At 43.6% G+C, this 57,671-nt stretch carries 54 protein-coding genes and 2 pseudogenes (1 of these 56 running past the window's edge); 45 read left to right on the top strand and 11 right to left on the bottom strand.

Annotation, left to right across the window (positions count from 1 at the left end; all coding sequences use genetic code 11):
- From ACFORF_RS05965 to ACFORF_RS05955, 3 genes are all read left to right on the top strand, one after another.
- Positions 1 to 595, top strand: the 3' portion of a protein-coding gene (locus tag ACFORF_RS05965) for a histidine phosphatase family protein (RefSeq protein WP_380426358.1). It extends 5 nt beyond the left edge of the window; the window shows 595 of its 600 coding nt (coding positions 6–600); the start codon falls outside the window, past its left edge; it ends in the stop codon at positions 593 to 595.
- 344 nt (positions 596 to 939) lie between these two features.
- Positions 940 to 1,782 carry a BglG family transcription antiterminator LicT gene (licT, locus tag ACFORF_RS05960; RefSeq protein ID WP_380426356.1) on the top strand — a complete coding sequence of 281 codons (843 nt, stop codon included), beginning with the start codon at positions 940 to 942 and terminating at the stop codon, positions 1,780 to 1,782.
- 93 nt (positions 1,783 to 1,875) lie between these two features.
- Complete coding sequence (locus ACFORF_RS05955; protein ID WP_380426354.1) at positions 1,876 to 2,523, top strand: YczE/YyaS/YitT family protein; 648 nt, start codon at positions 1,876 to 1,878, stop codon at positions 2,521 to 2,523.
- Between the two features lie 154 nt (positions 2,524 to 2,677).
- Here the strand turns inward: ACFORF_RS05955 and gatD are convergent, their stop codons facing one another.
- Positions 2,678 to 3,463: a lipid II isoglutaminyl synthase subunit GatD gene (gatD, locus tag ACFORF_RS05950; protein WP_380426352.1), complete on the bottom strand. Its 786-nt coding sequence runs from the start codon at positions 3,461 to 3,463 to the stop codon at positions 2,678 to 2,680.
- Positions 3,463 to 4,806, bottom strand: coding sequence for a lipid II isoglutaminyl synthase subunit MurT (gene murT / locus ACFORF_RS05945; RefSeq protein ID WP_380426350.1), 1,344 nt, complete (start codon positions 4,804 to 4,806; stop codon positions 3,463 to 3,465). Before murT ends, gatD begins: the two co-directional genes overlap by 1 nt.
- A 124-nt stretch (positions 4,807 to 4,930) precedes the next feature.
- Between murT and cdaA the strand changes: the two genes are divergently transcribed.
- From cdaA to ACFORF_RS05915, 6 genes are all read left to right on the top strand, one after another.
- Entirely contained in the window at positions 4,931 to 5,779 is an 849-nt protein-coding gene (cdaA, locus tag ACFORF_RS05940) for a diadenylate cyclase CdaA (protein ID WP_380426348.1), read from the top strand.
- Positions 5,743 to 6,780, top strand: coding sequence for a CdaR family protein (locus tag ACFORF_RS05935; protein ID WP_380426346.1), 1,038 nt, complete (start codon positions 5,743 to 5,745; stop codon positions 6,778 to 6,780). Before cdaA ends, ACFORF_RS05935 begins: the two co-directional genes overlap by 37 nt.
- A 57-nt stretch (positions 6,781 to 6,837) precedes the next feature.
- On the top strand, positions 6,838 to 8,190 hold the full coding sequence (gene glmM / locus ACFORF_RS05930) for a phosphoglucosamine mutase (protein ID WP_380426344.1): 1,353 nt from the start codon (positions 6,838 to 6,840) through the stop codon (positions 8,188 to 8,190).
- A gap of 203 nt (positions 8,191 to 8,393) precedes the next feature.
- Positions 8,394 to 9,263 carry an ABC transporter permease gene (locus tag ACFORF_RS05925; protein WP_380426342.1) on the top strand — a complete coding sequence of 290 codons (870 nt, stop codon included), beginning with the start codon at positions 8,394 to 8,396 and terminating at the stop codon, positions 9,261 to 9,263.
- On the top strand, positions 9,260 to 10,018 hold the full coding sequence (locus ACFORF_RS05920) for an ABC transporter ATP-binding protein (protein ID WP_380426340.1): 759 nt from the start codon (positions 9,260 to 9,262) through the stop codon (positions 10,016 to 10,018). The genes ACFORF_RS05925 and ACFORF_RS05920 overlap by 4 nt, the downstream gene beginning before the upstream one ends.
- 200 nt (positions 10,019 to 10,218) lie before the next feature.
- Complete coding sequence (locus tag ACFORF_RS05915; protein WP_380426338.1) at positions 10,219 to 11,883, top strand: ribonuclease J; 1,665 nt, start codon at positions 10,219 to 10,221, stop codon at positions 11,881 to 11,883.
- 294 nt (positions 11,884 to 12,177) lie between these two features.
- Here the strand turns inward: ACFORF_RS05915 and mscL are convergent, their stop codons facing one another.
- Positions 12,178 to 12,543, bottom strand: coding sequence for a large conductance mechanosensitive channel protein MscL (mscL, locus tag ACFORF_RS05910; RefSeq protein ID WP_380426336.1), 366 nt, complete (start codon positions 12,541 to 12,543; stop codon positions 12,178 to 12,180).
- Between the two features lie 219 nt (positions 12,544 to 12,762).
- On the opposite strand from mscL, the gene dnaG reads away from it, so the two are divergent.
- From dnaG to ACFORF_RS05895, 3 genes are all read left to right on the top strand, one after another.
- A complete protein-coding gene (gene dnaG, locus ACFORF_RS05905) occupies positions 12,763 to 14,565 on the top strand; it encodes a DNA primase (protein WP_380426422.1) in 1,803 nt (600 codons plus the stop codon).
- Between the two features lie 8 nt (positions 14,566 to 14,573).
- A complete protein-coding gene (rpoD, locus tag ACFORF_RS05900; protein WP_380426334.1) occupies positions 14,574 to 15,683 on the top strand; it encodes an RNA polymerase sigma factor RpoD in 1,110 nt (369 codons plus the stop codon).
- A gap of 171 nt (positions 15,684 to 15,854) precedes the next feature.
- Positions 15,855 to 16,187 carry a metal-sulfur cluster assembly factor gene (locus ACFORF_RS05895; RefSeq protein WP_380426332.1) on the top strand — a complete coding sequence of 111 codons (333 nt, stop codon included), beginning with the start codon at positions 15,855 to 15,857 and terminating at the stop codon, positions 16,185 to 16,187.
- A 159-nt stretch (positions 16,188 to 16,346) separates the two neighbouring features.
- On the opposite strand, the gene ACFORF_RS05890 is transcribed toward ACFORF_RS05895, so the two are convergent.
- Positions 16,347 to 17,249: an AraC family transcriptional regulator gene (locus tag ACFORF_RS05890; protein WP_380426330.1), complete on the bottom strand. Its 903-nt coding sequence runs from the start codon at positions 17,247 to 17,249 to the stop codon at positions 16,347 to 16,349.
- A gap of 109 nt (positions 17,250 to 17,358) precedes the next feature.
- On the opposite strand from ACFORF_RS05890, the gene ACFORF_RS05885 reads away from it, so the two are divergent.
- From ACFORF_RS05885 to ACFORF_RS05830, 12 genes and pseudogenes are all read left to right on the top strand, one after another.
- A complete protein-coding gene (locus ACFORF_RS05885) occupies positions 17,359 to 18,504 on the top strand; it encodes a cysteine desulfurase family protein (RefSeq protein ID WP_380426329.1) in 1,146 nt (381 codons plus the stop codon).
- A 32-nt stretch (positions 18,505 to 18,536) separates the two neighbouring features.
- Entirely contained in the window at positions 18,537 to 19,754 is a 1,218-nt protein-coding gene (gene thiI / locus ACFORF_RS05880; protein ID WP_380426327.1) for a tRNA uracil 4-sulfurtransferase ThiI, read from the top strand.
- A gap of 14 nt (positions 19,755 to 19,768) precedes the next feature.
- The gene (locus ACFORF_RS05875; RefSeq protein WP_380426325.1) at positions 19,769 to 20,245 is read left to right on the top strand and encodes a GNAT family N-acetyltransferase; all 477 of its coding nucleotides are present in this window, start codon (positions 19,769 to 19,771) and stop codon (positions 20,243 to 20,245) included.
- 153 nt (positions 20,246 to 20,398) lie between these two features.
- The gene (locus ACFORF_RS05870; protein ID WP_380426323.1) at positions 20,399 to 20,929 is read left to right on the top strand and encodes a DUF2798 domain-containing protein; all 531 of its coding nucleotides are present in this window, start codon (positions 20,399 to 20,401) and stop codon (positions 20,927 to 20,929) included.
- A 196-nt stretch (positions 20,930 to 21,125) separates the two neighbouring features.
- The gene (locus tag ACFORF_RS05865) at positions 21,126 to 22,355 is read left to right on the top strand and encodes an Mbeg1-like protein (RefSeq protein ID WP_380426321.1); all 1,230 of its coding nucleotides are present in this window, start codon (positions 21,126 to 21,128) and stop codon (positions 22,353 to 22,355) included.
- A 54-nt stretch (positions 22,356 to 22,409) separates the two neighbouring features.
- Complete coding sequence (locus tag ACFORF_RS05860; protein ID WP_380426319.1) at positions 22,410 to 22,727, top strand: DUF4298 domain-containing protein; 318 nt, start codon at positions 22,410 to 22,412, stop codon at positions 22,725 to 22,727.
- Between the two features lie 251 nt (positions 22,728 to 22,978).
- Positions 22,979 to 23,365: a PaaI family thioesterase gene (locus ACFORF_RS05855; protein ID WP_380426317.1), complete on the top strand. Its 387-nt coding sequence runs from the start codon at positions 22,979 to 22,981 to the stop codon at positions 23,363 to 23,365.
- A gap of 36 nt (positions 23,366 to 23,401) precedes the next feature.
- Positions 23,402 to 24,313, top strand: a complete 912-nt coding sequence (locus tag ACFORF_RS05850; protein WP_380426315.1) for a magnesium transporter CorA family protein — start codon at positions 23,402 to 23,404, stop codon at positions 24,311 to 24,313.
- Positions 24,314 to 24,587: 274 nt separating this feature from the next.
- Positions 24,588 to 25,811, top strand: a complete 1,224-nt coding sequence (locus tag ACFORF_RS05845; RefSeq protein ID WP_380426313.1) for an NADH:flavin oxidoreductase/NADH oxidase family protein — start codon at positions 24,588 to 24,590, stop codon at positions 25,809 to 25,811.
- Positions 25,812 to 25,820: 9 nt separating this feature from the next.
- Complete coding sequence (locus tag ACFORF_RS05840; protein WP_380426311.1) at positions 25,821 to 26,186, top strand: ArsR/SmtB family transcription factor; 366 nt, start codon at positions 25,821 to 25,823, stop codon at positions 26,184 to 26,186.
- Positions 26,183 to 26,879, top strand: a pseudogene (locus tag ACFORF_RS05835) (type 1 glutamine amidotransferase domain-containing protein). Before ACFORF_RS05840 ends, ACFORF_RS05835 begins: the two are co-directional and overlap by 4 nt.
- A 90-nt stretch (positions 26,880 to 26,969) precedes the next feature.
- Positions 26,970 to 27,302 (top strand): annotated as a pseudogene (locus ACFORF_RS05830) (helix-turn-helix domain-containing protein); the annotation flags it as partial.
- Between the two features lie 167 nt (positions 27,303 to 27,469).
- Here the strand turns inward: ACFORF_RS05830 and ACFORF_RS05825 are convergent.
- Positions 27,470 to 28,066 (bottom strand): IS5 family transposase, encoded by a 597-nt coding sequence (locus ACFORF_RS05825; RefSeq protein ID WP_380426309.1) that lies wholly within the window; start codon positions 28,064 to 28,066, stop codon positions 27,470 to 27,472.
- A gap of 270 nt (positions 28,067 to 28,336) precedes the next feature.
- On the opposite strand from ACFORF_RS05825, the gene ACFORF_RS05820 reads away from it, so the two are divergent.
- The 10 genes from ACFORF_RS05820 to ACFORF_RS05775 all read left to right on the top strand — a co-directional run bounded on the left by ACFORF_RS05820 (position 28,337) and on the right by ACFORF_RS05775 (position 38,816).
- Positions 28,337 to 28,906 (top strand): thymidine kinase, encoded by a 570-nt coding sequence (locus ACFORF_RS05820; protein WP_380426307.1) that lies wholly within the window; start codon positions 28,337 to 28,339, stop codon positions 28,904 to 28,906.
- A gap of 222 nt (positions 28,907 to 29,128) precedes the next feature.
- Entirely contained in the window at positions 29,129 to 30,208 is a 1,080-nt protein-coding gene (gene prfA / locus ACFORF_RS05815) for a peptide chain release factor 1 (protein ID WP_380426305.1), read from the top strand.
- Complete coding sequence (prmC, locus tag ACFORF_RS05810) at positions 30,208 to 31,038, top strand: peptide chain release factor N(5)-glutamine methyltransferase (RefSeq protein WP_380426303.1); 831 nt, start codon at positions 30,208 to 30,210, stop codon at positions 31,036 to 31,038. The genes prfA and prmC overlap by 1 nt, the downstream gene beginning before the upstream one ends.
- Positions 31,028 to 31,630: an L-threonylcarbamoyladenylate synthase gene (locus ACFORF_RS05805; protein ID WP_380426301.1), complete on the top strand. Its 603-nt coding sequence runs from the start codon at positions 31,028 to 31,030 to the stop codon at positions 31,628 to 31,630. The genes prmC and ACFORF_RS05805 overlap by 11 nt, the downstream gene beginning before the upstream one ends.
- An 11-nt stretch (positions 31,631 to 31,641) precedes the next feature.
- Positions 31,642 to 32,073, top strand: coding sequence for a GNAT family N-acetyltransferase (locus ACFORF_RS05800; RefSeq protein WP_380426299.1), 432 nt, complete (start codon positions 31,642 to 31,644; stop codon positions 32,071 to 32,073).
- A 12-nt stretch (positions 32,074 to 32,085) separates the two neighbouring features.
- The gene (gene glyA, locus ACFORF_RS05795) at positions 32,086 to 33,339 is read left to right on the top strand and encodes a serine hydroxymethyltransferase (RefSeq protein ID WP_380426297.1); all 1,254 of its coding nucleotides are present in this window, start codon (positions 32,086 to 32,088) and stop codon (positions 33,337 to 33,339) included.
- A 15-nt stretch (positions 33,340 to 33,354) separates the two neighbouring features.
- Positions 33,355 to 34,326, top strand: coding sequence for a nucleoid-associated protein (locus ACFORF_RS05790; protein WP_380426295.1), 972 nt, complete (start codon positions 33,355 to 33,357; stop codon positions 34,324 to 34,326).
- Entirely contained in the window at positions 34,326 to 34,940 is a 615-nt protein-coding gene (locus tag ACFORF_RS05785; RefSeq protein ID WP_380426293.1) for a lysozyme family protein, read from the top strand. The genes ACFORF_RS05790 and ACFORF_RS05785 overlap by 1 nt, the downstream gene beginning before the upstream one ends.
- Before the next feature lie 425 nt (positions 34,941 to 35,365).
- Complete coding sequence (locus ACFORF_RS05780; protein ID WP_380426291.1) at positions 35,366 to 37,075, top strand: ABC transporter ATP-binding protein; 1,710 nt, start codon at positions 35,366 to 35,368, stop codon at positions 37,073 to 37,075.
- A gap of 13 nt (positions 37,076 to 37,088) precedes the next feature.
- Entirely contained in the window at positions 37,089 to 38,816 is a 1,728-nt protein-coding gene (locus ACFORF_RS05775) for an ABC transporter ATP-binding protein (protein ID WP_380426289.1), read from the top strand.
- Positions 38,817 to 38,898: 82 nt separating this feature from the next.
- Here ACFORF_RS05775 and ACFORF_RS05770 read toward each other — a convergent pair whose 3' ends face one another.
- From ACFORF_RS05770 to ACFORF_RS05760, 3 genes are all read right to left on the bottom strand, one after another.
- Positions 38,899 to 40,047: a cobalamin-independent methionine synthase II family protein gene (locus tag ACFORF_RS05770; RefSeq protein WP_380426288.1), complete on the bottom strand. Its 1,149-nt coding sequence runs from the start codon at positions 40,045 to 40,047 to the stop codon at positions 38,899 to 38,901.
- Positions 40,048 to 40,198: 151 nt separating this feature from the next.
- Positions 40,199 to 41,917 (bottom strand): phospho-sugar mutase, encoded by a 1,719-nt coding sequence (locus tag ACFORF_RS05765; RefSeq protein ID WP_380426287.1) that lies wholly within the window; start codon positions 41,915 to 41,917, stop codon positions 40,199 to 40,201.
- A gap of 89 nt (positions 41,918 to 42,006) precedes the next feature.
- Complete coding sequence (locus tag ACFORF_RS05760; protein WP_380426286.1) at positions 42,007 to 42,723, bottom strand: MurR/RpiR family transcriptional regulator; 717 nt, start codon at positions 42,721 to 42,723, stop codon at positions 42,007 to 42,009.
- A gap of 165 nt (positions 42,724 to 42,888) precedes the next feature.
- Between ACFORF_RS05760 and ACFORF_RS05755 the strand changes: the two genes are divergently transcribed.
- From ACFORF_RS05755 to ACFORF_RS05745, 3 genes are read left to right on the top strand one after another with little or no spacing between them, the layout of a single operon-like run.
- Positions 42,889 to 43,677 (top strand): carbohydrate deacetylase, encoded by a 789-nt coding sequence (locus ACFORF_RS05755; RefSeq protein WP_380426285.1) that lies wholly within the window; start codon positions 42,889 to 42,891, stop codon positions 43,675 to 43,677.
- 15 nt (positions 43,678 to 43,692) lie between these two features.
- Positions 43,693 to 45,240, top strand: coding sequence for a PTS transporter subunit EIIC (locus ACFORF_RS05750; RefSeq protein ID WP_380426284.1), 1,548 nt, complete (start codon positions 43,693 to 43,695; stop codon positions 45,238 to 45,240).
- 18 nt (positions 45,241 to 45,258) lie between these two features.
- Positions 45,259 to 46,584, top strand: a complete 1,326-nt coding sequence (locus tag ACFORF_RS05745) for a family 4 glycosyl hydrolase (RefSeq protein WP_380426282.1) — start codon at positions 45,259 to 45,261, stop codon at positions 46,582 to 46,584.
- A gap of 43 nt (positions 46,585 to 46,627) precedes the next feature.
- Here ACFORF_RS05745 and ACFORF_RS05740 read toward each other — a convergent pair whose 3' ends face one another.
- From ACFORF_RS05740 to ACFORF_RS05730, 3 genes are read right to left on the bottom strand one after another with little or no spacing between them, the layout of a single operon-like run.
- Positions 46,628 to 47,197, bottom strand: a complete 570-nt coding sequence (locus ACFORF_RS05740) for an ECF transporter S component (RefSeq protein WP_380426281.1) — start codon at positions 47,195 to 47,197, stop codon at positions 46,628 to 46,630.
- Positions 47,187 to 47,747, bottom strand: a complete 561-nt coding sequence (coaC, locus tag ACFORF_RS05735; RefSeq protein WP_380426279.1) for a phosphopantothenoylcysteine decarboxylase — start codon at positions 47,745 to 47,747, stop codon at positions 47,187 to 47,189. Before coaC ends, ACFORF_RS05740 begins: the two co-directional genes overlap by 11 nt.
- The gene (locus tag ACFORF_RS05730; RefSeq protein WP_380426420.1) at positions 47,740 to 48,423 is read right to left on the bottom strand and encodes a phosphopantothenate--cysteine ligase; all 684 of its coding nucleotides are present in this window, start codon (positions 48,421 to 48,423) and stop codon (positions 47,740 to 47,742) included. The genes coaC and ACFORF_RS05730 overlap by 8 nt, the downstream gene beginning before the upstream one ends.
- A 174-nt stretch (positions 48,424 to 48,597) precedes the next feature.
- Here ACFORF_RS05730 and ACFORF_RS05725 point away from each other — a divergent pair, with 174 nt between their 5' ends.
- The 8 genes from ACFORF_RS05725 (at position 48,598) to dapA (ending at position 57,494) form a co-directional block, all read left to right on the top strand.
- Positions 48,598 to 49,542, top strand: coding sequence for a phosphodiester glycosidase family protein (locus ACFORF_RS05725; protein ID WP_380426277.1), 945 nt, complete (start codon positions 48,598 to 48,600; stop codon positions 49,540 to 49,542).
- A gap of 19 nt (positions 49,543 to 49,561) precedes the next feature.
- Positions 49,562 to 49,921, top strand: a complete 360-nt coding sequence (locus ACFORF_RS05720) for a hypothetical protein (RefSeq protein ID WP_380426275.1) — start codon at positions 49,562 to 49,564, stop codon at positions 49,919 to 49,921.
- Positions 49,922 to 50,232: 311 nt separating this feature from the next.
- Positions 50,233 to 51,243, top strand: a complete 1,011-nt coding sequence (locus tag ACFORF_RS05715; protein ID WP_380426273.1) for a GtrA family protein — start codon at positions 50,233 to 50,235, stop codon at positions 51,241 to 51,243.
- A gap of 96 nt (positions 51,244 to 51,339) precedes the next feature.
- Positions 51,340 to 53,010, top strand: coding sequence for a formate--tetrahydrofolate ligase (locus ACFORF_RS05710; RefSeq protein ID WP_380426271.1), 1,671 nt, complete (start codon positions 51,340 to 51,342; stop codon positions 53,008 to 53,010).
- Positions 53,011 to 53,172: 162 nt separating this feature from the next.
- Entirely contained in the window at positions 53,173 to 54,744 is a 1,572-nt protein-coding gene (gene cls, locus ACFORF_RS05705) for a cardiolipin synthase (RefSeq protein WP_380426269.1), read from the top strand.
- Between the two features lie 320 nt (positions 54,745 to 55,064).
- The gene (locus ACFORF_RS05700) at positions 55,065 to 56,141 is read left to right on the top strand and encodes an aspartate-semialdehyde dehydrogenase (RefSeq protein ID WP_380426267.1); all 1,077 of its coding nucleotides are present in this window, start codon (positions 55,065 to 55,067) and stop codon (positions 56,139 to 56,141) included.
- A 15-nt stretch (positions 56,142 to 56,156) separates the two neighbouring features.
- Entirely contained in the window at positions 56,157 to 56,444 is a 288-nt protein-coding gene (locus tag ACFORF_RS05695) for a hypothetical protein (protein WP_380426265.1), read from the top strand.
- 114 nt (positions 56,445 to 56,558) lie between these two features.
- Entirely contained in the window at positions 56,559 to 57,494 is a 936-nt protein-coding gene (dapA, locus tag ACFORF_RS05690; RefSeq protein ID WP_380426263.1) for a 4-hydroxy-tetrahydrodipicolinate synthase, read from the top strand.
- Positions 57,495 to 57,671: the final 177 nt, after the last annotated feature.

Below are 57,671 nucleotides of genomic sequence, written 5' to 3'. Positions count from 1 at the left end.
AACAAAACTGTATCTCATGCGCCATGGACAAACACGGTTTAACCTACAAGGGCGTATTCAAGGAGCCTGTGATTCTCCGCTGACGGAGCTAGGTATTGAGCAGGCTCGTGCAGCCCATGCTTATTTTGTAGCAAAAGGCATTGCCTTTGACGCAGTCTATAGCTCAACCCAGGAAAGAGCCTGTGATACGGCTGAATTGGCCAGCGATCGGACAGATATCACAAGGCTTAAAGGCCTCAAGGAAATGGACTTTGGGGCCTTTGAAGGTCAGCAGGAGTATCTCAATCCTCCCCTGCAACCAAACATTGGCTACGGTGATTATTTTGTGACCTATGGTGGCGAGGGGTCCATGTCCGTTAGAGAGCGCATGGGCAAGACTGTTACAGATCTCCTTGAGCAGCATCCAGGACAAACTCTTCTGGCAGTTAGCCACGGTGCAGCCATTGCCCAATTTTACCGTGGGGTGTTACAAGACCCTCCTCAAGTTCGTTTGAGCAATTGTGCCATTCTAGAATTTGATTATGAGGACGGCCATTATGATTTGCTTTCTATCTACGATCCGGTTAATAAGGAAAACCTCTATAGCAAAGATTAAACTCAATATATTATATAAAACATCCAATTTTCTTTAAAAGCAATAGCAGAGCGGTTGACTTGCACAGGCCGAACGCATGAAGAAAATTTTGTTTTCAGATAACGTATTTTCATGAAAAATGATATCTTTTATAATAAATTTTTGCTATAATTTTATGTAGAAATAAGAAAAACTCTACTTACTTATGTAAAATTCATGAAAATATTTTGAAAAAATGCATGTATCCAGAAAATGGCTACATGCATTTTCTTCATGAGTACGTCGTATTGACTTGCAGTGTTTAGCTTGTGAAAGCCCTCTATTTCTGATAAAATTAGATATATTAGTTCAAAGGAGAGAACTCTGTGAAAGTCGAAAAGGTCTATAACAATAATGTTGTTCAAGTTAGAGATGACTCGGACCATGAGTTGATTGTCATGGGGCGTGGTCTCGGCTTTCAAAAGAAAACGGGGGATTTTCTTGATGAGACCCTAATTGAAAAACGCTTTGTTCTTGAGGGCAAGGAAGAGGCTCAGGCCTTCGGTCAAATCTATGGAGATCTTGATGGTCAAGAAATTACCCTAGTCATGGATATGATTCATGAGGCTGAAGAGGTTCTTGGCGAAACTTTTGATACGAATTTTTATATGTCTTTTGCGGATCATATTCACTATACGATTGAACGGGTGCGCAGTGGATTTCAGATACAAAATCCCTTATTTTGGGAAGTTCGCAAGTTCTATCCCCAGGAATTTGAATTGGGTAAAACCTTCGTCAGTCGCTTGGAGCAGGCCTATACTCTTCATCTAGGCGAAGAAGAGGCTGCCTCAATCGCTTTGCATTTTATCAACGCCCAAAAAGAGAGCAAGTCAGGCGAGAAGAATCTCAAGATGGCCAAGATTGTTCAGGAGTTACTGGATATTGTCCGCCTTCACTTTGGGGCTCAGCTGGATGAGTCAGATATTGCCTATACCCGATTTGTGACTCATGTTCAGTATTTTGCCCAACGGATTGTCAATGGCATGATTCAGGGGAATAACGATGCCTTTCTCTATGAGCAGGTGCAGAACAACTATCCCAAGGCCTTTGCCTGTTGCCAAAAGATTAATCAATTAGTGGAAGCAGCCTATGAGTTTCCAATGAGCTTGGATGAGCAGGTCTATCTGACCATTCATATTCAACGCCTTCAGGTCAAGCAGGCACAATAGCCTTTGGCTATGCTAGACCAACCAGAAATAATAAGCAAAGAAACTGAGACTTTTGTCCAGCTTCTTTTCATCTAATCTCAAAAAAGGAATACCATGTTACAAACAAAAATAAATGGCAAGACCCTCCTGGTCTACCTGCTAGGGAATTTAGTGCTGGCTTTTGGAGTTTGTCTCAATACCAAGACCAGTTTGGGAGTAGCTCCAGTCACCTCTGTACCCTACGTTATATCACAAATTCTCAATCTGCCGCTGAGCGTTGTGAACTTTGTCTTTCTCAGTCTGTTAATTGGAGTGCAGTTTTTACTGCTGGGCAAGGCATTTAGACTTCTCCAAATGACCCAGGTTTTTGCCAGCTTTTTAGGAAGTGCCTTTATCCAGCTTTTTGACCAGATTCTTGTCGTACCAGATAACTGGACTTGGCGGATTTTGGCTATGCTGCTGGGGATAACTGCGACAGGGATTGGGGCTTCTGTCACGGTTGGGATGAGAGTTATTCCTAACCCTGCCGATGCTCTTGCTGAAACTATCGGCCTTGTTTGCAAACGAAACTTTGGCTTTGGGAAAAACATTCTCGATGCCTGTGCGATATCTCTGTCATTGTCGTTGGGTCTCCTTGCTAGAGGACATATCATTGGAATTGGGCTAGGAACAGCAGTGGCGATGGTGTTGACAGGTCGAGTGATAGCGCTCTGCCATCCTTATACTGAAAAACTTTATAGTTACTTGACTAAAGATAGATAACATTTTATTTACTCATATTTTAAGGCAAACAGTACTATATTTGCTTAAATTTATCATCTAAAAACACGAGCTACAATCATTATGATTCCCAATGATTGTAGCTCGTGTTTATTTAGATTATTTTAGGTTTAAAATAGAGTTTGAAAAGAAAATCTTATTCAAATTCAGCCTTAGACTTGGTGTCAGCGTATTCTTCTGGGGTTTCTAAGCTTAGAATATCTTCGTAGGCTGGAAGTTGAATATCTTTGCCGTACTTATTGCGAAGAGCAGTCGTGACCAGACGATAGGCCAGGTTGGCATTACGGGAAAGGATTGGCCCGTGGAAGTAGGAGCCGAATACATTTTTATAATGAACGCCCTCAGTTCCGTCTTCACTATTGTTTCCTTGTCCGTAGACAATTTTTCCCAGTGGCTTTTCATCGTCTGAGAGGAAGGTTCGCCCTTGGTGATTTTCAAAACCGTAGTAGGTTTCGTTGAATTCTTCATTGTGGATTTTGATATCTCCGATATAGCGGTTGTTGGTTTGATTGAGGGTGTAGTGCCCCATCACTCCCAGACCTTCAATGCGCTCGCCATTTGCTTGGATGTAATATTGCCCCAGCAATTGAAAACCGCCACAGATGGCCAACATGACGCGCTCATCCCTGATGTACTCTTCAATAGCTAAGCGTTTGGCTGGTAAATCTTTAGCCACTAAGGTTTGTTCGAAGTCTTGACCGCCACCAAAGAAAGCCAAGTCATAGTGCTTGTTTTCAAAACGATCGTGTATGGAGACAATATCAACAGTCACATGGGCACCTAGCTTTTCAGCAACGTACTTGAGCATAAGGACATTACCGTTGTCTCCGTAGGTGTTCATCAAATCACCATACAGGTGGGCCATATTAAGCTGAAAACGATAAGTTTTGTCTACAGGAGATTGTAAAGAAGTATAGACCATTAGTTCATCTCCTTTCTCACAGCCTTGCGATTGGCAAGGAGTTCACGAAATTCTAGCATGGCAGTATAAGTAGCTAAAATGTAAGCGTGCTGGCAGTCTTGTTTTTCAATGAGGGCCAAAATATCCTCTAATTTTTTAGCTTGGGTAATTTTTTCTTGAGGATAGCCTGTGACGCGGAGGCGACGGGCAATCTCAGAATGACGGACACCGCCAGCATTTACCTCAGGAATATCCATATCCAAGATGGATTCAAAATTTGCATCCCAAATCCAACTGGTATCAATCCCATCGGCATAGTTGGCATTGAGGAGAACAGAGAGGGAGAAGGGATAAGGAGCTAGCTTAATCATATCCAAAGCCTGGCTGGCACCAACAGGGTTTTTGATGAGGACCAAGGTACAGGACTTGTCACCAATTGTGAAGGTTTCTTGACGACCGAAGACCGCCCGGCTCTTTTGGAAACCAGCCTTGATGATTTCTGGTGCCACTCCGAAGTGCTCAGCTACCGCAACGGCAGCCAAGGCATTGTAGATATTGTAGAGCCCACCAACATTGATTTCATAATCGTGACCGTCAATGATAAACTTGGCATTGGTGTTGGTAATTTCAGTCAATTCCGTTAGAGCGTAATCGAGACGTGGACGATGGAAGCCACAGTTCTCACAGACGTAATCACCGAGGTTAGCATAGGTGTTGAGGCGGAACTTAATGACACTCTGACACTCTGGGCAGACGATTCCCTCTGTATTATAGTGGGCTAAGCGTGGCTCATGTTTTTCTGTGTCAAAGCCATAAAAGGCCATAGGATTAACCGTTTCTTTGGCATGAAAGAGTGGACTATCACCGTTGGCTAAGATAGTAGCCTGGGGCGCCTTAGCAGCACCATCTAAGATAAACTGGTAGGTGGTGTAAATCTCCCCATAGCGATCCATCTGGTCACGGAAAATATTGGTGAAGACAAAGAGGCTTGGCTTGAGGTACTCTGTAATCTTAGGGAGGCTGGCCTCGTCAATTTCTAATACCGCAATTTTCTTACCGTTTTTGTTAGGTTTGGCAGTTAAAAAGGTTGAGGTAATCCCTGTAATCATATTAGCCCCAGAAGGGTTGGTTACGATGGTCCCAAAAGCTTCTTGTAGGATACCAACTGTTAGCGCTGTCGTTAGTGTTTTCCCGTTTGTTCCAGTAACAACGACGATTTCATAGTCTTTAGCGAGAGTGTCGAGGATATCCTTATCAAATTGCAGAGCTAACTTGCCTGGCAGGGTTGAGCCACGACCGAGTTTGCTGAGGATAAAGTGGGCTGATTTTCCAGCCAAAATTCCTAATTGTGTTTTTAAAGTCATGGCTATATTTTACCATAAGTTAATCCTATTTTGTTAAAGAAAAATATTAGGAAATATGGTATAATCAAATGGTCTTAAAAAACTTCTAACTAGATTAGAAGTTTTAAACTGGGATGAGGTAAGTATGAGTAGTTTATTTTCAGCAGATTCCAGCTTTTGGTCTACCATTTTTGCATCTCCGTGGAGTATTCTTATTCACGTGATCGATATTTTAATCGTGGCCTGGCTGATTTATAAGTTTATTAAGTCAATGGCAGGATCCAAAATCATGTCTTTGGTCTTGGGGATTGTCTTATTTATTGCTTTGCGATTTGTAGCAGAGTTAGTTGGATTAACGACTATCGCCTACCTGATGAATCAGGTTGTCACTTATGGTGTTATTGCCGTTGTTGTCATCTTTGCGCCAGAAATCCGAACTGCCTTGGAGAAATTTGGGCGAACGCCCCAGCAATTTTTGCAAAATCAGAATATCTCAGAAGAGGAACGTTTAGTATCGTCCTTGGTTAAGGCTGCCCAGTACATGGCGCCAAGGAAAATTGGAGCTTTGATATCAATCGAACGTAACCAGACACTGAGAGAGTATATAGATACCGGTATTCCTTTGGATGCCGACATCTCAAGTCAGTTACTGATTAATATTTTTATTCCGAATACCCCTCTACACGACGGAGCAGTTATCATTAAGGGTAAGAAAATTGCTTCAGCTTGTTCCTATCTGCCTCTATCTGAGTCAACTAATATTTCTAAGGAATTCGGAACCAGGCATCGGGCTGCAATTGGGCTAGGTGAGCATTCTGATGCAGTAACCTTGATTATCTCTGAGGAAACAGGGGCTATTTCATTAGCCTATAAGAACCATTTTTTACATGCTTTGACGCTTGATAAGCTGGAACAAAAATTGTCGGAACTCTTTGTACCTACAGAGATAAACTCTTCATGGCTTCAACAATTGCTGAGGAGGTTTACCAAATGATAAAAAAACTTTTCAGCAGTATATTCAATAAGGATACTGGTATTGCCTTGGTATCTTTGTTGTTTGCTTTTGTTATTTTTCTAACCGCAGAATCAGTCAATTACAATAGAGCAGGAACAAGTAGTTCTAAGGTTACAGAGACTTATTCTCACACACTTGAAAATGTACCGATTAATTTTAAGTATGATTCGAATACTTATTTTATATCAGGTTATTCTTACGAAACATCTGTCTACTTGACCTCTATCAATCGTGTTAATTTGGATTCCGAAATCAATGCTGATACACGAAGTTTTCAAGTTGTGGCAGATTTGAGTGGATTGACAGAAGGAACGCATGAAGTTGCCTTACAGGTCACAGATTTATTGACGGGTGTTACTGCAGAGGTTACGCCAGCTAATGTCTCAGTAACAATAGGTAAAAAGCAAACCAAAGATTTTCAAGCTCAGCTGGATGAAAGTAAACTCACCTTTGCAGATGGCATTATTTTAACAGATTATACCTTTGATCAAGAAAGTGTTTCAGTGACAAGTGATGAGACGACCATTGGTCAAATTGATCATGTCGAAGCATATTTAACTAAAGACGAAACGATTTCAGGTAATACAGATGTCAGTGTAACTTTTAGAGCAGTTTCAGCATCAGGTACAATTTTACCAGCATCGATTACTCCGTCTAGTGCTAACGTTTCTATTCAGACGAAAAAGTTGACAAAAACGGTACCAGTACGAGTCGAGTTAACAGGTAATCTAGATAATTCTGTTTCTAAGGTTACTTTTGAGGCACAATATACTGATGTCGTTATCTCAGGTAGCCAGGAAAATCTCGATAAGATTGGTGAAGTGGTGGTTTCCGTAGATGTATCAAGCTTAACGAATTCGATGACCAAGCCGGTTTCTCTATCTGCAGATAGTGTTACGGTTCAACCTGCGACCATGAGTTTAAAATTAACCGTAACGAAAAAAACAGATAATACTACCAGTACAAAAACTGGTCAATAATATACAAAAGAAAATGCAAAAGAAAATGGAGGAAGATGCTTAGCATCTAAATGTAACATGGGAAAATATTTTGGTACGGATGGAGTCCGTGGAGAAGCAAACGTTGAACTGACACCTGAATTGGCCTTCAAATTGGGCCGGTTTGGAGGTTATGTCCTCAGCCAACATGAAACAAGAACCCCTAAAGTTTTTGTCGGTCGTGATACGCGTATCTCCGGTCAAATGCTAGAGTCTGCCTTGATTGCTGGACTTTTGTCTGTGGGGATTGAGGTTTATACACTTGGAGTTATTGCAACGCCTGGTGTTGCTTACTTGGTTCGTACGGAAAATGCCAGTGCTGGGGTCATGATTTCTGCCAGCCACAACCCTGCCCTAGACAACGGGATTAAATTTTTCGGTGGTGATGGCTTTAAATTAGCAGATGACCAAGAATTGGAAATCGAAGCTCTTCTTGATGCAGAAACTGATGGCCTTCCTCGTCCGTCTGCCCAAGGTCTTGGACGCTTGGTCGATTATCCAGAAGGTCTGCGTAAATATGAGAAGTTCTTAGTATCGACAGGGCTTGATCTTGACGGCATTAAAGTAGCCCTTGATGGGGCTAATGGAGCGGCCTATCGTTCAGCTCGTCATATTTTCCTTGACCTCAATGCAGACATTGAAGTTATCGGTGACCAGCCAGACGGTCTGAACATTAACGATGGTATCGGATCAACTCATCCTGAGCAATTGCAAGAATTGGTTAAAAAGACGAATGCGGATATTGGTTTGGCCTTTGACGGTGATAGTGACCGCCTAATTGCCGTTGATGAAAAAGGGGAAATCGTTGATGGTGACCGAATCATGTACATCATCGGGAAATACATGTCTGAAAAAGGGCTCTTGGCTCAAAATACTATCGTCACGACGGTAATGTCCAACCTTGGCTTCCACAAGGCCTTGGATGCTGCTCAAATCGATAAGGCTATTACAGCTGTTGGTGACCGTTACGTTGTAGAAGAAATGCGTAAATCTGGCTTTAACCTCGGTGGAGAACAGTCAGGTCACGTTATTATCATGGACTACAATACAACAGGTGATGGGCAATTGACCGCTATTCAACTGACAAAAGTCATGAAAGAAACTGGTAAAACTCTATCTGAACTAGCAGCAGAAGTGACTATCTATCCACAAAAATTGGTTAATATTCGTGTTGAGAACAGCATGAAAGATAAGGCTATGGAAGTTCCAGCCATTGCCGAAATCATTGGAAAAATGGAAGCTGAAATGGCAGGTAATGGTCGTATCTTGGTTCGTCCAAGTGGTACAGAGCCTCTCCTGCGCGTGATGGCAGAGGCACCGACTGATGAGGCTGTTGACTATTACGTTGACACCATCGCAGACGTTGTCCGTGTTGAAATTGGTATTGATTAATAAATAAAGAGCTGGGAAATCATTCTGGCTCTTTTATAGTTTCGAGGGAGTACTTGTTCCTATAGTCACCCACTCTATCTTGTGTTATAATAAAAGGCAATGATTAACACAGTATCACGTGGGAAACTTTTAAAACCGACCACAGATATTTTGTTTTTAAAAGATAATAAAATGATTGATGGATTAGAAAGACAAAGTAAGTTATGATTATTTCAAGTGTTTCTCAGGGATTGCTTTATGCGGTCCTTGGTCTGGGAATTTATATGACCTTCCGTATTTTGAAGTTCCCAGACATGACGGCGGAAGGTTCCTTTCCTCTAGGTGGTGCAGTAGCCATTACCCTCATCACCAATGGTGTTAGCCCAATTTTAGCAACTCTGGCTGCAGTTAGTGCAGGATGTCTGACGGGACTTGTCACTGGGCTTCTTTATACCAAAGGCAAAATCCCAACTCTTCTCGCGGGGATTTTGGTCATGACTTCTTGCCATTCCATCATGCTTATGATTATGGGCCGAGCCAATCTGGGGATTGGTAATAGTAAAACTCTTCAAAGTCTCTTTCCCTTCGCAACCTCGACTAATTTACTCTTTTTGGGCTTGCTGGTTGTAGCGCTTGTGATCGGGGCTATGATTTTCTTCCTAAACACTCGACTTGGTCAGGCCTATATCGCAACGGGAGATAATCCAGATATGGCTCGGAGTTTCGGTATTCATACAGATCGCATGGAACTTCTAGGTTTAATTTTGGGGAACGGGGTTATCGCTCTAGCAGGGGCCCTTATTTGTCAACAGGACGGCTACGCAGACGTCTCAAAAGGGATTGGCGTTATCGTTATCGGTCTGGCTAGTATCATTATCGGTGAGGTTTTATTTGCCTCATCGCTGAGCTTACTGGAGCGGCTCATTACTATCGCAGTCGGATCCATTGTATATCAATTTTTGATTACCGCTGTTATTGCTCTTGGATTTAATACCAACTATTTAAGAATGTTCTCGGCTATTGTGCTTGCCATTGCCCTGATGATTCCAGAATTCAAGCAAAAAATCATGAAAGGAGCGCGTCTGAACCGATGAAAACCATAATCGAACTTAAAAATGCGACTGTCCAAGTCAACAATGGTTTTGATGCCTTTAAGACTATCCTGGATGATGTCTCACTAGATATTTACGAACATGATTTTATTACCATTCTTGGTGGAAACGGGGCTGGAAAATCAACTCTCTTCAACGTGATTGCTGGGACACTGATGCTGACAAGTGGAAGTATTCATATTCTCGGAGAAGATGTCACCGATCTCCCTGCTGAAAAACGGGCCAAGTATCTTGCCCGTGTCTTCCAAGATCCCAAGATGGGAACGGCTCCTCGGATGACGGTTGCAGAAAATCTACTGGTTGCTAAGTTTCGTGGGGAAAAGCGCGGTCTTCGTCCCCGTCAAATTCACCTGTATACGGAAGAATTCCAAACTCTCATCAGCAAAATTGGGAATGGTATCGAAAACCATTTAGAGACTCCGACAGAGCTCTTGTCAGGTGGTCAACGTCAAGCCCTTAGCCTTCTAATGGCAACTGTCAAGCGACCAGAGCTCCTCTTGCTGGATGAGCACACCGCAGCCCTTGACCCTAAAACCAGTGTTTCCCTCATGAATTTGACTGATGAATTGGTAAGGCAACAAGCCTTGACGGCCCTCATGATTACCCATCACATGGAGGATGCCCTCAAATATGGCAATCGTCTGATTGTCATGAAAGATGGAAAAATTATTCAAGATTTGACTGCTGATGAAAAAGCCAAGATGGTTCTTTCTGATTACTACAGTTTATTTGAATAGAAAACTAAGGGAGCTGGTAGGCTCCCTTTTAAAATGTAAGTATTTAGATGAATGATTTCCTGAGCAGTTAGAGTTATTTTATGGTATACTAATAGGGATCTAGCAATAGGCTAGCTACAGTAATTCGACTTATTGACCCGGGCCGTGAAGTGCGAGCAATAAGGGCCGTATGTAATAAAATAAACTCAAAGGAGACTCGTGTGAGTGATATTAAACTAATCGCCCTAGGTGGCGTGCGTGAAAATGGTAAAAATTTCTACATTGCAGAAATTAACCAAGCTATTTTTATTTTAGATGCGGGGCTGAAGTACCCTGAAAATGAACAGCTTGGTGTAGATGTTGTCGTCCCTAACTTTGACTACTTGATTGAAAACAAGGACCGTGTACAAGGTGTTTTTCTGACTCATGGACATGCAGACTCTATTGGTGCCCTGCCTTATTTATTACAAGAAGTCAAGGTTCCAGTTTTTGGATCTGAGTTGACGATTGAATTAGCAAAATTGGTTGTTAAAGGACTGGATAAGACCAAGAAATTTGATAATTTCCATATTGTAGATAGTGAGACAGAGATTGAATTTTCTGATGCAACTGTATCCTTCTTTAAAACAACACACTCCATTCCAGAAAGTCTGGGTATTGTCCTTAAAACAAATAAAGGTAATATTGTCTATACAGGAGACTTTAAATTTGACCAGGCTGCAGATAAACTCTATGAAACTGACTTGGGTCGTCTAGCAGAAATTGGTCGTGAAGGTGTTTTAGCTCTGCTATCTGACTCAGCAAATGCAGACTCAACGGTTCAAGTAGCCAGTGAATCAGAAGTTGGTGTTGAAATTGATAATGTGATTGCAGATGCTCAAGGACGAGTGATTGTAGCAGCAGTAGCAAGTAATCTGGTACGGATTCAACAGATTTTCACATCAGCAGCTCTACATGGTCGTCGTGTCGTCTTGACAGGTCATGATGTGGAAAATATTGTTCGTACAGCTATCCGACTCAAGAAACTGAAGATTGATAACGAAAAACTCATTATCAAACCCAAAGATATGGAACGTTTTGAGGATCACGAATTGATTATTCTTGAAACAGGTCGAATGGGAGAACCAATCAACGGACTTAGCAAAATGGCTATCGGTCGTCATCGCTATGTTCAAATTAAAGATGGAGACTTAGTCTATATTATCACAACGCCAAACGTAGCTAAGGAGGCTGTTGTTGCTCGAGTTGAAAACCTCATCTACAAGGCTGGTGGTTCTGTTAAACTGATTACAGATACTCTTCGTGTCTCTGGACATGCCAATGGTAGAGACTTACAACTTCTTATTAACCTCTTGAAACCCCGTTATCTCTTTCCAATCCAAGGAGAATACCGTCAACTCGCTGCTCATGCAGAGTTAGCTCAAGAAATTGGAATGTTTCCTGAAAATATTTACATCGTTAAGCGTGGAGATATCATGGTTTACGATGAAAAAGAAGGTTTCCTCCATCAAGGTGGTGTTCCGGCAGCAGACGTCATGATTGATGGTAATGTGATGGGAGACGTTGGGAACATCGTTTTGCGTGATCGTAAAGTTCTTTCTGAGGATGGTATCTTCATTGTTGCCTTGACTGTCAATAAGCGTCAGAAAAAAATTATCTCTAAGGCGAAGGTCCATACGCGAGGATTTGTATATGTGAAGAAGAGTCGAGATATCCTGCGTGAGTCAGCTGAAATCGTTAATACTAGTGTGGAAGCTTATTTAGCTGGAGATCAATTTGACTGGAGTGAACTAAAATCTCTGATTCGTGATGAGGTTAGTAAGTATCTCTTTGATCAGACTAAACGCCGTCCTGCTATCCTACCAGTGGTGATGGAAGTGCGTTAATTTAGTAATTCTTTATGGCTAGCAACGTCTTTAGCGGTACAAAAAGATAGAGAAGAAGGCCCCTACTCGAATAAGTTGCGAGTAGGGGCCTTTTTTAACGAATAAGAAAGGGGCTGGGACAAAAGTCCTAGCCTCTCAATCGTTTTTGGATTATCAAGCAAGACGCAGTGGTTGAGTGGGCTCTAATTCGCTGATTTTACTAGCTTTTATAGCCCTACTCAACTGTGCGGAGGTGGGACGACAAAATCAAACCCTTCGGGTTACTGATTTTTGTCCCACTCTCTTCATTTGTGCTTATTTTTTCAACAAGTCGCGGATTTCTGCAAGCAATTCTTCTTGAGTTGGAGCTGCAACAACAACTTCTTCCTCTTTTTTAGGCATTGCTTTTTCTGCTGCTTTAACTACGAAGAACAGTACAGTACCAACAATAAGGAAGTTGATGATAGCGCTCAAGAATGAACCATAAGCAACACCATTCCATGTCAAGTCTGCAATTTTATCTGCACCAGCAGCCTTCAAAGCCGGGTTAAGGAAAAGTGGTGTAATAACATCTTCAACGAGTGAAGTAATGATAGCACCAAATGCAGCACCGATGATAACCGCAACAGCAAGGTTAAGGACATCGCCCTTAAACAAAAAGTTTTTTAATTCTTTAATCATGAGATAGAGAATTCCTTTCAAAAAAAATTTACTTCGCTATTATAGCGGAAGTTCCTGACATTTTCAACTCATTCGGCTCATTTTTGTAAAATATTTGTAAAAATTATGAACAATTTTCCAATTCTAATAAAAAGAAAAGGGTTTCATGCCTAGTGTGAAAACGATGGTAAACATTTTACAAGCTTACTTTGAAATGGTATAATAGAATGTAACACTAAAATAGGTGAATTGTGTGGAGGTGAGTATTTGGTGATTGATAAATCAGTGATTTCAGAAATCAAAAATTCCCTCAACATTGTTGACGTTATTGGAGAAGTAGTTCCCTTGCAAAAGGCAGGACGAAATTATTTAGGGAACTGTCCGTTTCATAAAGAAAAAACACCTTCCTTTAACGTTGTTGAAGATAAGCAGTTTTACCATTGCTTTGGATGCGGTAAATCAGGAGATGTTTTTAAATTTATCGAGGAGTTTCGGAATGTCACCTTTGCAGAAAGTGTGAATATTCTAGGGGAACGTCTGGGACTTGCACCTTTGGTACAGACCAACTCATCGCCTTCTCAGCATCATAGTCCTCACCAGTCACTCTATCAGATCAATCAGGAGGCTGCTAAATTCTATCATGCTGTTTTAATGACGACCAAGATCGGTGAGGAAGCCAAGCAATACCTTTACCAACGAGGGATAGATGATGAACTCATCCGACATTTTAATTTGGGGTTAGCACCTGATGAATCGGATTTTCTCTATCAGGCAATGGCTAAGAAATTTGATGAGGATGCGATCGCTCAGTCTGGATTATTCACGCTTTCGGATAATAATCGTGTTTACGATAGTTTTCGTAACCGAATAATGTTCCCCTTAAAAGATGATCGTGGTAGAGGAATTGGTTTTTCAGGCCGGATATGGACTGAGGCTGATGTGGCTAACCAACAGGCTAAGTACAAAAATACACGAGCCACGGTTATTTTTAATAAATCTTACGAATTATATCATTTGGATGGAGCAAAAGCTGTTGCAGCTAAAGAGCATGAACTCTTCCTTATGGAAGGTTTCATGGATGTTATTGCAGCCTATCGATCTGGCATTGAAAATGCTGTAGCTTCGATGGGGACAGCCTTAACACCAGAACATGTTCAACACTTGAAACGGTTCACAAAAAAAGTTATTCTTACCTACGATGGAGATAATGCAGGACAAAATGCTATCGCAAAATCCTTAGACTTGCTGAAAGATTTTCAGACAGAGATTGTCCAAATTCCAAATCAAATGGACCCGGATGAATTTCTTCAGAAAAATTCACCTGAGGAACTAGCTAAACTTCTCAAAGAGTCTCGGATTAGTGATGTTGAGTTTTGGATTCAGTATTTGAAGCCTGCCAATACAGATAACCTCCAGGCAGAGATAGCCTTTGTCGAACAAATTGCTCCCATTGTTGCTAGTGCTCAATCGATTACAGCTCAAAATACTTATATTACGAAAATAGCGGAGCTCTTACCTGATTTTGATTATTTTCAAGTTGAGCAAGCTGTGAATAGTGTGAGGGTACGGACACGCACTCAGGTCCAACAGCAACCCAGTCAGAGGGCCACTATCGTTGAGCTTCCCATGGCTAAGCGCCTGACGGCACTCGTTAAAGCTGAGAATCAGCTTCTGCACCGTCTGTTGCATTTCCCTTATCTCTTGCAAGAGTATCGTAATCGAGAGGAGTTTCGTTTTGAAACGCAAACCCTACAAACTCTTTATGCTCTGCTATGTCAAAATGGAGAACTGACGAGTATTGACTTGAATCATCTCGATGAAGCTACCCAACAGGCCTATTATCAGGTATTGGAGGAAAATCTTCCTGATGAAATAGCAGAGGGTGAGTTGCAGGAGATAGAGGCTAGAAGAGACCGCTTTTTAGAAGAACAAGATTTACGTAAACAAAGTCAATTGATCCGTGATTCTAGTAATCAGGGGGACGTTGACAGTGCAGTTGCAGCCCTTGAGGCCTTGATTGCCCAAAAACGAAGAATGGAATAGAGGATAGTATGCCAACAAATAAAAAAAATCAAACCTTTAACGTACAAGTTGCTGATTTTATCCGTAACCACAAAAAGGAAGGGACTGCAGTAGATGATGAAGTCACTGAGAAACTAGTTATTCCCTTTGTTCTTGATGCAGATCAGATCGATGACCTCTTGGAACGGTTGACGGATGGTGGAATTTCTATCACTGACAAGGAAGGAAACCCATCAACTAAGTACGTCGTAGAAGAAATTAAACCAGAGGAATTGACAGATGAGGAACTCATAGGGTCAAATTCAGCCAAGGTTAATGACCCAGTTCGGATGTACCTCAAGGAAATTGGTGTCGTGCCACTGTTGACCAACGATGAGGAAAAAGAGCTGGCTGTCTTGGTTGCTGAAGGAAACTTGGAAGCCAAGCAACGTCTAGCAGAAGCCAACCTCCGTTTGGTGGTATCCATTGCTAAGCGCTATGTTGGTCGTGGCATGCAGTTCCTGGACCTTATTCAAGAAGGAAACATGGGTCTTATGAAGGCTGTTGACAAGTTTGACTACTCTAAAGGATTCAAGTTCTCAACCTATGCGACTTGGTGGATTCGTCAGGCCATTACTCGTGCCATTGCCGACCAAGCCCGTACAATCCGTATCCCAGTTCACATGGTGGAAACCATCAATAAACTGGTTCGTGAACAGCGTAATCTCTTGCAAGAGTTGGGTCAAGATCCAACACCAGAGCAAATTGCAGAAAGGATGGATATGACACCAGATAAGGTGCGTGAAATCCTGAAAATCGCCCAAGAGCCAGTCTCTCTTGAAACGCCTATTGGTGAGGAAGATGATAGCCACCTTGGTGACTTCATCGAGGACGAAGTGATTGAAAATCCAGTTGACTATACAACTCGCGTGGTCTTGCGTGAGCAGTTGGATGAGGTCCTAGATACATTAACTGACCGTGAGGAAAACGTGTTGCGACTTCGCTTTGGTCTGGACGATGGGAAAATGCGTACCCTGGAAGATGTGGGCAAGGTCTTTAACGTGACCCGTGAACGCATTCGCCAAATCGAAGCCAAAGCCCTCCGTAAACTCCGCCACCTATCCCGCAGCAAACAACTCAAAGACTTTATTGATGACTGATTTAGTCCAGTGGACTAAATCATGTCGGAAACAGGAAATAAAGACTTGACGAAGGTACAGTGTACCTTTTTAACCCAAGCCTAGAGAAGTGAGAGCGCGGATAGTTCAGAGGATTAAATCAAAGCATCTGATTAAATCTTGTAGCCGATTGAAGTGCTCAAAGGAGATTGTATGACACAAATTTACAATGAACAAGAAATCGAATCTATCAAGGACCGAATCCTCCAAGCTTTAGAAGAGGTTATTGACCCAGAGTTGGGGATTGATATTGTGAATCTAGGTCTGATTTATGAAATCAGGTTTGAACAGGATGGTTCTACTGAAATTGATATGACTTTAACGACTATGGGGTGTCCTTTAGCAGATTTGATTACCGATCAGATTCATGACGCTATTAAGGATGTGCCTGAGGTGACCAAGACAGAAGTTAAGTTAGTCTGGTATCCAGCCTGGTCTGTGGAACGCATGAGTCGCTATGCACGAATTGCATTGGGAATCCGTTAAAGTTTAGTTGACAATGAGAGAAGGAGACCATGAAAAAGTCTCTGAAATAGCAAATGGCTTAGAGCAACGTTATCAAATAGGGTTGGTTCTAAGCCATTTTGTATTCTTTAATTTTCATAAGAAAGGTTACATGTTGAGTTTTTGTACAATCTCTATATCTTATTGATGCTTACTTGAATTCCTAAAGGTTTTGCGGTACTGGCTGGGGGTCATCTGGTAGTAGAGTTTGAACTGGCGGTTGAAGTTGGAGAGGTTGTTGAAGCCAACTTCAGTGGCGATTTCCAGGATGGGTTTCATGGATTGTACCAGTTCGTGGCTGGCCTTTTGGAGGCGGATTTGGATGATGAATTCCGTTGCCGTTGATCCAGTGTGTTGTTTAAAGACCGTCATAAAGTGGGTCTTGCTATAGCCCATGCGTTCGGCTAAACTTTCGATGGTCAGGTCTTCAGCATAATGCTCCTGAATGTGGTCGATGATGTCTCGGATTTTCTCATTTTTCCGGTAAAGGTCGTCGGTATTTTTCCGTTTGACCAATTTGTGGAAATAGACCAGGTAGAGGAATTCAGTCAACTTGGCCTTGAGCAGGAGTTCGAAGTGCCGACCTGGTTCCTGGGTCAACTGGAAAATCTGATTGAGGCAGTCAGCCAAGTCCTGGTAGCCAGGATCAGTCTTGCGGATGCGAGTGATGAACTTGCTGTTATTATTTTGCAGGGGCTGGAGGTAGCTGATGCTGATGTAGTCCCGGGCAGCATTGCCAATCAAGTCCAAATGGAATTGAAAGGTGTCCACCAGATGCTCGTCTTGCTCAATGGGATGAATGGAGTGCATGGCATTGGGACGGATTAGGATAATATCACCAGCCTGGCTCTCAAAAAAATCGTAGTCGATATGATAGCGGGCTCTGCCTTTTCGCACAAAATTAATCTCCATTTCAGGATGCCAGTGAAAAAGCACATCTGGAATCCCATTTTGAACGTAGGTTTGATAAAATTTAAAGGGAAATAACTGGCTATCAAAAGACACGTGGTGCTGAAACTCTGAATCGGTCAAATGGCTTTTCATGGGACACCTCTTTCCTAGGATAGTATCAGTATACCATAATCCTCAACCTTTTGCTCAAAACGTGGTATAATAATTAGTTGTTAACCTTAGTTATAGAAAGTAGACTCCCGTGATTTATTTTGACCATTCTGCAACGACCCATCCCTATCCACAGGCCCTCCATACCTATCAGGAAGTGGCGACTAAAATTTTCGGTAATCCTTCTAGTCTCCACAGCCTAGGGACGCAGGCTGGCCGGATTTTAGAGGCTTCTCGTCGGCAAATAGCAGAGCTTCTTTCCGTTGAGAGTTCAGAGATTTTCTTTACCTCAGGTGGGACAGAAGGGGATAACTGGGTACTCAAGGGAGTCGCCTTTGAGAAGAAGGCCTTTGGTAAACACATTATCGTCTCCGATGTCGAGCACCCAGCGGTGAAAGAATCAGCCAAATGGTTGAGCCAGCAAGGATTCGATGTGGATTATGCCCCTGTTGATAAGCGTGGCTTTGTTCAAGTTGATAAATTAGCCCAGCTCATTCGACCAGAGACTATTTTAGTCTCGGTCATGGTGGTCAACAATGAAATGGGAGCCATCCAGCCTCTGCAAGCTATCGCAGACTTGCTGGCGGACAAGCCAACCATTTCCTTCCATGTCGATGCGGTTCAGGCTGTTGGCAAGGTGCCGGTCTCTGATTTCATGCTGGACCGGGTTGACTTTGCGACCTTTTCTGGTCACAAGTTCCATGCGGTTCGAGGCGTTGGTTTTATCTATAAAAAATCCGGCAAGAAAATCACACCACTCTTGACGGGTGGGGGTCAGGAGCAGGACTTGCGTTCTACAACGGAAAATGTACCTGCCATCGCTGCCATGGCTAAGGCTCTGCGATTGACCCTAGAAGACCAAGAGGCTGTAGAAAAGCTCAAGAGTATGCGAGACGTTCTGGCAGAGAGTTTGGCAAGTTACGATGGTGTGACCCTCTTTTCTGAGACGGGAGAGGACTTTGCGCCTCATATTCTGACCTTTGGCATCAAGGGGGTTCGCGGAGAAGTGCTCGTTCACGCCTTTGAGGAGCATGAAATCTATATCTCAACGACTTCAGCTTGTTCATCCAAGGCAGGAAAGCCAGCAGGGACCTTAATTGCTATGGGAGTGCCAACCAGCCAAGCTCAAACGGCGGTTCGGATTAGCCTAGATACCAGCAATAGCATGGCTGAAATTGAGCAATTCCTAACCATTTTCAAGCAAATTTATCAAAAAACAGAAAAGATTAGACACTAAGAAAGGAAGGGAGCCTGGCTCCTCAGACACAGATGCGTTATTCAGAAATTATGATTCGCTTTGGAGAACTGTCCACCAAAGGCAAGAACAAGATGCGGTTCATCAATAAGCTTAAGAAAAATATCCAGGACGTCTTGTCCATCTACCCAGAGGTGCGTGTGACGGCAGACCGTGACCGGGCCCATGTCTATCTAAGGGGTGCCCAGTACGAAGAAGTAGCCGAGTCGCTCAAGGTTATCTTTGGGATTCAATCCTTCTCACCGGTTTACAAGGTAGAGAAAAATGTCGATGCCTTGAAAGCAGCAGTCCAAGAGATTATGACAGGACTCTACTATGACGGCATGACCTTTAAAATCTCTGCCAAGCGTTCTGACCATAATTTTGAGCTGGACTCCAGGGACTTAAATTTTATCCTGGGAGATGCTGTTTACGATGTCCTTCCAAACATTCAGGCTCAGATGAAACAACCTGACGTTAACCTTCAGGTCGAAATTCGGTCGGAGGCGGCCTATATTTCCCATGAAACCATTAAAGGTGCGGGTGGTTTACCTGTCGGGACTGCTGGCAAGGGCATGCTCATGCTCTCAGGAGGAATTGATTCTCCAGTCGCCGGTTATCTGGCCCTAAAGCGTGGGGTGGATATCGAAGCAGTTCACTTTGCCAGTCCACCCTATACCAGTCCTGGTGCCCTAAAAAAAGCAGAGGACCTCACGCGTAAATTAACCCGCTTTGGTGGCAATATCCAGTTTATTGAAGTTCCCTTCACTGAAATCCAAGAAGAAATTAAAAACAAGGCGCCTGAGGCCTATCTCATGACCTTGACCCGTCGCTTTATGATGCGGATTACAGACCGGATTCGTGAAGAGCGTAAAGGGCTGGTTATCATCAACGGTGAGAGCCTAGGCCAGGTGGCCAGCCAGACCATGGAGTCCATGCAGGCCATCAACGCTGTGACTACGACGCCGGTTATTCGTCCAGTGGTGACCATGGATAAGTTGGAAATCATTGACATCGCTCAGGCTATCGATACCTTTGAGATTTCAATCCAGCCCTTTGAGGACTGCTGTACTATTTTTGCACCGGACCGTCCGAAGACCAATCCCAAAATCAAAAACGTTGAGCAGTACGAGACTCGCTTGGATGTTGAGGGGCTTGTTGAACGTGCGGTTGCAGGTATTATGATTCGTGAAATCACACCAGTTGAAGAAGCCCAGGATGCGGTGGACCAACTGATTGACGATTTGCTTTAATGAGGGAGAAAACCATGACCATTCGACAAGCGACTGTTGCTGATATTCCTGCCTTGGAGTCACTCTTGCAGGACGTTTTACAGGTCCATCATGCGGTGAGGCCAGACATTTTTAAGGCCCAGGGGCAAAAGTTCTCCAGTCAGGAGCTGGAGGAGATGCTGGCGGATCCTGATAAGCCTATCCTTGTCTACGAAAAAGAGGGTCAGATTTTAGGCCACCTGTTCTGCCAAATTCAAGAGGCCAAGGGAGCCTGTTTGGAACCCATGAAGACACTCTTTGTGGACGATCTCTGTGTCGCAGAGTCTGCCCGCGGTCAAAAAATTGGAGAGCAACTTTACCAGTATGCTCTGCTATTTGCCCGAAAAAATGGCTGTAAAAATATAACCCTGGATGTCTGGAATGCCAATGGCGGAGCCCTGAATTTTTATCAACGTCAGGGTATGCAAGCCCAGAAAACACGGATGGAACAGCTAATAGACCAAGAAGATTGACCTTCAGTAATTTGTTTTCAGAAAAAGAAAAATAAATTTCAGAAATTTAGGCAAATCACTTACATAGAGCCCCTAAATTATGCTATACTAGCTTCTGTTGTATGATTTGAGAGAGTCAGAAGACATAAAAAATAGAAGAAACAGGAGTTTTTTATGCCTCGTAATTTTAAAGAAGCTGTATTTTTCACGGCCCTCATGTGTAGTATGATGGTCTTCGGGATGAGCTGTTGGAACCTTTATGTGTTAGGAAACTTTAGCTGGGGACACGTCTTTTCTGGATTCCTTCCTGGATTTATTGTCGGGATGATTCTTGACTTTGTTTTGGTTGGCCCACTGGCTAAGAAGTTTGCCATGTCTGTTATCATGAAAACACCTCACCACGAAAAACGTTGGGTAAAAATCGTTGGGATTTCAGGCTGCATGGTCATTGGAATGGTGACATGTATGTCCCTCTACGGTTTGATTTTTAATCTGGTGATTGGTCAAGGCCTCGGTTGGTCTGCTATTACTTGGAGTGCTTATTTCAAGACTTGGATTACAAACTTCCTAGTAGCTGCGCCATACAATCTCTTGATTGTCGGTCCAATTTCACGCTTTATCCTTGGAAAATTCCAAAAACCATTCCCAGGTGATGACAAGGTTGAAGACTTTGAGGATGATGAAGTCTTACCAGAAATTATCTAAATCGTAAGGCCCGTAAGGGCCTTTTTGTTATCCAAATAATGGAGAATGGCATCATTGGGGTAATCTCGGTAGAATAGTTAATATTATTTTGTTCAAAAAGCCACCTCTAAACTTAATAGCTCTCTTAATGGATAGGCTTGACTTGCTCTGCTATTGACTGTAAAATGGAGGGAAGACATTCGAGTTGTGAGGGGTTATGGCAACATTACTGGATTATGTGATTAAGATTGGTCGCCAGTCTTTTGAAGAAACTGAGCTGACTGAACTTGATATTGCTGTTCTCAATGAGCTAGGCTATTTGCCGGTAGGAGAATTACTTTCAGAGATTGATGGGACTAAGGATAGCAGAGCAACCTATTCAGTTATCGAATTGTTGCCGCTTTATCAAAGAATTAAGGATGAGATTCAGGTTACATTTTTAGTAACCAGGGAGCGACTGGAACTATTAGATGCAGTTTTGGCAAGCCCTCGCTATCAGGATTTACATTTTGGCAATTATATCAACGATATCAGTACGGAGTTTGAAAAGCAGTTTGCAGCTATTGTCATGTCTTTTCCTAGTCAAGAGCACACTCAGGTCGTTTTTCGTGGAACAGATGATACCTTGATTGGCTGGAAGGAAGACCTTAACATGACCTATATGAGTGAGATTCCTGCTCAGCGATCAGCTAAACGGTACCTAGCTCAAATTTTAGAGTCAGTCGAAGGCCCGATTATAGTGAGTGGGCATTCGAAAGGTGGTAATTTAGCCTTATTTGCCTCTAGTTCAATTCTTGAGAGCTTGCAAAATAAAGTTTCTGAAATCTATCTCTTTGATTCTCCGGGTTTGCACCCTTGGTATCTTGAAACTTATGGCTATCGTCAAATCAGGCATAAGTTACGGGTCTACCGTCCTTATGAATCGGTAGTTGGGGTTATGTTAGCCTTGGATATTGAACCAAGAATTGTTGCGAGTGCTGAAAAAGGATTTGCTCAACATATCATGATGAGCTGGGAAGTGGAAGATCATGATTTTGTTCGGTTAGAGGAGGAGAGTGCCTTTAGTCAGGCCTTGCAACAAACCTTTTCAGACTGGATGGCCTCTTATTCGAAACAGGAGCTAAAAATTATGGTTGATTCCTTTTTTAGCATTTTTATGGATGCTGGTTTGAATAGTTTAGACGATTTCACCATGCTGAGTCAAGGTAGTCTGAATCGTCTAATTAGTCAGTTTTCTAGTGTTGAGCCTGCCAAACGCAATTTAATGCTTAAATCTCTGTCTAAAATGGTAGATCTCTATGTTAAACACAATCGAGAACTAAAGAAAAATCAGGCAGCTAAGTTAGCACAAAACCACTACCAAACTCATTTTCTTGATCGTATTTTAGATGGGATTTTAAAGCGGAAGATGGTTAGCCCATCCGAAACTTCTTCAACTAATGACTGATCAGTTAAACAGTTTTTATCAGTCCGATCTTTAAAAGTCTGCTACAATAAAGTTATGAATACAATAGAACATCTCTCACAAATGGAAAGCCAACTCAATCAGGGCTTAAAATCGACCCAAATCTTACAGTCAGCTTTAGATGACTGTGAGGACTCCCTACCAGGTTTACGTCAGTTGTTTGCCTATTACGGAAGCGATGCTTGGTACCAGCATCTCGAATTGGAAAAGGCAGGCCAAATCCCTCCTCATCAGCCTCGAGGGGTTCTCTCTGAGGATGGCGTTTATAATCTCATTCTAGAATGTCGAGAAATTGCAGAGCAACTACGTCAGTTAGCTGATCAGTTGGATAGTGCGATTGATCAAGAAGAGTAAGTTGCTTGTCCTATAAAGATAGAATCTCCACTTGCAAATTTGTGAGTGGGTTTTCTATCTTATGATATATAGACAACGATGTTTCTGTGAAAATGAATCGAGATACTGGTTTCGATGAAATCTCGACTCTGAAGATAAAGCCCAGAAAACGACTTACATCTGGTACAAGATAGGGTAATACTGCTAATCGTGTAGAAATGCTTTTGGTTAATGCTATGGAGTCAAGTAGGAATCGATAGATAGGAGATAAAATGACTAAAATACGTTTACATGAGATTGTTGCATTTGATAATTATGAAGTGATATCTATAGAATCTGGACATGTGGTCGTTTCGACTGTCGTTTCAAAACAGTCTCTTAATGTTTATGGAAATGCCCACGGAGGATTTCTATTTACTCTTTGTGATCAAATTAGTGGTATGACAGTTATGTCAACGGGGTTTGATGCCGTAACGCTGCAGTCCAATGTAAACTACCTAAAGGGTGCCAAAGAAGGAGATACATTGACGATTGAAGGACAAATGATTCATAATGGTCGAACGACAAAAGTAGTTGAAGTCACTATCACGAATAAGGCTCAACAGTTAGTGACTAGAGGTAGTTTTACCATGTTTGTCATCGGGCAACATGACGATTAGTTAGAAAAATAAATTGAAATCAAGGAGATTTTGGTAATGACGATTGAACAATACACGTTTGGTAATGGCTTAAAGTGGCTTGCCCTGCATTCCAATACCTTGAAAGGGTCTGAGCAAACGCCAGAAACCTTCGATATTGATAAGGAAATTGTCTCCTACGCCCTAGATAAAAACGAGCGTGCCCATACTGAATACGATTGGGAGAACGAGACGTTCACCTTGATTTATAATGTGCTCAATCCTGATCAGGCTGAATATCACTATGAGACTGTTCCGATGACTTTCGTAGTCAAAGAAAACCAATTGATCACCATCTATAATGATGATAATGCCTACATTGTTGCAAAAATGAAACATTATTTAGCTCATCATCCAGATATGACCTGTTATAAGTTTCTTTTTGCCACTCTATTTATGATTTCAGAGTCGTATTTTCCTTATTTAGAAGAAATTGATCAGACCAAAGATGATATCAATCGTCGTCTTCGCCTTAAGACCACTAAAAAAGATTTATTAGCACTCTCAGATATTGAGACCGGTATGGTTTACTTGGTTTCGGCTGCTAATCAAAACACGATTCTTCTTGAGCAAATTAAGGGTCAGAATTTGTATAAGCAACTCAGTGAATCTGATAAGGAACAGCTGGAAGATGCTATTATTGAAGCCAAACAGCTGTCTTCAATGACTCAGCTTAATGCCCAAGTTCTCCAGCAACTTTCAGGTGCTTACAACAATATCTTGAATAATAATCTGAATGATAATATGACGACGCTCACGATTATGTCTATACTTTTAGCTGTCTTAGCGGTCATCACAGGATTTTTTGGAATGAATGTGCCATTACCGATTGCGGATCGGCCGGATGCATGGCTCCTCATTGCTGGTGGGGGAATTATACTCTGGATTGTCCTGTTGAGCCTACTAAGGTATTTGATTTCTAGAAAATAGCAGAGCCTTAATGACTTAAGTAGTTGAGCCCATAAAATCCATGAAGGGAAAATCGAGTGAGAGCTTAAACTTTACCTTTACTTCGAACAATAATTAACAAAGATAGAACCTATGTTTTTAAGACCATCGTTCTATTTTTTTATATAATTGAAATTCTGTTGGCTTTGCCATAAGTATTTTCTTTCGTCTCGATTTTCTTTCCCAAAGGCTTTTGGTCTTGTAATCGGTTCGGTTTAATGGTTTTATTATATAAACCATTAAAAGGAGTACTTCTATGAATACTTTATTTGAACCCATTATCCTGCCAAATGGCACTGTCATCAAGAACCGTTTTTTCAAGTCAGCCATGAACGAAGCTATGGGGACGCGCAATCTGCAGCCTAAAAAAGAAGTAGTCAATCTCTACCGCCAGTGGGCACAAGGTGGAGCGGGCCTAGTCGTGACTGGCAATGTCATGGTGGACCCAACCTCTTTAGCGGAGCCTGGGAACGTCGTCTTTAATGAACAGTCTGACATGACAACCTTGAAAGAATGGGCTCAGGCTGGTCGCACCAACGGCACAGCCATCATGGTCCAAATCAACCACTCTGGCAAACAAGCGCCTAAAACCGTCAATAAGCAGCCAGTGGCCCCAAGTGTAGTCCCTATCGAGGGTTCCATGGCTAACCTTTTCAATGCTCCACGGGCTTTGAGCAGAGAAGAAATCAAGGACCTGGTGCAAAAATTTACCACAGCTGCCAAGGTGGCTAAAGACGCTGGTTTCTCTGGTGTGCAAATCCATGCAGCCCACGGTTACCTGATCAACCAGTTCCTGTCTCCACATGACAACCGTCGAACAGATGAATACGGAGGCAACCGAGACAACCGAATGCGGTTCCTAGTTGAGATTTACCAAGGTATGCGGACTGCCTGTGGGGCGGATTTTCCAATCGGCATGAAGATTAACTCTGCTGATTTCCGTGAGGGTGGCTTTAGCGAGGAAGATTCGCTCTATGTCATCCAGGAAATGGAAAATCTGGGTCTTGATTTTATCGAGATTTCTGGGGGGAATTACGAAAAGCCGACCATGTCTGCCAGCACCAGCAAGGGCAAGAATAAGGTCTTTTTCGCAGACTACAGCAAGCGTCTTAAGAATCTGGTCAAGATCCCTGTGATTGTGACGGGTGGCATTCGCTCTGTGGAATCCATGGTCGAAGTCTTGGAAACCAATACGGCTGACTTTATTGGCTTGGCCCGTCCTATGGCCATTGACCCTGCGATTCCAAACAAGATTGCAGAAGGAAGCTATGAGACCATCGAAACCCATCATTTGTCAACAGGGATCAAGGCCTTGGACCGCAAGGTGGCTTCTCTCCTGGGAATCGTTTATTACCAGTTGCTCATGCACCAGTACGCCAAGGGCAAGACGCCACAGGTGACGCGCAATGCCTGGCCGTCGCTCCTCCACGCCCTCTACACTCAGGGCTTAGCGGGGCTCTTCCCTCAACGCGCTAAATAGGAGAAACACATGGAAACCAAATACCAAGACTTATACCAGACCATTCAGAGCCAGTTGGAGACGGCCAGTCCTGTCCTTCAGGCTATCGGTGACCCGACCAGACTTCATATCCTGCTGTCTATGATGGCCCTGCCCTGTCAGACCCAAGGTGGGGCTCGGGTTGGTGCCATCACAGAGCAGACCCATCTGTCCCGCCCTGCCATTTCCCACCACCTAAAAATTCTCAAAGAAGCAGGGATTGTCAGTATGCGGTCCGAAGGAACCAAGAATTTTTACTACCTGACTACAGAGGGTTCGAGTCTGGAGCAACTACAAGACTTGCTCAACAATATCATGCAGCTCAATACCTTGCTTAATAAGGAGGCACATCAATGACCGCTCGAAAAATCCTGGTCGTTTTGACCAATCAAGAAACCTACGGAACTGACCTAGAAAAGACGGGGCTCTGGCTGGCAGAGGCGACCGAGTTTGTCGAGGAAGTGACCAAGGCTGGCTACGCTGTGGACTATGTCAGTCCCAAGGGTGGGCGCGTGCCACTGGATCCGCGCAGTCTCAAGCCTCTCTACGCCAAGGCTGATGCTAAAGCCATCCTAAATAGCCCAGACTTTCAGGAGCGGGCCCTGACCCATTCCCTCACACCTAGCGACGTTACACCATCTGACTACGTCGCCATCTACTACACTGGAGGTCACGGAGTAGTCTGGGATTTTCCAGATAATGGCCCATTGCAGAGCATCGCAGGGGAAATCTACCAGCAGGGGGGGCTATATGTCCTCCGTCTGCCACGGGGTAGCAGGTCTTCTCAACATCAAGGACGAGCAGGGCAACTACCTGATTGCAGGCAAGAAAATCACAGGCTTTACCCAGATGGAAGAAGTCCTCAGTGGCAAGGTCAAAAAGGTGCCCTTTGGCACGGAAAAGGAGGCCATCAAGCGTGGGGCTGATTTCTAAAAGAAACTTCCCTTTACCAGCTTTGTCATTCGTGATGGCCAGCTCATTACCGGCCAAAATCCTATGTCTGGTCGTGCTGTGGCTAAGAAATTACTTGAGGCTTTGGAAGAAAAATAATGTTCCCGCGTTGTAAAATGAAGTGCAACAGAAAAGACATGTTCATCTGATATACTAAAGTCTCCAACCACAGTATAAAGGAAAACAAACATGTCCCATACTCATTCTAGCACAAAACGCTCCTATCATCACCTATCAGAATCAGAACGCGGGCAAATTCAAGCCTATCTCTCTCAAGGATTCAAACCAGCAGAAATTGCGAGATACTTAGGTAGAAATCGATCGACAATCTCTCGTGAAATCAAACGAGGGGCTGTTAAGCAAGTCAAACGGGTTAACGGTAGGAAAACTTACCACGACCAGTACTTCGCTGATACAGCCCAACATCGCTACTGCCAAAGACGAGAAAATCGGCATTACCTGAAGCTTGATAAAGTTTCTGCTAGATTCTTGTCTGAATTTGGAGAAGCGATGACTGCTAAGAACCTGTATTCACAAAATTATAGAGCCCTTAAAAGACGACTAATGTGAGATAGCTTGATAAAAGCCAACTCTGACGATACGGATTTTTCAACATCCTTAGCTAATCTTTGAGAGTGGTTCAACCAAGCAAAAGTTCGCTCAACACCCCAACGCTTAGGGATCATTTGCTAGCCACCCTTGATTTTTTCAAAAATATCTACTGGGCAACCAAACTCCTCAATCATCATCTCCTCAAAACTTTTCCGATAACCAGCATCAGCTGAAAAAGCCTTGACGGTCGGACATTGTACCATCACTATACGAGTCACTAAAATGCCTGATTTTGTGTCGTGTAAATTAGCTGCATGAACCACCACATCAAGAAGATTTCCCATTGTATCAACAACGATGTGACGCTTCCTCCCTTTGACTTTTTTACCGCCATCAATCCCACGTTCCTCTGCAACATCTGTTGTTTTCACGCTTTGAGAATCAATGATAGCATAGGTTGGAGAGGCTGCTCTACCAGCTTTCAGTCGCTTTTTTTGACAAGTTCCGTCAAAATGGTGTCCCATAAGCCACTCTCCTTGGCACGCCGAAAGAAACTCCAGAGGAGGGAAATCATGAGGGAGCATGCGCCATTGGCAGCCTGTTTTAGTGATATACAAGGTTGCATTTACAAGTTCTCGTTTAGACCATTTATAGGTGCGGTGTTTAGAGAAATAGGGTTCAAGTTGAGCCCATTCTTGATCGGTTAAATCAGTGTCATATGCTTTTCGTGTCATATCTTTAGTTTAATATTTTTTTGTGAATACAGGTTCTAAAATTTTTATTTATAGTCTTATTTATGGTACATAATATCAGTTTTAACCTTTGACAAATTGTAAGAGGGATTTTAGTAATTTTTTGACTTATTTATCTAATTTTTGCAGATTTATAAGCATATAGAAAGAGTTGGGTTATCATGGTATAAGAACTAGCAATGGCTAGTTCTTTTTCATCTCTCGAATTTATGGTAAAATAGTAAGGATAGTATGTAACCAGAAAGGGCAGAAATGGCTCAATTTTATTTTAAATATGGCACCATGAACTCGGGCAAGACCATCGAGATTTTGAAGGTGGCCCATAACTACGAGGAGCAAGGCAAGCCAGTTGTCATCATGACGAGCGCTTTGGATACAAGGGACGAATTTGGGGTCGTCTCCAGTCGGATTGGGATGCGCAGAGAAGCAGTGCCGATTGGCGATGACATGAATGTCTACGACTACATCGCAAACTTACCTGAGAAACCTTACTGTATCTTGATTGATGAGAGCCAGTTTTTATCTAAACAGCATGTCTATGATTTTGCCCGTGTGGTGGATGAACTCAATGTCCCTGTTATGGCCTTTGGTCTCAAGAATGACTTCCAAAACCATCTCTTTGAAGGATCGCGTGAGCTCTTGCTTTTGGCCGACAAGATTGAAGAAATCAAGACTATCTGTCAGTATTGCTCTAAAAAGGCAACCATGGTCCTACGGACAGCAAACGGCAAGCCTGTCTATGAAGGTGAGCAAATCCAAATCGGCGGCAACGAGACTTATATCCCAGTCTGCCGCAGACATTATTTTAATCCGGATATGTAACTTATAAATCTGTTACTCAACTGAACTATAGGAAAGGAATTGAACACGCCTATGACACTGTAGGTGTATTCAATTTCTATATAAAATAATACCTAAAATAAAGAAAGGAATTGAACACGCCCTAAAAGCTACGGAAAAAAGATAGATTGTCTAGTGTGCCTTCACACAGCGCCAATCTCCTATTTTTCTCTTGCTTTCTTTACGGGCTTTGTATCTTAGTTTATGAACATTTACGATCAATTACAGGCGGTGGAAGACCGCTACGAGGAACTTGGTGAATTGCTCAGTGACCCAGCTGTGGTCTCTGATACCAAACGCTTTATGGAATTATCACGCGAGGAAGCAAACACCCGTGACACAGTGGCAGCATACCGTGAGTACAAGGCGACCATCCAAGCTATTGCGGACGCGGAAGACATGATTAAAGAAGCAGGTGGCGACAGCGACTTGGAAGAAATGGCCAAGGAAGAGCTCAAGGCTTCAAAAGTTGCCAAAGAAGAACTTGAAGACCGCCTAAAAATCTTGCTGTTGCCAAAAGACCCGAATGACGACAAGAACATCATCTTGGAAATCCGTGGTGCAGTAGGGGGGGATGAAGCGGCCCTCTTTGCAGGTGATTTGCTTACCATGTACCAAAAGTATGCGGAGAGCCAAGGCTGGCGCTTTGAAATCATGGAGACGTCCTACAATGGTGTCGGTGGTATCAAGGAAGTCGTGGCTATGGTGTCCGGGCAATCTGTCTACTCTAAACTCAAGTATGAGTCTGGTGCCCACCGTGTGCAGCGTGTCCCTGTGACAGAAAGCCAAGGCCGTGTCCACACCTCGACAGCGACCGTTCTCATCATGCCCGAAATCGAAGAAGTCGAATACGACATCGATCCAAAAGACCTCCGTGTCGATATCTACCACGCCTCTGGTGCGGGTGGTCAGAACGTCAACAAGGTCGCCACTGCCGTTCGTATTGTTCACTTGCCAACAAACATCAAGGTAGAAATGCAAGAAGAACGGACCCAGCAGAAGAACCGTGACAAGGCTATGAAGATTATCCGTGCGCGGGTGGCGGACCACTTTGCCCAAATCGCTCAAGACGAGCAAGACGCAGAGCGCAAGTCTACGGTTGGTACAGGAGACCGTTCAGAGCGGATTCGGACTTACAACTTCCCACAAAACCGTGTGACGGATCATCGTATCGGTCTGACGCTTCAAAAGTTGGATACGATTTTGTCTGGGAAAATGGACGAAATTGTGGATGCTTTGGTGCTCTACGACCAAACGCAAAAACTAGAAAAACTGGCTAACTAATGACCTACGGACAGCTCATTTCACAGTTGGAAGACAGAGTCGAAGCAGCTGGCGAAGAGCGAGCTGCCCTGGCCTATGTCTTCAAGGAATCGAAAAAATGGACGACCACGGAATTTGTCCTTAACCTGCAAACGCCTGTGCCAGAGTCTGACTGTGAGCTCCTGGAGCAGATTTGTGACCAGCTCTGCCAACACGTTCCGGCCCAGCACATTACGGGCAAGGCCTATTTTCGGGATTTGACCCTGGCTGTCAACGAACACGTGCTTATTCCTCGTCCTGAGACCGAGGAGTTGGTGGAGCTGATTCTAGCGGAAAATAGCGGAGCGGACTTGACAGTCTTGGACATCGGTACGGGCAGCGGTGCTATTGCACTGGCTCTCAAAAAAGCCCGTCCAAACTGGCAGGTGACGGCTAGCGACCTTTCGTCCAAAGCGCTAGCCATTGCCCAGAAGAACGCGCAAACAGAAGGTCTGGATGTGACCTTTGTCCAGTCGGATGTTTATGAAAACCTCGCAGGCCAGTACGACCTCATCGTGTCCAATCCGCCCTACATTGCTTATGCGGATGAGGACGAGGTAGGGCAAAATGTTCTCCTGCATGAGCCCCACAGCGCGCTCTTTGCGGACAAAGATGGCTATGCGATTTATGAGCAAATCTTGGCGGATGCCAAGGCTCATCTGACAGAGTCTGGAAAAATCTACTTTGAGATTGGCTACAAGCAGGGAGAGGGCTTGCAGGAGTTAGCGGCAACGTATCTGCCATATAAGCAAGTCCGTGTGCTCAAGGATGCTTTTGACAAGGATAGGATGGTGGTGCTAGATGACAAGTGAAGCGAAAATCCGAACGATTATGGAAGAGGGTGGGGCAGTTGTCCTGCCGACAGAGACGGTCTATGGTCTCTTTGCCAAGGCCTTGGATGAAGCAGCAGTAGAGCATGTCTACGCCCTCAAGCGTCGTCCAAAGGACAAAGCCCTCAATCTCAATGTTTCGAATCTGAACGATATTTATAAGTTCAGCCAAAATCAACCGTTTTTTCTAGAAAGAGTGTATAATAGATTTATGCCAGGCCCCTTGACCATCATTCTAGAAGCGAACGACGCCGTTCCTTTCTGGATAAATTCTGGCTTAAAAACAGTTGGTTTTCGGGTGCCTAATCATCCTAAAACCTTGCAGCTCATCGAGGAACACGGCCCTCTCATCGGTCCTTCGGCCAATCTTTCTGGTCATGCTAGCGGTGTGTCCTTTGTAGACATTCTTGCTCAATTTGACCAAGAAGTGACGGGTATCGAAGACGATAAGGCTCTGACGGGACAGGATTCGACGATTTTAGACCTCTCTGGTCCCGTCGCGAAAATCCTCCGCCAGGGAGCCATTACTCAGGAAGACCTGCAAGCAGCTGTGCCAGAGTTGGTGTTTGAATAGAGGAGATAGCTATGCTACGAGAACTACGTGATGCAGACCTTGAGCAAATCAGAGATATCAATGAATTTTCTCTTGGTTATCCGACATCGCTTGAACTGGCCCAACGTCAATTTGCAAAGCTTTCGCAGGATTCGCAGCATATTCTGATTGGGTATGCGGATGAGAAAACTGATCAGCTGCTTGGCTATGTCCATGCGCAGGTCTATGAAAATTTGTATTCGGATGCGGGTCTGAATGTTTTAGCACTGGCAGTTCATCCCGAAGCTCAAGGTCGTGGGATTGGCAAACAGCTCATGGCGCGTTTAGAAAACGTTGTACGGGAGCAAGGTTACGAGTTTATCCGCCTGAATTCTGGTGCTCATCGTCTAGAAGCGCATGCTTTTTACGAAAACATCGGCTATGATGGGGATAAGACACAAAAACGGTTTATGAAATATCTTTAAAGGAGAACACAGATGATTTTTGACAAAGAAGACTACAAGGCTTACGATGCGGATCTTTGGAACGCGATTGCGGACGAAGAGAAACGCCAGCAAAACAACATCGAGTTGATTGCCTCTGAAAACGTTGTATCTAAGGCTGTTATGGCAGCTCAAGGCTCTATCTTGACCAACAAATACGCAGAAGGCTACCCAGCAAAACGTTATTACGGTGGTACAGAAGTTGTCGATGTCATTGAAGACTTGGCCATCGAGCGTGCTAAGGAAATCTATGGTGCTAAATTTGCCAATGTGCAGCCTCACTCAGGTAGCCAGGCTAATGCGGCAGCTTACATGGCCTTGATTGAAGCAGGCGACACGGTTCTTGGTATGGACCTGTCAGCTGGTGGTCACTTGACCCATGGTTCTCCTGTCAACTTCTCAGGTAAAACCTACAACTTTGTGGCATACGGTGTGGACAAAGAAACAGAACAATTGGACTACGCAGCGATTTTGGAGCGTGCTAAAGAAGTTCAGCCGAAACTTATCGTAGCTGGTGCGTCAGCATACTCTCGTACTATTGACTTTGCCAAATTCCGTGAAATCGCAGACGCTGTTGGTGCCAAACTTATGGTCGACATGGCTCACATCGCAGGTCTGGTGGCTGCTGGACTTCACCCAAGCCCAGTTCCTTACGCTGATGTTGTGACAACAACAACCCACAAAACCCTTCGTGGCCCACGTGGTGGTCTCATCTTGACCAACGACGAAGACTTGGCTAAGAAAATCAACTCAGCTGTCTTCCCAGGTCTCCAAGGTGGCCCACTTGAGCACGTCATTGCTGCTAAAGCGGCTGCTTTCAAGGAAAACTTGGACCCTGCCTTCAAGGAATACGCACAAAACATCATCACCAATTGCCAAGCCATGGCTGAAGTCTTCAACGCCCATGCCAAATTCCGGGTCATTTCTGGTGGTACTGACAACCATGTCTTCCTTGTAGACGTGACCCAAGTCATCGAAAACGGTAAGGAAGCGCAGCATTTGTTGGATGAAGTGAGCATCACTCTCAACAAGAACTCTATCCCGTTTGAAACCCTGTCACCATTTAAGACCTCTGGTATCCGTATCGGTACGGCCGCTGTGACAGCACGTGGATTTGGTGTAGATGAATGCCGTAAGGTAGCAAGCCTCATCATCAAAGCCCTTGAGAATGCGGATAACGAAGCAGCTCTAGAAGAAGTACGCCAAGACGTGCGTGCTTTGACAGATGCTTTCCCACTTTACAACTAAGATTAGAAAGAACCGATGGATTTTTACATTAAAAAAATTGTCATCCATCAATTCTCTCCAGATGATACCGAGTTGGTCTTGGCGGACCATCTCCTGCAGATTACGCCAAAGATTGACGAATACTTCCGTAAAAAACTGACCAAGGTTTTCTCTGATGAAGCCAAGCGTGGTCAGTTTGATGCGGACAATATCTTTATGAGCAAGCTGACAGATGACTTTTTGGAGTCATCTGTTCACGTTTCTCAGCTCTGGAAGGAAGAATTTATCATTTCCGAAAATCAAAAGACCAATGATCTAGTCTTTATCGGATTCGAGAAGGATGGCATCGAACATTTTGCCTTCTTGCGCCTGAGCTTGCGCGAGAGCCTTATTCATAGTGGGGACAGTGAAAGCCCCCTTAAAACCACTCAAAACAGCCTACCAAGTGCAGCCCAAACACCAGACGAAGCCCTGGTGGTCAACTTGCAGACCAAGCAGTATTACCTGATTGAAAAACGGATCAAGCACAACGGTGCTTTTTCCAACTATTTCTCTGAAAATGTCCTCAGTGTTCAGCCTGAGCAGTCGGTCAAGAAGTCTATTAAACTGGTAGAACAGGCTGCACAGAAGGTAGCCGATCAGTTTAACCGGGATGACTTTGCCTTCCAGTCTAAACTCAAGTCCGCTATGTTTACAAATCTGGAAGAGGACCAAGAATTGTCTCCTGAAAAGCTGGCTGACCAGCTCTTTGATGACAACTTGACTGCTCGTCTGAGCTTCGTAGACCAGCTCAAGGAAGCCATTCCAGCTCCAGTCAAGGTGTCTGATATCGACCATTCCCGCCAAATCAAAAAGTTAGAGAGTCAAAAACTCTCCCTCTCTAACGGGATTGAGTTGATTGTCCCCAATCGGGTCTATGAGGATGTGGAGTCCGTTGAATTTATCCAAAATGACAACGGTACCTATTCCATCCTTATTAAAAACATCGAGGATATCCAGAACAAGTAATGTTGAAACGGATAGGACGAATTTTTCTTCTTGGTATTTTCTGCTTTGCTCTGCTATGGTGCTGGAGAGTCTATAGCAATGTCAAGCAGGTATTGACCTATGAATCCATGGTTGAAGAAGTGTTAGCAGAACATCAATCCAATGCTGATGAGGATTTAATATTAGCTATGATTTATACGGAGACCAAGGGAAATGCTGATGATGTCATGCAGTCGTCTGAGAGTGCGACAGGTATGGCTAACTCTATTACAGATAGCAAGACCAGTGTCCATCAAGGTGTAACTGTACTGACAGAAAATCTGGCTTTAGCAGAAGAAGTAGGAGTCGATGTTTGGACAGCGGTACAGGCCTATAATTTTGGCCAGAATTACATTAACTACGTGGCTAAAAATGGGGGTGTATCAACAGTTGAGCTAGCGCGTAGCTATTCGCGCGAGGTTGTCGCACCGAGTCTTGGCAATACGATTGGCGAAACATACCGTTACTATAATCCAATTGCCCTTGTTTATGGTGGTGGTGAATTGTACAAGAACGGTGGGAATATCTATTATGCTAAGGAAGTGCGTGTCAACCGCCTCTTGATTCAGGTTGTGCGTCTGTTTTTGAACGATTAATACTCTTCCAAAATCAAAGCTATTCGTTATTCGGTTTCCTTGCCTAACTCCAGTTATGTCTGTATCAAGCTGCCTTGTCTAATGAGATTTTAAGTGAGTATAAATCAGAGAGGGAGGCTAGGACAAAAGTTTGCAGCTTCTTTTGAGTGGACTATAATGCTCTGATTTCGTCAGCTCTGACAGCCCTAGCGGCCAATCTCAAAAGGCTCCAAGCCCGTTGAGCTATGCAAGGTGGGAGTTTCAAAGGTCTGTGAATAGACCTTTGGAAGTTGGAAATAGTGCTGACAATGTCAGTGCTAAACGGTCTAGGGATTGACCGTTTTAGCCTGAGCCTAGAAATATAAGAGCGAAGAACTCTTTCAAATTTTTTGAGTTCGGTCCCGCTCCCATTTTGATGTAAAATGGCCTGGTTATGAAAGGAATACATGAAGGATTTACTGAAATATTTTAAGGGGTATATCGTAGAAACCATTCTCGGTCCCTTATTTAAACTCTTTGAAGCCCTGTTTGAATTGCTGGTACCTCTGGTGATTGCCCGCATTATCGACCATACGATTCCTAGCGGTGACCAAGGGCAACTGAACAAACAGATTGGCATTCTATTTGGATTGGCAGCCTTGGGGATTTTGGTGGCTCTGATTGCCCAATATGTGTCGTCCAAGAGTGCAGTCGGTTTTACCAAACAGCTTAATCAGGACCTGTTTGAAAAAATCATGTCCCTTCCCAAGGAAAGTCGGGATCAAATTGGGACTTCTAGTCTCGTTGCACGTTTAACTGCGGATACCCTGCAGATTCAGACAGGAATTAATATTTTCTTGCGCTTGTTTTTACGGGCACCAATCATTGTCTTTGGTGCCATTATCATGGCCTTTAGCATTGATGCGCACCTGTCCCTGTATTTCCTAGTCATGGTGGCAGTTCTCTTTGTTATCGTATTTGCGGTGGCTCGCCTGCTCAATCCTCTATATGCGACCATTCGGAAGAAGTTGGACACACTGGTCAATCAAACCCGCGAGCAGTTGCAAGGCATGCGGGTTATTCGGGCTTTTGGTCAAGTAGAACGGGAGAAACAGGCCTTCCAAGAGACCAATCAAGCTTACACTAGCCTTCAAATCAAGGCAGGAAATCTGTCTAACTTGGTCGCACCCCTGACCTTCTTAACCGTTAATGTCACCCTGCTCATTGTCTTATGGCAAGGAGGTATGCAGGTCGGTGGTGGTTCTATGAGCCAGGGAACCTTGGTAGCCTTGGTCAACTACCTCCTGCAAATTTTGACTGAGTTGCTCAAGGTTGCCATCTTGGTGACCAATCTCAGTCAAGCTTTTGTATCCGCCAAGCGGGTATCGGCTATCTTCTCAGAAACCTCAGAAGACCTCAACCAACCCCTGCCTGAAGCTGTTTCTTTAGACCTGGTTCTGGATGTTGCAGAACTCTATTTCAGCTATCCCGAGGCCCATGAGCCGGCTCTGGAGAATCTAAACTTCCAGCTTGCCAAAGGAGAGAGCCTTGGTATTATCGGAGGAACGGGCTCTGGTAAAACCAGCCTGGTCCAGCTGCTCTGCCATTTGTATCAACCTACTAGTGGACGCCTCCAGATCTTCGCCAATGGTCAGAGTCCAAGAACCATTGCTGACTGGCGGCAGTGGGTGGGCCTTGTTCCTCAAAAAGCCGAGCTCTTTAAGGGAACAGTCCGTAGCAATCTCATGCTGGGTCTCAGCAACGAACCAGTCTCAGACGACCAAGTCTGGCAGGTACTTGAAAAAGCCCAAGCCAAGAAATTTGTGGCGGAGAAAGAGGGCGGCCTCGAAGCACCGGTGGAAGCTTTTGGTCGTAATTTCTCCGGTGGCCAGCGCCAGCGGCTAACGATTGCCAGAAGCCTGATGCAAGAGCGTCCGTTTTTGGTGCTTGATGACTCCACATCTGCATTGGACTACTTGACGGAGAGCAAGGTCTTGACCACTCTAAAAGCGATGGCTGTCACCCTTGTCATGGTCTCCCAGCGCACGCGTAGTCTCCAGAGCTTGGATAAGATTTTGGTGCTCGATGAGGGGAAACAGGTTGGTTTTGGTAGCCATGAAGAGCTTCTAATGACCTGTCCAGTCTACCGAGAGATCCATGAGTCCCAGCAGGTGTAGAAAGGAGGTTACGATGTCCAAACAATCTAAGAGTTTATCTCGTTTGTTGCGCCAGCTTTTCGCCCAACGCTTCCTTGTCATTTTTGCCCTGATTGGAACCTGTTTGCAGGTTGGATTGACCGTTTATCTCCCTGTTCTGATTGGAAGGGCTGTGGATAGTCTGTTGACCGCTGGTTTTCAAGCACAATTGGTTGCTATTCTTGGACAGATGGTCCTGGTTATCTTGGTCAACACGCTTCTGCAGTGGATCAATCCCTTGTTGACCAACCGCATGGTATTTGGCTATATCCAGCAGCTCCGTCAAGCCGTCCTAGCTAAGGTGCACCGCCTGCCTTTGTCCTACCTAGACCGCCAATCCGTTGGCGACATGGTCAGCCGGGTAACGGCAGATAGCGAGCAATTGTCTACAGGACTAATCATGGTCTTTAATCAGTTTTTAACGGGAATCTTAACCATTCTCTTGACCATCGTCTTTATGGCCAAGTTAGATGTGCTCATGCTGGTCATGGTTCTTGTCCTGACACCTCTGTCCTTGCTTTTGGCTCGCTTTATCGCAACCAAGTCTTATCACTTTTTCAAAGAACAAACGCAGACGCGGGGGGCACAAACCCAGCTAATTGAGGAAATGGTCTCCCAGGAAAGTCTCTTGCAGGCTTTTAATGCCCAGGAAGAAGCGATTGCTGCTTTTTCTAAATCCAATGAGGCTTACATGACAGCTTCGCAAAAGGCCATTTTTTACTCCTCTACCGTGCCTCCGACGACCCGCTTTATCAACGCCTTGATTTACGGACTGTTGACGGGAGTGGGGGCCTTACGGATCATGTCAGGTGCCTTTACTGTGGGAGAGCTGACCACCTTCCTCAATTATGTCACCCAGTACACCAAGCCTTTTAATGATATTTCTTCGGTTTTGACGGAATTGCAGAGCTCACTAGCCTGTGCGGAACGCCTCTATGCTGTTCTGGACCAGTCTGACTTTGCAGAGACAGGCACAGCTGAGCTAAGTGAGGATGGCCTTGTAGGACAGATTGACTTTGTATCGGTCGGTTTTGGCTATGAGCCGGATAAGCCCCTCATCGAGGATTTATCAATCTCCATCCCGGCTGGTGCCAAGGTGGCCATAGTTGGTCCAACAGGTGCCGGCAAGTCCACCCTCATCAATCTCCTCATGCGTTTCTATGACCTAGAGAGTGGAGAAATCCGTCTGGATGGGACACCGACCACCGCCTACACCCGGCAAAGCCTCCGCCAGCAAATCGGTATGGTCTTGCAGGAAACCTGGCTCAAGGAAGCCAGCATCCATGACAATATCGCCTATGGAAAGCCAGATGCGACCAGAGAAGAAGTGGTGGTAGCAGCTAAATCGGCCAACGTAGATTTTTTCATTCGTCAGTTGCCGAATGGCTATGATACGATCCTCAAGGACAATGGTTCCTCCCTGTCACAAGGCCAGCGTCAGCTCTTAACCATCGCACGGATTTTCCTCAATATTCCTAAAATCCTGATTTTGGATGAGGCGACATCCTCGATTGATACCCGGACAGAGCTCCTGGTACAGCAGGCTTTTGAGAAACTGATGGTGGGACGGACCAGCTTTATCATTGCCCATCGCCTCTCCACCATTCAGACTGCGGACCTGATCCTGGTCATGGTGGCTGGTGACATCGTTGAATACGGCAACCACCAGGAACTCATGGCTAAAAAAGGAGTCTATTATCAAATGCAGATGGCCCAGACCTAGCCAACTTTTCAGAGCAGTTTTTCTGCTCTTTTTTCATGAAAAATTAAAACTTCCAACCTCAGTAAAGTTGGAAGTTTTTGCTTTACTCAGTCCAGAATCTGGCAGCAATTTCTTGACCTTGTTTGATTTTTGCCCATTGTTGTTCAACGGAGAGTTCGTTTCCTGAATCACATGATGCAAAACCACATTGGTGTGAGAGGAGCAGACGCTCTTTTGGTAGGATAGTGCTGGCTTGTTCAAGCAGATTGAGGACGCGTTCTTCGTCATCTAGTGTTTGAGTTTTACTAGAAAGTAAACCGAGAACAACTTCAGCATTTTTGTCTTTTAAGCTTTCCAAGGCCTTCAAATCACCAGCACGTTCATCATCCCATTCGAGGAAGAAACGGTCATAGTGTTGGTCTCCAAGGAATTTTGTAGCGATGGCTTCGTAGGTTCCCCCAGAAGCGTGACGGCTTTCATAGTTTCCACGGCAGTTGTGGGTCCAGACCTTAAGACCGATAGAGTGAGCGTAATCAACAACTTCATTATTGATAGCGACAAACTCATCCGCCAAATCTGTCAGAGCTGCGTTACCTGCTGCAAAGAAGGAGTTTGGATTCGTTTCATCAAAGAGTTCCCAGAGGCAATCGTCAAATTGAATGACTTCTCCACCAGCAGCCTTGTAGTCGTCCAAGAATTCTTTGTAGGCTGAGATTAGACCATTTTTCAAGTCTTCAGCAGTAGCGTAGACTTGGCCTTCCCCATGAAGTCCGTCAAAAATAGCGAGTTCAGTATAGGCATGGGCAGGGCCCCAAACAGTTAATTTTGTATCGGTATCGCCTGCCTCTGCTTTGACCAATTTGTAGATGTCAATGAAGTTGTGGTTTTTCCCTGAAAGAGGCTCAGTGATGCGGATGCCAATATCTTTACGTGTTTCATAAGAGCCCCCATCATGGTCTTTGAAAGTGTAACCGTGCTCAGCAATGTAACGCTCGATTCCTTTAAGTCCCCAAACAAAGTCCAAATGCCACATTGACTTAGAATACTCACCGTCGGTAACGATGTCGATACCGTTTGCTTTTTGGTCGGCTACAACTTGCTTGATGTTAGCACGTTCAGTTTCCTTGTATCCATCAAAGTCTTGGTAGAATGGGTAGTGGATGTCGTCACGGTGCTCAATTTTATTTTTAAAGTCTAGCAGATCTGCTGGACGTAGGAGTGAACCAACTAATTGAAATTTTGATTTAGCCATGTATATTTACCTCTTCATTCTAAGATAATCTTATTTTAGCTTAAAGATATTGTTTTGAAAAATAGTTATTAAGAGGTCTTGGATATAGTTTTAAACTATAAGAGAAAAAACTCCCAATCATAAGACTGGGAGTTTAGTGAGGGCTATCAATTTAGCTTGTAAATGCAGTGATTTCAGCTTCGATGTTAGCAATTTTTTCTTCGGCTTCAGCCAGTGTGTCACCAACAGTTGCGATGTAGAACTTGATTTTTGGTTCTGTACCAGAAGGTCGAACAGCAAACCAGCTATCGTCTGCCAAGGTGTACTTAAGGACGTTGCTTGGTGGTGTTGTCAGTGAAGTCACTGTGCCGTCAGCTGCTGTTGACGTGCATGCTTGGAAATCTTCTGTGATGGCAATATCCGTTTGGTTAAATTGACTTGGAGCATTATCACGGAATTTGTCCATGATTTTCTTAATCTCAGCGGCACCATCCACACCAGACAGGGTTACAGAAATAGTTTTTTCTGCGAAGTAACCATATTCCTTGTAGATTTCATCAATGCCATCTGCCAGGGTCAGGCCACGAGAGCGGTAGTAGGCAGCAATCTCTGCTACGAGGAGGACAGCCTGGATGGCATCCTTGTCACGAACGAATGGTTTAATCAAGTAGCCAAAGCTTTCTTCGAAACCAAACATATAAGTGTGGTTATGTTTTTCTTCAAATTCCTGAATTTTTTCAGCGATAAATTTGAAACCAGTCAAGACGTTAAACATGGTTGCACCGTAGCTTTCAGCAATCTTGGTCACCAACTCAGTTGATACGATTGATTTAGCCAGGGCAGCGTTGGCAGGTAAGGTACCTGCTTGCTTGTGGGCTTCAAGAATGTATTTGGCGATGAGAGCACCGATTTGGTTTCCAGAAAGATTCCAGTAAGAACCATCTGCTTGACGGATTTCAACGCCGAGCCGGTCAGCATCAGGGTCCGTTGCGACGAGAACGTCTGCATCAACCTGACGGCCGAGTTCTTCAGCCAAGGCAAAGGCAGCTTGGCTTTCAGGGTTTGGTGATTTAACGGTTGAGAAGTTTGGATCTGGGTTGGCTTGACTTTCAACAACCTGTACAGACTCAAAACCAGCTTGGGCCAGGGCACGACGAGCCAACATTTCACCTGTACCATGTAGCGGAGTGTAGACAATCTTCATGTCTTTACCGAATTCATTGATCAGGTCTTGGTTGATGTTTACATCCTTGACTTCCTTGAGGTACTCAGCATCAATAGCTTCGCCGATAATTTCGATAAGGCCTTCAGCCTTAGCTTGGTCAAGGTCAGCTACAGTAACCGTGAAGGGATTCTCAATTGCACGAATGTAGTCAGTCAAAGCATCCGCATCAGCAGGAGGCATTTGTCCGCCATCTTCACCATAAACCTTGTAGCCGTTAAATGGTGCTGGATTGTGGCTGGCCGTAATCATGATACCAGCAATGGCATTGAGATGACGTACTGCAAATGATAATTCGGGTGTCGGGCGAAGAGCCTCAAAGACATAGGCCTTAATGCCATGTGCAGCCAATACGCGAGCAGAATCTTCCGCAAATTCAGGGGAGAAGTGGCGAGAGTCATAGGCGATAGCAACCCCACGTTTTTTAGCTTCATCACCTTTGGACTCAATCAACTTAGCTAGACCTTCTGTTGCTTGGCGGACCACATAGATGTTGATGCGGTTGGTTCCAGCACCGATATAACCACGCATACCAGCCGTACCAAATTCCAAGTTAGTATAGAAGGCATCTTCTTTAGTCTTCTCATCCATAGCGACCAATTCATCGCGGAGATAGGCTGGAAGTTCAGTAAACTCAAGCCATTTGTCATAGTTTTCATTATAAGACATAGCGGTCTCCTTTAAAGTATCTTTTAAACGCTTTCATTATAACATAAGTCTTTAGAAAAAGAAAGCAGGATTTTCAGAAAATAGTAATACTAATTAGAGTATTTATCAATGAGAAACTCCATTAAATTGAGGGTGTTACCAAAGAAAAAATTTAAATTTTGATTTTCATAATCAGTCGTTGCGGCTTGATTTTCTACTAAAATACAGTAATCACTTACTTTAGTGTAGCTGCTATTTGGCGAAGCTGTAATTGCAATTGTACAACCTCCTAAATTTTGACAGGCTGTGATTTTTTGTAGGCCTCTTTTGTTTTCGCCAGAGTGAGAAAAAGTAATTAGGGTGTGAGGGGTATCGTCGGAAACCGTACTAACTTCAACTCCATCTAAATCAGCGGAATAAATCTTTTTTAATAATAGTTTTCGATAAGTGTAGCTTACGAGAAACTGACAAAAGCCTTCACCAAAAAGAAAAACTTTTTTCTCTGTAAATGCTTTCTCTAATTGTTTTCCGATTGCTTCCCAACTAGAGGTTGAACTAGCAAAAGGTAATGATTCTAAAAAATTTTTCTGTTGCTGGGCTTGTGTTTGTGAAAGATAGAAAATAAATTCTTTAAAATGACTGAATCCGGCTCTTTTAGCTAAGCGACTTATAGAAGAGGGGGAAGTAAAGTTTTCTTGTGCAATATTTCTAATATCAAGGTTTTCATGATTCAAAATCATAGTTAGTATATTTTGGATAACATCACCATCTTCAGGGTGCAAAGTGTTATTTGGAAAAAGTCTATCAATATGAGATAAATGTGTCATAATAATTTTCTCTTTCAATGAAAATATTTTCAAAGGATGGAAAAACTTCCAAACAGTTGCGAAAGTATTGTATGCGTTTTCTAATTATACTATACTTAGCATGTGAAGTAAATGATCAGATACGAAACAACACTATAAACAGTCCTATCAGAAAGGAGGACAGCCATGAAACAAGTTATTATCAATGCCGACGATTTTGGGTATTCACCAGCTGTCAATGCAGGTATTGTAAAAGCTTATCAAGATGGTATTTTAACTTCGACCACTTTGATGGCAAACATGCCGGGATGTTTAGAAGCAGTGGAATTAGCCAAGCAAAATCCGGGTCTAGGAGTTGGGGTACATATGGTACTAACTTGCGGTCACGCAATAACGAAAGGAAAGACGATTAGTCAGAATGGACGATTTTATTCTCTTAAAGAATACCATGACCAGCGTTCTCAGATAGATGATGAAGAAATATTTGAGGAATGGTGTCACCAAATTGATTATCTTCTTGAGAAAGGATTACAGCCAACTCATATCGACAGTCATCATCACTTACATACTTTTCCTGAAAATCTAGCCATTACAGAGAGGATTGCTCAGAAGTATCAACTACCGATACGTAATGCTTATGATTTGGAAAAAAATGTTTCACTCCCTTATCAAATTGGAGCAACTGGTTTTCTGGATTTAACCAATTATCCCAACATTCGAAATTTATCACATAGCTTTGAGGAACTCAAGCCAGGTTGTCTGGATGAAATTAGAGCAGTTTTAAATCAAGTAGAGGACAATGCCATTACAGAGCTAATGGTACATCCAGCCTATGTCGATGAAATTCTCTATTTTAATTCTTCCTTTAATGTGGCACGCGTTAAAGAAGTCTCTCTTTTGTGTGACAAGGATGTTGCTGCAGTATTTAACGACTATCAGATTCAACTTTGCCATTATGGCACGACTATATCATAAGTTAAGAGGTTTATCATGAAAGAAAAAATGATGAAATCAGCCAGTGTCTTTTCTAAGGCGATTATTCAGCCAGTCTTGTTCATGGCGGTTACAGGGATTGTACTCTCTATCTGTGCTATTTTGAAGCTAGACTTCATGCCAGATTTTACAAAGAATATCGGAAATTTTGTCTTTAATATTTTATCAGGTGGTATGATTGGTCAATTGAGTGTTATCTTCTGTGTGGGGATTGCTACAGCTCTTGCCAAACCAAAATACAAAACGGATGCAGCCATTCTAGGGATTATCACTTTTCTTGTATTCTTGTATGCCAATAATTCTTGGTTGACATTGACCAATGGACTTGCAGAAGCAGGTGAGTTTGGGCTCTATGGTACTGGTCAAGGTATGGTCTTTGGTATGCAGGTTGTAGACATGGGTGTATTCCTTGGGATTATGCTAGGTTGCCTTGTCGGTGTTATGGTCAATAAATTTGGCGAAATCAAGCTACACAAGTATCTTTCACCGTATGAAGGAACCAAGTCAGTTTACATTATTCTGATTTTCCTAACAATTTTACTTGCTATTGTAACAACCTATATTTGGCCAGTTGTTAATTCGATTGTTGAAGCAGTTGTTGCCACTACGACAACTTCAGGCTCTCTAGGCTTCTTCTTCTATGGTTTCCTGAACCGTATGTTATTGCCACTTGGTTTGCATCACTTCCTCTGGATGCCATTGTTCTACACACCACTTGGTGGTACTGCTGAAATTGCAGGTCAAATGCAAAATGGTGCTTTTAATATTTGGTTGGCAGAACTTGGAAATGCAAGTTCTATCACAAGCATGCACCCATCTATTGGTTATTTGTCTAACTTTGGTTCTATTTCACTTCCTATCGGTATTGCATTTGCTCTTTGGAAAACAGCTAGACCTGAAAATCGTAAGAAAGTTGCATCTATCTTGATCCCAACTGTTGTAACAGCATTTATGGCTGGTGTGACAGAACCTCTTGAATTCCTGTTCCTCTTCTTATCGCCCGTTCTGTGGTTTGCTCATGCAATTGTTTATGGATTGAGCCTATTGATTACAAATCTCATTGGTATCTCTATTCAGTTCGATACTGGTATCAACATGATCATCAATAGTTTTGCCTTCCCAACTTCTCTTGGTAAGCAATACTGGATTCCAGTTGTCTTTGTCATCACAGCTCTCATGGAGTATTTCGTCTTCCGTTACCTCATTATCAAACTTAATATTCCAACACTTGGACGGGAAGATATAGCAGAAGAACACCTTGATTTACCTATTCCTTCTACAGAGGCCACTACACCATCTTCTGTAGACTCACAAGTAGAAACAATTGTTGCTGGTCTTGGTGGTAAGGATAACATTGCTAACATCATCAATTGTTATACACGTTTGCGGGTTGACATCAAGGATGAAAGCAAGGTTGATATGGGGATTCTGAAAAATCAGGTTAAATCATCTGGTATTGTCGATAAAGGCAAACATATCCAGATTATTATTGGACTAGGTGTGGAAAAAGTTCGTGAACAAATTGAAGAGTATTTGAATTCATAAAAGAAAAGGAGAACAACTATGGGACATAAATTTGTTATGGTAGGCGGAGGGTCTACTCAATCACCAGGAATTTTAGAAGTATTACGTCAACGTTCGGAAGAACTCAATTTAACGGACTTAGTTCTCTACGATATTGACGAGGAACGTGTTTCCCTACTAGGTCAGTACACGAAGATGTATTATGCTGAAACAGGCTCACCAGTGAATGTGTCGTACACAACAGATATTGATGAAGCTTTTACGGGTGCTGATTACCTTTTTATGCAAATTCGTCCAGGTCTGAATCGTCAACGAGCTATTGATGAAAAAATTTGTATTCGAAATGGTGTTGTTGGTCAAGAAACCTGCGGTTTAGGTGGATTCTCATTTGCCATGCGTGTTATTCCAGCAGTGATGGAAATCATTCGTAAGGTTAAGGAACTCTGTCCAAATGCTTGGATTCTGAATTATACCAATCCTGAAGCGATTCTGTCAGAAGCCATTTACCGTGAGTTTCCAGAGGCAAAAGTGCTCTGTATCTGTGACATGCCAATTTCTATTGAGGGTGCGATTGCCAAGTACTTCAATAAAGACCTACGCGATTTGACTTTCAAATACTTTGGTCTGAATCACTTCGGTTGGTGGACAAATGTCTATGATGAAAAGGGCAAAGACCTTCTTCCACAATTACGAGAAGATGTAGTGTCAGGTAAGATTGACACACTTCTCCAGTCCAACGAAGAAACCAAGGCAGACCAGTACTGGATTGATACTTATAAACAGATGATTGGTCTCTTTAAGCGATTCCCTGATTACTTCCCTAACTGTTATTTGCAATATTATTTAACACCAGATGAAATGTTAGCACATGATGATATTGATTTTACACGTGGGGACTATGTTATGCAGGGACGTGAAAAACGGATCTACGAAGAATGTCGTCGCGTAATTGCTGCAGGAACTGCCAAAGATTCCTCACTTCATGCAGGTGTGCACGGTAATTACATTGTGGATATTGCTTATGCCATTATTCATAATACCCGTGAACGCTTCACAGTCAATAAGAAAAACCATGGCGCTATTTCAAACTTCGATCCAGAAGCGGTGGTTGAAGTACCTGCTTATGTCGGTAGCATGGGAACTGAAACTATCAATATCGGTAGTATTCCAACCTTCCAAAAAGGACTGATGGAAATGCAAAAAGCCTATGAGAAAAAGACAGTGGATGCAGCTTTGACAGGTTCTTATCAAACAGCTTTGGAAGCAGTAATGTTGAATAAAACAATCCCAAACTATACTGTTGGTAAGAAAGTATTAGATGAGTTGTATGAAGCCAATAAAGAGTATTGGCCAAAGTTAAAATAGATAATAAAAACTAGGTTCTGATTTCGAACCTAGTTTTTATTATCTATTTTCTTAACCGACTGAGCCTAGGTACCGCAAGACCTGTGAAGAAAGCTGAAATCAGCATTTCTGCCACAGAATTAGTTCCTATGACAACAGCAAGGAGCTTTTGAATGTCCCCGTTATAAACATTGGCAAATAGGATGAAAATACCACCCAAGACAAATACTGTATTGGTCAGGGAACCGATGGCTCCTGCAAGGAAGGTGCCGGGTTTACTTGGCCAGAGTTTGTAGATGTAATAGGGAGTTATTCCGATAAGAATCCGAGGCACCATAGCAATAACTAACGAGTAAACATTACCATTTTCTACAAAAGGTGAAAAGAGGTAGCTGGTCGGTAAGCGGATGACAGTGTTGGTGACTACGCTGATGATTCCCATAAGTGCCCCAAGACTAGCTCCGATACAGGGGCCGTAAAGGATAGAAGCGATGATAACGGGAATATGAATCAGGGTTGGTTTAATTGGGACTGGCAGGACGTTGAAAATGGTCGAACTGACAAAGTGGATGACCAACATAACTGCAAAAAAGATGGCAATGGTCGAGACAGTTTGGGATTGCTTATGGCGCATGGAAAATCTCCTCAATAATTTCAATAACGTGGGGGATATCTGCCAGAGCTCCGCGACCGATATCGCCGCAGGCCAAAAGGGCAGATTTTGGTTCGATTTCTCGATAACCCAGTTCCTTGAGCGTCGCAAGGTTACGTTGGGTCAAGGGATTGTCGTACATTTTAGTGTTCATAGCAGGAGCAACAACCTTGATGGCTTCCTCTGGTAGGGCAAGAGCAAGAGAGGTTACCATGTTATCGGCCATGCCATGAGCGAGTTTCGCGATGGTATTGGCAGAGGCTGGCAGGACGAGAAAGAGGTCTGTCTGCTTGGCCAGTTCGATATGGTTGATCTGCTCTGCTATTTTTTCCTCCATCACATCGAGATGGACAGGATTTTTGGACAGAACCTGGAGGGTCAGGGGTGTGATAAAGGCAGTCGCAGCCTCAGTCATAAGAACATGAACCTCGTATCCGAGTTTGCCGAGAGCAGAGGTCAAATCCGCAGCCTTATAGGCTGATATGGAGCCAGTCACGGCTAAGGTGATGCGTTTGGATCTTGGATTAGTCATGAGATACCCTCTTCAAAATCATTTCAGCGATGGCTTGCTTGGTCGTTACTAGAGTCTCGTTGGTTTCATCAACCAGGTAGGCATGGTGACGCTTGGCATCAATCTCTGTCAGATCATTGGCTACGATAAAGTCAGCCTTGTTGTTAATCAGACTCTTGCGGGCGACGCTGAAGAGTTCTTCTTTAGTTACATCAACTAGCAGTTTAAACCCAACGAGCTTGATAGTTGGATTCCATTCCTTGACATGGCTGATGACCTTTGGCGTCTTTTTCAGGAAAAGCACTTGGACATCCGAGTTTGAGGAGATTTTTTTCTCCGTGTTTTTCTTGGTCAATAGCAGAGCAGGGTCACTGACTGTCTGCAGTTCATCCAGGTCAGTCATGTAGACTGGGGTGTAGTCAGACACAGCCATGCTATGAATCAGAACATCATGGGACTTAACCAAGGGCTTAAGGGTTTCCATAAGGGAAGCTACATCGCTGATGAGGACGACGGTCAAGTTTGCCTGTTTTTCAGGTTTGACGGCCTCTTTAGTTGTCACGAGGGTCACCTGATGGCCTTCCTTGAGGCAATGCTCTGCCATGATTTTACCTAAGTGACCGCTGGCGTGATTGGTAATGCCACGGACATCATCGATGAGTTCCGTTGTCCCGCCAGACGTGATAAGAATGTTCATTGGTTTCATAGGAATATTGTACACAAAAAGCCCTTTTTCGTAAACCTAAAAAATTGGTTAAAAACAGTGATTTCTTAAGGTAAGCTTAACGATTTTTGATATCGAGTTTACTTTAAGGTTTCTTTTATACTGGTTGCGTATGATAGGCCCATCAAGATTTGATAAGGAGTTTCCATGAGATTTTTTAAGAAACATTTTTTTACCTTACTGTGTTCGGCAGCTCTGCTATCGGCCAGTACCTATACCCTCCTAAAGACCTTTGTTTTGTCTGAAGCTATTTCAACGGTGCAGGCGACCACAAGCAACAGTAGCACCAGTTCAACAAGCTCATCTCCGACGAGTTCCACGACTTCGACTAGTACAGGTGAGGTCACACAAACAGATACCTCTTACAAGGATGACAACATTTCTGTGACCATTACGACTGGTCAGACAGACGACACGACTTATTACGTGGCGGACATCCAAGTGTCCGATGCGTCTTATCTGAAAACAGCCTTGGCCAATGACACCTATGGGACAAATGTAACGGCTACGACCTCCAGCATAGCAGCAAGCAATAATGCTATCTTTGCCATAAACGGTGATTACTATGGCGCTAACTCGACAGGTTATGTCATCAAAAATGGGGTTCTCTACAGGGATAGTTCACGCAATTCTGATTACGAAGACCTGGTTGTTTACTCAGATGGTAGCTTTGGGACCGTAAACGAATCCGACACGACAGCTCAGGAATTGCTGGACAGTGGTGTTGTTCAAACCTTTGCCTTTGGACCAACACTTGTAAAAAATGGTGAAATTGCAGTCTCTACCTCAGAAGAAGTTGGTCAAGCCATGGCAGATAATCCACGGACAGCCATCGGTATTATTGAAGAATCTGACGGCAGCCTCCACTACATCGTCATCGTCTCAGATGGTCGGAGCGATGAATCAGCTGGTTTAACTCTTTATGAAATGGCAGAGCTCATGCAGTCATATGGCGTGACAACAGCCTATAACCTTGATGGAGGTGGTTCATCAACCATGTACTTCAACGGCCAAGTCGTCAACAAACCAACCACAAACGGAACAACTATTAAAGAAAGAGCGGTGAGTGATATTGTTTACATCGGTTACTAAAAAAACATACTCAAAATCTATGATTAGTTTGATAGGGATTGCCCTATTTTGCACCATCTTTACCTTCGTCTATGAAAAGTTTAGTTATGGTGAGTCTTCACTTTACATGCGTTTCATGTTTCTAGCGCCTTTGGTTGGAGCCTTGCTTTATCTCTTGGCCCAGCTTGGAATGACCTGGATGACCAATCGTCTGTCGACACAACTTTTCAATGTCACCATAGCAACGATTGTCAGTGGCTGTCTCTGCAAGGGCATTATTGAAGTCTCTGGGCGGACCACAACCCTAGACCAACCTTACTGGATTGCTGCAGGTGTACTCTTTGTACTGAGTCTTCTTGTAGGACTTCTCCTGGCTCCTAAGCCTCAAGCAACAGTTTAATCTATTGACGAAAAAGTTGAGTTCAAAGCTCAGCTTTTTCCTTATTACAAAGCAAAGTTTGGAGTGAACAAAGGAAGGTGGCTGAGGCTATTGTAGATGTATTTTGCATTTGTGCATTTGATAGAATGGAAAACAAAATTTGGCGCTTAAAAATCTGAATTTAAGCCTTCTTTTAGGAATAATTTAGGTTGGTTTTAGGGAATCCCCTTAAAATAAAGGTAGTTAAATAAGGATACCTCATTCAGGAAAGATGAGGTCAGGTTCAGACTGAGGTTTTATCAACCGTGGTCTGTCAGAAAGGAAATGGCTCTATGTATATTATCATCCCATCTTACGAACCAGATCAGCGTTTGATTAAGCTTATTCAAGACATTACCAACAAGATTAGTGACGCATCTATGCTTGTTATCAATGACGGCAGTGGTGTTGGCTACGACACTTATTTTCATGAGGCTGAGCGGCTAGGGGCGACAGTCCTCACACATGAAATCAACAAGGGCAAGGGTGCAGCACTTAAGACAGCCTTTACCTATATTCAGGACCATGGCGAAGCAGATAACTATATGGTGACAGTCGATAGTGACGGTCAGCACTTGATTAAGGATATTGTCCGCGTGGCCCGTGTCGGTCAAACGCAAGCTGATAAGATTGTTCTTGGTGCGCGTGCCTTTGTTGGTAAGGTTCCTGCCCGTAGTAAATTTGGCAATAAGGTAACAGCTGGCCTGTTTGGTCTTGTGACCGGTGAAAAAATAACTGATACCCAAACCGGCCTACGTGGGCTGTCAGCCAGTATGATTCCTTGGTTGTTGACCTTGGAGGGTGACCGATTTGAATATGAGTTTAACATGCTCTTGGAGGCTCACAATGCAGGCTACGGATTAAGCGAAGTTCCCATTGAAACTGTCTATTTGGAAGAAAATAAAAGTTCCCACTTTAGACCAATCCAAGATTCAATTCGTATTTATGCTCCTTTTTTAAAGTTTTCGGGCACCGCAATGACCGCAGCGCTAGTTGATGCTATCTTACTCTTTGTCTTTATGGCAATCACAAAAAATCTCTTGGTATCAGTAGTTCTTGCGCGTGTCCTCAGTGCTGCTTTGCAATGCTTCCTAAACGCCAATCTCGTTTTCAAGAAGACTGATACGCCTCTCAAGTCAATCATCCGCTATGCCATGTTGGTAGTGGTTATTCTGACTTGTAATTACTTGCTCATCCAAGGTTTGGTTAACGTCGGAATCGGTCTGGTGATAGCAAAGCTCATAACCGAGATTTCTCTCTTTATCCTTTCTTACAGAGTTCAAAAAACGGTGGTTTTCGCCTAACAATACGAACAATAAAAAATCAATCACTAAAAATGTGCGTTTTTAGTGATTTTTTGATATACTTAAAGAAATCAATTTTTAAGGAGTCTGTCACAGATGAAAACAGATATCGAGATTGCACAGAGTATTGAGCTCAAGCCTATCACAGAGATTGTTGAACAAGTTGGCATTGGATTTGATGACATTGAACTGTATGGAAAGTATAAGGCCAAGCTTTCCTTTGAGAAAATCAATGCCCTCAAGGATCAAGAACCAGGCAAGCTTATTTTGGTGACAGCCATCAACCCAACTCCAGCAGGTGAAGGCAAGTCCACCATGTCAATCGGTCTTGCAGATGCCCTTAATAAAATTGGCAAGAAAACTATGATTGCCCTCCGTGAACCCTCACTCGGGCCAGTTATGGGAATCAAGGGCGGTGCTGCAGGTGGCGGTTATGCCCAAGTCCTTCCTATGGAGGACATCAATCTCCACTTTACTGGTGACATGCATGCTATTACGACTGCCAATAATGCCTTGTCAGCTCTTTTGGACAATCACCTTCAACAGGGCAATGAGTTCGGGATTGACCAACGTCGTGTTATCTGGAAACGGGTGGTCGACCTCAACGACCGTGCCCTTCGTCAAGTGATTGTAGGTCTAGGTAGTCCTTTAAATGGTGTTCCACGTGAAGACGGTTTTGACATTACGGTGGCTTCAGAAATCATGGCCATTCTCTGCTTGGCGACAGACCTTGCAGACTTGAAAGAACGCCTGGCATCTATTGTCGTGGCTTACACTCATGATCGTAAGCCAGTTTATGTTCGCGACCTCAAGGTTGAAGGGGCATTGACGCTCATTCTTAAGGATGCGCTTAAGCCAAACCTTGTTCAAACGATTTATGGGACGCCAGCCCTGGTTCATGGTGGTCCCTTTGCTAATATTGCTCATGGGTGTAACTCAGTCCTTGCGACAACGACTGCTCTGCGATTGGCGGACTATACAGTAACAGAAGCCGGATTTGGTGCAGACCTGGGGGCAGAAAAATTCCTCAACATTAAAACGCCAAATCTGCCTAAGGCTCCTGATGCTGTTGTTATCGTAGCCACCCTTCGTGCCCTTAAAATGCATGGTGGTGTAGCTAAGACTGATTTGTCAGAGGAAAATCTAGACGCCATTCGTGCAGGATTTGCCAACCTTGAGCGCCACGTGGCAAACATCCGTAAATTTGGTGTGCCAGTGGTTGTTGCCATCAATGAATTTGTCGCAGATACAGCAGCAGAAGTAGCCCTTCTCAAGGAGCTCTGTGCGGGTATCGATGTGCCTGTTGAGTTAGCTAGTGTCTGGGCTGATGGGGCTGCTGGTGGCGTTGCCCTAGCTGAGACAGTGGTTTCTGTGGTGGAGCAAGGTCAAGCCAACTACACTCGCCTCTATTCAGATTCAGATAGTCTTGAAGAAAAAGTGACCAAAATTGTCACAGAAATTTACGGTGGAAGAGGAGTAGTCTTTGGCCCTAAGGCCAAGACTCAACTCAAGCAATTTGCAGACTTGGGCTGGGACAAAATGCCGGTTTGTATGGCCAAGACCCAGTACAGTTTTTCTGACAATCCAGTTGACCTTGGTGCGCCAGAAGGATTTGAAATTACGGTCCGTGAATTTGTGCCAAAGACTGGAGCTGGCTTTATCGTAGCCTTGACTGGTGATGTTATGACCATGCCAGGTCTTCCAAAAGAACCCGCCGCCCTCAACATGGATGTCCGTGAAGATGGTACAGCTGTAGGTTTGTTCTAGTCAGGTTTAAAAAGTCCAGCTGTTGGTCAACTGGACTTTTTACTTGCATTGATGCATTATGATGAAAACTCCTGAATGCTGGAAATAAAAATTGGTGCAAGATAAGGTAATAATTTTTGTGATATAATAGTTTGATAGACGACTAGAGAGTGAGGAGATTTTATGAATAAAAAAGATAGGGTGGTTTACCTATTAAGTAGGGGACGATTTGGTTTCTTGCGAGTTATTTTCAGCCGAGCCACCATCATTGTCCTGCTTATTATCTTGCAACTGATGATGCTCATGGCATCATTTCGTTGGTTGGAGCAGTACCATGTTCAATTGGATGTTCTAGAAATTTTCTTACGAATTGGAACCGTTCTATACTTGGTCAATAGTAGGATGAATACGACTTCAAAGATTACTTGGCTCTTATTGATTACCGTTTTTCCTTGGTTGGGCTGCCTCTTCTTGATATATACTAAGGTTGATTTTGGCTTCAATGGTTTAAAACTTGGTATGCGTCGGATTATTAGGGATACTCAGTATTTACTGAAACAGAGTCCTGAGGTTATTGAAGAACTGAAAAACAATCATACCTCAACCTATAATTTGGTCAATTATTTCTCACGTAATGATGGACATTACCCGGTTTATAAGCACAGTAGGGTCACCTATTTTCCTTCTGGTGAAGCGAAATTTGCTGAGATGAAGGAGCAGTTGCTCAAGGCTGAAAAATACATTTTCCTAGAATATTTCATTATAGGTGAAGGAATCATGTGGGGAGAGATTTTGGCCATTCTTGAACAGAAGGTTAAAGAAGGTGTCGAAGTTCGTGTTATGTACGATGGTATGAATGAATTTTCAACCTTATCCTTTGACTATGATGAACGTTTGACCAAGCTTGGAATTCAAGCTAAATCTTTCGGTCGCCTCTCACCCTTTGTATCGACCTATTACAACTATCGTGACCACCGTAAAATTTTAGTCATTGATGGTAAGGTAGCTTTCACAGGTGGTGTCAACCTAGCTGACGAATACATTAACCATGTGGAGCGCTTCGGTCACTGGAAGGATACAGCAATTATGGTTGAGGGGCCTGCAGTCGATACCTTCACAGTTCTTTTTATGCAAATGTGGTTTCACAATGAAGCTAATCCTGTTTTAGAAGGTTATCTCCCTGAGACTCATGAACAGTTTGAATCAACTGGTTATCTAGTTCCCTATGGAGATTCTCCTCTCGACAATGATAAGATGGGAGAAAATGTCTACATTGATATTCTTAACCATGCGCGTGACTATGTCTACATCATGACTCCATATTTGATTTTGGACAGTGAATTGGAGCATGCCATCCAGTTTGCGGCTGAGCGTGGAGTAGATGTTCGTATTATTATGCCAGGTATTCCGGATAAGACTGTTCCATTTGCCTTAGCCAAGACCTATTATCCGGCTCTCTTGGATGCTGGTGTTAAGATTTATGAATACACACCTGGTTTCATCCATGCCAAGGTTTTCTTGGCGGATGATCAAAAGGGAGTGGTTGGCACGATCAACCTAGATTACCGGAGCCTCTACCATCATTTCGAATGTGGTTGCTACATCTATAAATCCGAAGTTTTAGATGACATTAAACAGGACTTTGAGGAGACCTTGGCGGTTTCTAAGGAGGTTACCCGCGATTCCCTCAAGTCCATGTCCATCTTAACTAAAATGACGGGTGTTCTGACTAAGACCATCGCTCCGCTTATGTAAATAAGCAATAGCAGAGCAGAGATGAACGAGATGCTTGACAGTCTGACAATTTCTGTTATACTAGGGTCATGCGATGAGCCGAAGCGTTGCGTAAGCAACATTCGACGCTGGGGAGGTCATTAACGCAGGAGCGGATCTTGCTGGCATGTGTGAACCGTGTCCAGCTCACTCTAAGAGTGCCCCTAATCTCCTATCTTTCGATAGGAGATTTTTTATTTGACTTATACCTTTTCAAGCAATTGAAAATGGTGTATAATGAATATATTACAAATTTTTAGAAAATTACGAAGATAAGTTCGTCTTATCTTAAAGAGGTATTTATGGGATATACAGTCGCAGTTGTTGGGGCCACTGGTGCCGTTGGAACACGTATGATTAAAATGCTGGAAGAGTCAACTCTTCCAATCGACAAGGTTCGCCTTTTGTCTTCTTCACGTTCAGCAGGTAAGGTTCTCCAGTACAAGGGCCAAGACATTACGGTTGAATTGACAACGGAAGATGCCTTTGAGGGTGTAGATATCGCCCTCTTCTCAGCAGGTGGTTCTGTCTCAGCTAAGTTTGCCCCATACGCGGTTAAGGCAGGAGCTGTAGTCGTTGATAACACGTCTTATTTCCGACAAAATCCAGATGTGCCATTGGTTGTGCCTGAAGTGAATGCCCATGCCCTCGATGCCCATAACGGAATTATCGCTTGTCCTAACTGTTCAACCATTCAAATGATGGTTGCTCTTGAGCCTGTTCGTCAGCAATGGGGCTTGGAACGTATCATCGTTTCAACCTATCAAGCTGTCTCTGGTGCGGGACAATCTGCCATCAATGAAACTGTACGTGAGTTGAAAGAAGTGGTCAATGACGGTATCAACCCACGCGACGTTAAGGCGGAAATTCTTCCATCTGGTGGGGATAAAAAACATTATCCAATCGCCTTCAATGCTCTTCCACAAATAGATGTCTTCACTGATAACGACTATACCTATGAAGAGATGAAGATGACCAATGAAACTAAGAAAATCATGGAAGATGATAGCATCGCGGTTTCTGCAACTTGTGTGCGTATTCCAGTCTTGTCAGCTCACTCAGAGTCTGTTTACATCGAGACCAAGGAAGTCGCAGACATTGCAGCAGTCAAAGAAGCGATTGCAGCTTTCCCAGGTGCCGTTCTTGAAGACGACGTTGCCAACCAAATCTACCCTCAAGCAGTTAACGCCGTGGATAGTCGTGATACTTTTGTTGGACGTATCCGTAAGGACTTGGACAAGGAAAACGGCATCCACATGTGGATTGTTTCTGATAACTTGCTTAAAGGTGCCGCTTGGAACTCCGTCCAAATCGCTGAAACCCTACATGAACGTGGCTTGGTCAGAAAGACGGACGAGTTGGTGTTTGAGTTGAAATAATGAAAGGTTACATCAATGAGTAAAACAGAATCAAAAATAGCAGAAAAGATGTCTCAAAACCCTAAGGCGCAACTTGTTTTGAGTCTTATCTTTGGTTTTTTCATTCTCGTTGGAGCTTGGTGGGGACGTCAAGAACTTCTTGCCTGGGAGGCAACAGGGGGTGAAAAAGCCTTGCCCCGATTTGTTTACTGGTTGTACAGTATCGGTGGTGTCAACGCTCCAGCTATTTTGCTGGGGTTAGGTAGTCTCATTTTCTTTGGACGAGCTTATCAGATTGTTAAAGAGATGAAGAATCGGAACTAGCAGGTCTTTGAATGGAAATAAGGAGCACCATGCTCGCAGTTACAGTCAGCCAAGTTAGAAAAATTAGCTTGGCTAACTTTTCTAGTATCACGAAATGAAGAATAGGAGAAGTTTATGTCCATTGACCAATTAAGAAATGCCAAAATTATCACGGCTATGGTAACGCCTTTTAAAGAAGATGGCTCTATCAATTTTGATGCCCTTCCAGACTTGGTTGAACACCTTTTGGCCCACCATACGGATGCTCTGCTATTGGCAGGGACGACTGCAGAAAGTCCAACATTGACTCACGATGAAGAGTTGGAACTCTTTGCGGCGGTACAAAAAATTGTCCAAGGCCGCGTGCCCTTGATCGCTGGAGTAGGGACTAACGATACCCGTGACTCGATTGAGTTCGCCAAGGAAGTCGCAGCCTTTGGCGGTTTTGCAGCAGGTTTGGCTATTGTTCCTTACTATAATAAGCCATCCCAAGAGGGACTTTACCAACACTTTAAAGCTATTGCAGATGCCAGTGATTTGCCAATTATTGTTTATAATATCCCTGGACGTGTTGTTGTAGAGTTGACACCAGAAACCATGTTGCGATTGGCGGAATACCCAAACATCATCGGTGTTAAAGAGTGTACGACACTGGCAAATATTGCCTATTTGATTGAGAATCGTCCTGATGATTTTCTTATTTACACCGGAGAAGATGGAGATGCTTTCCATGCCATGAATCTTGGAGCTGATGGTGTAATTTCTGTTGCCTCTCATACCAATGGGGATGAAATCCATGCCATGTTTGAAGCCATTGCCAATAGTGATATTAAAACTGCTGCAACCATTCAACGCAAGTTTATTCCGAAAGTCAATGCCCTCTTCTCTTATCCAAGTCCAGCGCCAGTCAAAGCAGTCCTCAACTATATGGGCTTCAATGTTGGACCATTGCGTTTGCCACTGGTTGCTGCACCAGCAGAAGATGCTAAACGCATCATCAAGGTTGTCGTTGATGGTGACTACGAAGCCACCAAAGCAACCGTTACGGGTGTTGTAAGACCAGATTACTAAAAAGCGAAAAAAGGTCCAGTGGACCTTTTTAGGTTTGAGCCCAGAAATCGGAGAGTGAGAAAAAAGAGAAGGAAAAGAGGCTCTTTGTCAACTGTAGTGGGTTGACCAATTTAACACCGAGAGAGGACAGGACTTGTCTTCTCTCGTTTTATGTTTATGGCAATGAAAATACGAGTT

The sequence above is a fragment of the Streptococcus caprae genome (genome assembly GCF_042649745.1).
Lineage (GTDB): Bacteria > Bacillota > Bacilli > Lactobacillales > Streptococcaceae > Streptococcus > Streptococcus caprae.
Note: the sequence above shows the minus strand (reverse complement) of the source record. Positions and strands in the feature narration are given on the sequence as shown.

Excerpts from the sequence above, each read along its gene's own strand:
- ACFORF_RS05820 (WP_380426307.1), top strand. The coding sequence starts at position 28,337 with ATGGCTCAATTTTATTTTAAATATGGCACCATGAACTCGGGCAAGACC.
- ACFORF_RS05895 (WP_380426332.1), top strand. The coding sequence starts at position 15,855 with ATGACACAAATTTACAATGAACAAGAAATCGAATCTATCAAGGACCGA.
- ACFORF_RS05715 (WP_380426273.1), top strand. The coding sequence starts at position 50,233 with ATGTATATTATCATCCCATCTTACGAACCAGATCAGCGTTTGATTAAG.
- ACFORF_RS05935 (WP_380426346.1), top strand. The coding sequence starts at position 5,743 with ATGGCTTCAACAATTGCTGAGGAGGTTTACCAAATGATAAAAAAACTT.
- ACFORF_RS05800 (WP_380426299.1), top strand. The coding sequence starts at position 31,642 with ATGCTACGAGAACTACGTGATGCAGACCTTGAGCAAATCAGAGATATC.
- rpoD (WP_380426334.1), top strand. The coding sequence starts at position 14,574 with ATGCCAACAAATAAAAAAAATCAAACCTTTAACGTACAAGTTGCTGAT.
- ACFORF_RS05725 (WP_380426277.1), top strand. The coding sequence starts at position 48,598 with ATGAGATTTTTTAAGAAACATTTTTTTACCTTACTGTGTTCGGCAGCT.
- ACFORF_RS05805 (WP_380426301.1), top strand. The coding sequence starts at position 31,028 with ATGACAAGTGAAGCGAAAATCCGAACGATTATGGAAGAGGGTGGGGCA.
- ACFORF_RS05790 (WP_380426295.1), top strand. The coding sequence starts at position 33,355 with ATGGATTTTTACATTAAAAAAATTGTCATCCATCAATTCTCTCCAGAT.
- gatD (WP_380426352.1), bottom strand. The coding sequence starts at position 3,463 with ATGGTCTATACTTCTTTACAATCTCCTGTAGACAAAACTTATCGTTTT.
- ACFORF_RS05695 (WP_380426265.1), top strand. The coding sequence starts at position 56,157 with ATGAGTAAAACAGAATCAAAAATAGCAGAAAAGATGTCTCAAAACCCT.
- ACFORF_RS05875 (WP_380426325.1), top strand. The coding sequence starts at position 19,769 with ATGACCATTCGACAAGCGACTGTTGCTGATATTCCTGCCTTGGAGTCA.
- ACFORF_RS05730 (WP_380426420.1), bottom strand. The coding sequence starts at position 48,423 with ATGAACATTCTTATCACGTCTGGCGGGACAACGGAACTCATCGATGAT.
- ACFORF_RS05850 (WP_380426315.1), top strand. The coding sequence starts at position 23,402 with ATGACGATTGAACAATACACGTTTGGTAATGGCTTAAAGTGGCTTGCC.
- coaC (WP_380426279.1), bottom strand. The coding sequence starts at position 47,747 with ATGACTAATCCAAGATCCAAACGCATCACCTTAGCCGTGACTGGCTCC.
- ACFORF_RS05775 (WP_380426289.1), top strand. The coding sequence starts at position 37,089 with ATGTCCAAACAATCTAAGAGTTTATCTCGTTTGTTGCGCCAGCTTTTC.
- ACFORF_RS05755 (WP_380426285.1), top strand. The coding sequence starts at position 42,889 with ATGAAACAAGTTATTATCAATGCCGACGATTTTGGGTATTCACCAGCT.
- ACFORF_RS05925 (WP_380426342.1), top strand. The coding sequence starts at position 8,394 with ATGATTATTTCAAGTGTTTCTCAGGGATTGCTTTATGCGGTCCTTGGT.
- prfA (WP_380426305.1), top strand. The coding sequence starts at position 29,129 with ATGAACATTTACGATCAATTACAGGCGGTGGAAGACCGCTACGAGGAA.
- ACFORF_RS05750 (WP_380426284.1), top strand. The coding sequence starts at position 43,693 with ATGAAAGAAAAAATGATGAAATCAGCCAGTGTCTTTTCTAAGGCGATT.
- mscL (WP_380426336.1), bottom strand. The coding sequence starts at position 12,543 with ATGATTAAAGAATTAAAAAACTTTTTGTTTAAGGGCGATGTCCTTAAC.
- ACFORF_RS05845 (WP_380426313.1), top strand. The coding sequence starts at position 24,588 with ATGAATACTTTATTTGAACCCATTATCCTGCCAAATGGCACTGTCATC.
- dapA (WP_380426263.1), top strand. The coding sequence starts at position 56,559 with ATGTCCATTGACCAATTAAGAAATGCCAAAATTATCACGGCTATGGTA.
- ACFORF_RS05700 (WP_380426267.1), top strand. The coding sequence starts at position 55,065 with ATGGGATATACAGTCGCAGTTGTTGGGGCCACTGGTGCCGTTGGAACA.
- ACFORF_RS05890 (WP_380426330.1), bottom strand. The coding sequence starts at position 17,249 with ATGAAAAGCCATTTGACCGATTCAGAGTTTCAGCACCACGTGTCTTTT.
- glmM (WP_380426344.1), top strand. The coding sequence starts at position 6,838 with ATGGGAAAATATTTTGGTACGGATGGAGTCCGTGGAGAAGCAAACGTT.
- ACFORF_RS05920 (WP_380426340.1), top strand. The coding sequence starts at position 9,260 with ATGAAAACCATAATCGAACTTAAAAATGCGACTGTCCAAGTCAACAAT.
- thiI (WP_380426327.1), top strand. The coding sequence starts at position 18,537 with ATGCGTTATTCAGAAATTATGATTCGCTTTGGAGAACTGTCCACCAAA.
- ACFORF_RS05745 (WP_380426282.1), top strand. The coding sequence starts at position 45,259 with ATGGGACATAAATTTGTTATGGTAGGCGGAGGGTCTACTCAATCACCA.
- ACFORF_RS05780 (WP_380426291.1), top strand. The coding sequence starts at position 35,366 with ATGAAGGATTTACTGAAATATTTTAAGGGGTATATCGTAGAAACCATT.
- ACFORF_RS05740 (WP_380426281.1), bottom strand. The coding sequence starts at position 47,197 with ATGCGCCATAAGCAATCCCAAACTGTCTCGACCATTGCCATCTTTTTT.
- ACFORF_RS05870 (WP_380426323.1), top strand. The coding sequence starts at position 20,399 with ATGCCTCGTAATTTTAAAGAAGCTGTATTTTTCACGGCCCTCATGTGT.
- murT (WP_380426350.1), bottom strand. The coding sequence starts at position 4,806 with ATGACTTTAAAAACACAATTAGGAATTTTGGCTGGAAAATCAGCCCAC.
- ACFORF_RS05785 (WP_380426293.1), top strand. The coding sequence starts at position 34,326 with ATGTTGAAACGGATAGGACGAATTTTTCTTCTTGGTATTTTCTGCTTT.
- ACFORF_RS05865 (WP_380426321.1), top strand. The coding sequence starts at position 21,126 with ATGGCAACATTACTGGATTATGTGATTAAGATTGGTCGCCAGTCTTTT.
- cls (WP_380426269.1), top strand. The coding sequence starts at position 53,173 with ATGAATAAAAAAGATAGGGTGGTTTACCTATTAAGTAGGGGACGATTT.
- ACFORF_RS05840 (WP_380426311.1), top strand. The coding sequence starts at position 25,821 with ATGGAAACCAAATACCAAGACTTATACCAGACCATTCAGAGCCAGTTG.
- ACFORF_RS05855 (WP_380426317.1), top strand. The coding sequence starts at position 22,979 with ATGACTAAAATACGTTTACATGAGATTGTTGCATTTGATAATTATGAA.
- ACFORF_RS05825 (WP_380426309.1), bottom strand. The coding sequence starts at position 28,066 with ATGACACGAAAAGCATATGACACTGATTTAACCGATCAAGAATGGGCT.
- glyA (WP_380426297.1), top strand. The coding sequence starts at position 32,086 with ATGATTTTTGACAAAGAAGACTACAAGGCTTACGATGCGGATCTTTGG.
- ACFORF_RS05955 (WP_380426354.1), top strand. The coding sequence starts at position 1,876 with ATGTTACAAACAAAAATAAATGGCAAGACCCTCCTGGTCTACCTGCTA.
- ACFORF_RS05770 (WP_380426288.1), bottom strand. The coding sequence starts at position 40,047 with ATGGCTAAATCAAAATTTCAATTAGTTGGTTCACTCCTACGTCCAGCA.
- ACFORF_RS05765 (WP_380426287.1), bottom strand. The coding sequence starts at position 41,917 with ATGTCTTATAATGAAAACTATGACAAATGGCTTGAGTTTACTGAACTT.
- ACFORF_RS05860 (WP_380426319.1), top strand. The coding sequence starts at position 22,410 with ATGAATACAATAGAACATCTCTCACAAATGGAAAGCCAACTCAATCAG.
- ACFORF_RS05760 (WP_380426286.1), bottom strand. The coding sequence starts at position 42,723 with ATGACACATTTATCTCATATTGATAGACTTTTTCCAAATAACACTTTG.
- cdaA (WP_380426348.1), top strand. The coding sequence starts at position 4,931 with ATGAGTAGTTTATTTTCAGCAGATTCCAGCTTTTGGTCTACCATTTTT.
- ACFORF_RS05710 (WP_380426271.1), top strand. The coding sequence starts at position 51,340 with ATGAAAACAGATATCGAGATTGCACAGAGTATTGAGCTCAAGCCTATC.
- ACFORF_RS05720 (WP_380426275.1), top strand. The coding sequence starts at position 49,562 with ATGATTAGTTTGATAGGGATTGCCCTATTTTGCACCATCTTTACCTTC.
- prmC (WP_380426303.1), top strand. The coding sequence starts at position 30,208 with ATGACCTACGGACAGCTCATTTCACAGTTGGAAGACAGAGTCGAAGCA.